This is a genomic window from Thauera propionica (assembly GCF_002245655.1).
Taxonomy (GTDB): domain Bacteria; phylum Pseudomonadota; class Gammaproteobacteria; order Burkholderiales; family Rhodocyclaceae; genus Thauera; species Thauera propionica.
Window position 1 is genome coordinate 1 of sequence record NZ_NOIH01000008.1, and the last position, 57133, is coordinate 57133.

The following is a 57133-nucleotide window of genomic DNA, read 5'->3' on the forward strand; positions in this document are numbered from 1 at the left end:
GGCTGGCGCGTCAGTCGCACCATGCAGACCGATTTCGTCCTCGACGCGCTGGAGCAGGCTTTGTACGAACGGCGGCCCGATGCCAACGGCTTGGTTCATCACTCGGACCGAGGCGCTCAGTACCTGTCCATCCGCTACTCCGAGCGGCTGGCCGAGGCCGGCGTGAAACCGTCGGTGGGCAGTCGTGGCGACAGCTACGACAACGCACTGGCCGAGACCATCAACGGCTTGTACAAGACTGAGCTGATTCACCGCCGCGCGCCCTGGAAGAGCAGGGAATCGGTGGAGTTGGCCACCCTGCAATGGGTGCACTGGTTCAACCACACCCGACTGCTCGAGCCAATTGGTTATATTCCACCGGCCGAAGCTGAGGCAAACTACTTCCGGCAACTCGCCGAGAAGACAGAGACCGCAGTTTTAACTTAAACCAACCGGCCTCCTCGAAACCCGGGGCGATTCAGGACGCCTTATCTGACGGGGTACGAGCCGATTCGTAACGGCCAGGGTCAGGTGATCGGCGCGTGGTACGTCGGTTACAAGGTTGACATGGAGCCCGTGCAGAAGGTGGTCGAGGGAAGCCGCATTCTCGACTATGGTTTCGTGGCAGTGATCGATAGCAAGGACAAGATCCGGTTCCGGTCGGGGCATGTCACCGACGATCAAGTTGTTGATTATCTCGCTGACGGCGACAAGTGGGGGGTGACGCGGGCCGGGTTTCCCACATGGGGGTTTTCGGTGGTTGGCGTCTACTCGATCGATGAAGTCGATCGTATCGCGCGCAACAGAATGATCTGGATCATGGCTGGAGGGGCGGTGGCCTGCCTGCTGCTGATCGTGATGATCAACGTGATGTTGCGGAAGATGGTGCTGGCCCCCCTCGGTGGAGAGCCGGAAGCTGCGGCGGATGCTGCACTCAGGATCGCAGCTGGCGACCTGACCGTGCCGATCAAGACGGCTGAGCGTGACGAGCGCAGCATGATGAGTGCGATGCAACGCATGCAGGAGGGATTGCGAGGCATGGTGAGCAGCATTCACGAGGGCTCGGCCGCGCTGAGCAGTGCTTCGCGCAATCTGGTGACGATGTCAGACAAGGTGTCGGATGGCGTGTCGCAGCAGCACGACGCGACGTCGTCGATCGCGGCCACGCTCGAGGAGATCACGGTCAGCATTCGCCAGGTCTCCGACAGCGCTGGGACTGCGAGTGGCCTCGCGCGAGATGCGGGGGAACTTGCAGCGCAAGGCAGTGCCGCGGTGAGCGAGACGGTGCAGGACATGCAGTCCAGCGCGGCCTCGGTCAATCGGTCCGCTGGCCTCGTCGAGCGGATGGACGAAGGCTCCAAGCAGATTACTGCGATCGTCGAAGTGATCAAGGACATTGCCGACCAGACCAATCTGTTGGCGCTGAATGCGGCGATTGAGGCTGCACGCGCCGGTGAGGCCGGGCGCGGCTTTGCTGTCGTTGCGGATGAAGTGCGCAAGTTGGCGGAGCGGACCGCGACCTCGACGAGGGAGATCACGGACATGATCACCGAGATCCAGCGCAGTACTTCTGCAGCAATTGGCGGCATCGAGGAGGGGGCGGTGCTGGTGAATGCCAGCGTAGACAAAGCCGTCACTGCGGGCGAGGGCATGGGTCGCATCAATGAGGCAACGCGCCAGGTCGTTGAAGCCGTGCGTGAGATTTCCGAGGCGCTCGAGTCGCAGTCCGAGGCCAGCGAATTCATCGCGCGCAATGTCGAGCAGGTGAGTGCAATGAACGAAGTGAACACGACCGCCGTGGGCGAGGTGGTGGCCGATGCGCGTAGATTGCAGGAACTGGCCGTCCGCCTCGACAGCGTGGTGAGTCGCTTCAAGGTGTGAACTCCTGCGCTATTCTTGCGCCGCACCGGGGCGGCTGGCTTGGTGCGGAAGCATGGAGGTCGGGGTTTGGAAGCCGGCTCGGGGCTGGGTGGCGGCTCGGGTTATAATTCGCGGCTAATCATCCGGCCGCAGCGGTGGCCGCTCGCCCTCAGACCCTGTCTCCGAAGAACATGACCTCGATCCTCAAGCTGCGCGGCAATGCCGCGCTGTCCGCCTCCCGTCTCGAACGTCTTTCGCGTGCCGTTGCCGAGGTCCAGCCCAAGCTCAACGCCATCGCGGCCGAGTACTGGTACTTTGTCGAGGTTTCGGCGCCGTTGTCGGCTGACGAACAGGGGCGCCTGGTCGACCTGATCGACGCGCGGCCTGCCACGGCGACGCTGCCCGTCGGCACGCTGTGTGTTGTGGTGCCGCGCCTGGGCACGATCTCGCCGTGGTCGTCCAAGGCCACGGACATTGCCCACCAGTGCGGGTTCGACAAGATCGTGCGCGTCGAGCGCGGCATCGCCTACACGATCGATGCACGCGGGGTGGAGGGTAACGCTGCGCTGCTGCAACTGCTGCACGACCGCATGACGGAGTCGGTGCTCGACACGATCGACGCGGCCGAAGCCCTGTTCCACCACTATGAACCGCAGCCGCTCACGACCGTAGACATCCTGTCCGGTGGTCGCGCCGCGCTGGAGAAGGCCAACGGCGAACTGGGTCTTGCGCTGTCCGAGGACGAGATCGACTATTTGGTCGAGAACTTCGGTCGCATGGGACGCAACCCGACCGACGTCGAGCTGATGATGTTCGCGCAGGCCAACTCCGAGCACTGCCGGCACAAGATCTTCAATGCCGAATGGGTGATCGACGCGCGGCCGATGGAGAAGTCCCTGTTCGGCATGATCAAGGACACCCACAAGGCCCACCCCGAGGGCACGGTGGTGGCCTATTCCGACAATGCCTCGGTGATCGAAGGCGCGCGCATCGCCCGCCTGTACCCGGACGCCGACGGCGCCTTCCGCTACCACGACGAGGACACCCACATCCTCGCCAAGGTCGAGACCCACAACCACCCGACTGCGATCTCGCCTTTCCCTGGCGCCGCGACGGGTGCCGGCGGCGAGATTCGCGACGAGGGGGCGACCGGGCGCGGTTCGCGTCCCAAGGCCGGACTGGCCGGTTTCACGGTTTCCAACCTGAACATCCCCGATTTCGGCCAGCCTTGGGAGAAGCCCTATGGCAAGCCGGAGCGTATCGCTTCCGCACTCGACATCATGATCGAGGGGCCGATCGGTGCGGCCGCATTCAACAACGAGTTCGGCCGTCCGAACCTGGCCGGTTACTTCCGCACCTTCGAGCAGGAAGTGCAGGGTGAAGTGCGCGGCTACCACAAGCCCATCATGATCGCCGGTGGCCTCGGCAGCATCCAGGCACAGCAGTCCGAGAAGCCGACCTTCCCGCCGGGCACGCTGCTGATCCAGCTTGGCGGGCCGGGCATGCTGATCGGGCTCGGTGGTGGCGCGGCCTCGTCGATGGCGACTGGCACCAACACCGCCGACCTCGACTTCGCCTCGGTGCAGCGCGGCAACCCCGAGATCCAGCGTCGCTGCCAGGAAGTCATCGACGCCTGCTGGCAGCAGGGTGACAAGAACCCGATCATCGCCATCCACGACGTCGGCGCCGGTGGCCTGTCGAATGCGATGCCGGAGCTGGCCGACCACGCCGGCCTCGGCGCGCATTTCGAGCTGCGCGAGGTGCACATCGAGGAGCCGGGCATGAGCCCGCGCGAGATCTGGTCGAACGAATCGCAGGAGCGCTACGTGCTCGCGATCGCGCCCGAGAGTCTGCCGATGTTCCAGGCCTTCTGCGAACGCGAGCGCTGCCCGTTCGCGGTGCTCGGCACCGCTACGGCTGACGGTCACCTCACTGTTTCCGACCGCCACTTCGGCAACAAGCCGGTGGACATGGACATGAAGGTGCTGCTCGGCAAGCCGCCGAAGATGACGCGCAACGTATCGCGTCGCGCGGTGCACCTGCCGCCCTTCGATACGACCGACCTCGATCTGAAGGAAGCGGGCATGCGGGTGTTGCGCATGCCGGCGGTGGCGAGCAAAAGCTTCCTGATCACCATTGGCGACCGCTCGGTCGGCGGCCTGACCGCGCGCGACCAGTTCGTCGGTCCCTGGCAAGTGCCGGTGGCCGACGTCGCCGTGACCGCGATGAGCTTCCACGGCTACCGCGGCGAAGCCTTCGCCATGGGCGAGCGCACGCCGCTGGCCTGCGTCGATGCGCCGGCCTCGGGCCGCATGGCGATCGGCGAGGCGATCACCAACATCGCGGCGGCCGATATCGAAAAGCTGGGCGACGTGAAGCTGTCCGCCAACTGGATGGCCGCTGCCGGTCATCGTGGTGAGGATGCGAAGCTGTACGACACGGTGAAGGCCGTTTCGGACTTCTGCGTGACCGCTGGCCTGTCGATTCCTGTCGGCAAGGACTCGCTGTCGATGCGCACCGCGTGGCAGGACGATGGGCAGGACAAGCAGGTCGTTGCCCCGCTGTCCTTGATCGCCACCGCTTTCGCCCCGGTGCAGGACATCCGCAACACGCTGACGCCGCAACTCCAGTTTCCCGAGGGCGTCGAGACCGAACTGCTGCTGATCGATCTGGGCAATGGCAAGAATCGGCTCGGCGGCTCGGTCTTTGCACAGGCCTTCAACTCGGTGGGCGAACATGCGCCCGACGTCGATCCGGCGCAGCTCAAGGCCTTCTTCGAGTCGGTGCAGCAGTTGCGCCGCGACGGCCTGCTGCTGGCCTACCACGATCGTTCGGACGGCGGCCTCTTCGCTGCCGTGTGCGAGATGGCGTTTGCCGCGAAGTGCGGCCTGTCGTTGGTGCTCGACACAGTCTGCTACGACCCCTACATGAACGACGTCGACGGCCTCGAGAAGAAACCCGACACCCTGAAGGGCCGTTTCGGTGACCGGCTGTTTGCCGGCCTGTTCGCCGAAGAACTGGGTGCAGTCATCCAGATCCGGCGTGACGATCGCGCGCGCGTCACCGAGCTGCTGCGTGCCGCTCAGCTGAGCTACCACTTCATCGGCGAGCCCAACGACAAGGACGAGATCCGCCTGCGTCGCAATGCCAAGCTCGTGTTCGGCGCGAGCCGTGTCGAGCTGCTGCAGGCCTGGTCGGAAACCAGCTATCGCATTGCCAAGCTGCGCGACGACCCCGCGTCGGTGCAGGAGGAGTTCGACGGCCTCGCCGATGCGACCGACCCCGGCCGCTCGGTGTCCCTGAGCTTCGACGTCAAGGACGACGTCGCTGCGCCCTTCATCGCGTCCGGCGTGCGGCCCAAGGTCGTGGTGCTGCGCGAGCAGGGTGTGAACTCGCAGTTCGAAATGGCGGCGGCTTTCGAGCGCGCCGGTTTCACGCCGGTCGATGTGCACATGTCCGACCTTCAGGCCGGCCGTGTCGATCTCGCCGATTTTCACGGCCTGGCGGCTTGCGGTGGATTCTCGTACGGCGACGTGCTCGGCGCAGGGCAGGGCTGGGCGAAGTCCATCCTGTTCAACAGCCGCCTGCGTGACGAGTTCGAGGCCTTCTTCCGTCGCAGCGACACCTTTGCGCTTGGTGTCTGCAACGGCTGCCAGATGATGGCCCACCTCGCGCCGATCATCCCCGGCGCAGAAGCCTGGCCGACCTTCCATCGCAACCGCAGCGAGCAGTTCGAGGCGCGCTTTGCGATGGTGGAAGTGACGGACAGCCCGTCCATCCTGCTGCGGGGCATGGCGGGCAGCCGCATACCGATCGTCGTAAGTCACGGCGAGGGCCAGGCGGTGTTCGCGAACGAGCAGGATCGCACGAAGGCTCTCCTTGCATTGCGTTATATTGATCACCATGGCATGCCGACCGAGCGTTACCCCCTGAATCCGAACGGTTCGGCTGGCGGCGTGACGGGCTTCACGACGGCGGATGGGCGCTTCACGATCATGATGCCCCACCCCGAGCGCACGGCCCGCACCCTGCAGATGTCGTGGGCGCCGCAATGGCTGATCAAGGAAAGCCCCGATGCCTCGCCGTGGTTGCGCATGTTCCGCAACGCACGCGTGTGGCTGGGTTGAGGCAGTACCGAGGGCAGTTCTGAGCGCCGGTGCGCCTGTTAAGGGCGACCGGCGCGGAATTCCGTTTCCTGCCTCGATCGTGTGGATGATTGCGCGAACCTGACAGGTTCGAACACGGAGTTCCGGATTGCTGAGCACGATTCCGACGCGGGACCTGAAGATCGGCATGTTCGTCGCGGAGCTAGACCGGCCGTGGCTGGGAACGCCGTTCCTGATTCAGGGCTTCCTCATCGAGAACGAGGAGCAGATCGTCGCGTTGCAGGCGTGTTGTCGAAGCGTGATGGTCGACCGCAGCCTGTCGATCGGAGATCAGTATCGTGCGCCCGTTGTCGATGAGGGAGAGGCGCCGCCGGAGGCGCACACCAGTCCGCGGATCCATCCCGGCGAAATGGAGTGTCGCGCCGAGGCCGAGCGCTTCCTGAAGGTCACGCGCAGCTTCAAGGGCAGGATCCACACGCGTCGCCATCCAACGGTCCCGCGACTGAGCCCGGTTGACGGCCGCAGCCGGCTCGACTCCGAGCTGCGCTATTCGGCCCCGATCTTTGACGACGTCTATCGCGCTCTCCGGGAAACACAGCGGGCCATCGAAGCGGGCGGGTCGGTCGACGTCGACCGCGTCGAGGGCCTGGTTGGCGAGATGGCTGCGGGCGTCGAGCGCAACCCGGACGCCCTAATGTGGCTGACACGCCTCAAGCGCACCGACCAATACACCTACGACCACGCGGTGAACGCCTCCGTTCATCTGATGGTGTTCGCCCGATTCGTCGGCATGGACGCGAACCTCGTGCGCAAGCTCGGCCTGGCGGGCCTGCTGCAGGACATCGGCAAGGTGCAGATCGACTATGAGATCCTGGCCAAGGCCGGACCTCTGGACGAGCGCGAGTTCGAGCATGTGCGGGCGCATGTCTCGCATACGCTCGAGATGCTGAACAGGCGAGACGGCTTCGATCCAGAGGTGCTCAGCATCATCGCGGCACATCACGAGCGTTTCGATGGCACCGGTTATCCGCGGGGCTTGAAGGGGGAGCGCATTGCGCTTGGCGCGGAGATGGCGGGCCTCGTCGATACCTACTGCGCGATGACGCGCGACCGGGTGTACTGTGCGGCAGTGTCGAGTCAGCGCGCGATGGAAGAGCTGAACCGCTTGCGCAACACCCGCTTTCGCGACGCATTGGTCGACCAGTTTCTGCAATGCATCGGGCTCTATCCGATCGGCACGCTGGTCGAGCTCAACTCCGGCGAGGTTGCCGTGGTGATCCAGCAGAATCAGGTGCGGCGCCTGCAGCCGCGGGTACTCGTGCTGCTGGCACCCGACAAGTCGGTGGAGCGCTTCGCGCGTACGCTCGACCTGTTGATGTTGCCGCAGACGCCGGCCGGGGAAGCCTACCGTATCCTACGGGCGTTGCCGCCTAATGCGTACGGGATCGATCCGAACGATTTTTACCTGGGTTGACGAGATGGAGCATGGAACGCCGCTCGGCCTGCTGTCAGCCCTGACTGAAATCTCGGGGCGGATGGTGAAGGCGCACGCTAGCGGAACCGGGGTCGGCGTGCTCTGTATCACCCTGCAGCCCGATGCCGCGCTCTGTCGCCTGTCGCTGGAGCACGGCCACAAGCTTGAGGCCGAGGTTGCAGCGCGCCTGAGGCGTCTGCTGCGCAAGCAAGACATGCTGTTCAGCGGTGAGCGGCGCGAGTGGCTGGTCGTGCTGCCTGGCCTGCCGAGCTCGGCCGTGCTGACGCTGGCGATGATGAAGATCGGCCAGACCTTCAGCGAGCATCCGGTCGCCCTGGAGGGGCTCGAGATCGAGGTGCCGGTTGTCTGTGGCGCGTCGATGGCGCCCGAGCATGGCGAGAACCCGCTGCACCTGGTTCAGTCGGCGCGTATCGCAGCGCTTGTGGCGGCGCAGGCGAACCTTGGTGGGCAGATCTACGATCCGGGGATGGAGCAGGTTTCGCCCCGCTTGGCGCAACTGGAGCGCGAACTGCGGGCGTGTTTCGCGGGTGACAACAGGCTCGAACTGCACCTGCAGCCCAAGGTGCGCCCGCAGGTGGGCAACTGCGATGCCGCAGAGGGGCTGCTTCGCTGGCAACGCATGCCGGGCGATTGGGTGCCCGCGCCGGTCATCATCAGCCTCATCGACCGCATGGGCATGCGTCATCTCTTCAACCGCTGGCTGTTCCAGAGGGCGGCGCATACGCTCCACCTGCTGCGCGAGGCGAGGGCGGAGATCACCCTGTCGATCAATTTGTCGGCGTCGGATCTGTACGATGCCGAGGTGCCGGACCTGATCGGCCAGGCGCTGGCAACCTGGGGCATCGAGGCCCGACACCTGTGCCTCGAGATTACCGAGACCGGCATGATCGAGGAGCGCAACGGCGAGGGGGTGGCGGATGTCTTGCGCCGCCTGCGGGCACAGGGGATCAGCCTTTCGATCGACGATTTCGGCACCGGTTTCTCGAGCATGAGCCGCCTCCAGCGGTTGTCGGTCCAGGAGGTCAAGATCGATCGTAGTTTCATCCAGGACATCGTCCGCTCCGAGAAGGACAGGGAGATTGCGGCATCGATCATCGAACTGTCGCACCGGCTCGCGATCTCGGTCACGGCCGAAGGCGTCGAGGACGAGCCGACCGCGGCGATCCTGACGGCACTCGGCTGCGATCACCTGCAGGGCTACCTGTTCGCCCGGGCCATGCCGGTTGGCGACTTCGTGGCCTGGCTTGGCCTGCCACGAAGCGGTAGGACGGTTGCCGTGCCGGGCGCCACTCCTGACGAGGATCAAGTTCAGCACACGACGTTCAGGTAAAATCCGCCGCACGTCATTCCCCCTCTTGTGCCGACGCTGCCCATGCTCCGCTTCCGCAAACGCCTTCACGCCTGGCTCGCGATTTTCGCGATGCTGATCGGTGCGCTGGCGCCGAGCGTGAGTCGCGCGATGGCTTCGGGTGAGCAGGCGCTGCTGCTGGACATCTGTTCGGCGAGTGGTGTTCATCAGATTGTCCTGACCGGCGCCGAGGCGGATCTGTACGCCGGTCTGGGTCTGCCCGGTGCCGGAGACGCTGATGGAGAGTCGTCCGACCTCTCCTTCTCGGCCTGCCCGTATTGCTTCACCCATGCCGGCAGCGTAGGGCTGCCAGGATTCGAGGCGACGCCCTCGATCACCCTCGCAACCGGGGCGGATCTACTTCCGCCGCTCTTCCTCTCCGCGCCACGTACGCTCTTCGCGTGGTCGCCATCCCACCCGCGCGCACCGCCCGCGTTCCTCTGAACGATCTGCCGGTTCGGGATGTTCCCCCGCACCGAACGGATTCGAATCTGCTCAAGCCGTTCCGCCGTCAGCCCTGATGGCACACCGACTTTCATCAGTATCGTTCGAGGATTCTCACCATGAAAAAGCTCGCTATCGCCCTTGCCTTCACGCTGGGTTCCCTGCCGGCATTCGCCGATGTCACCGTGGCCGAAGCCTGGGTGCGTGCCACCGTCCCGCAGCAGAAGGCCACTGGCGCCTTCATGAAGCTCACCTCCGACCGCGATGCGCGGCTCGTGTCCGCGGCCTCGCCAGTGGCGGGTGTGGTCGAGATCCACGAGATGGTCATGGACGGCAACGTCATGAAGATGAACGCCATTCCGGGCCTTGATCTGCCTGCGGGCAAGACCATCGAGCTCAAGCCCGGCGGCTACCACGTAATGCTGATGGACTTGAAACAGCAGGTGAAGGATGGCGAGGAAGTGCCGGTGAGCATCGTTGTCGAGGCCGCCGATGGCGCGCGCGAGACGATCGAACTCAAGGCGCCTGCACGCCCGCTGAACGCCGCGGCGGGCGGTATGCAGATGCAGCACGGCAAGCACTGAGCCGTCTCACCTGATCCAGGGGTGATGCGCCGCTAGCGTCGGCCTCATCCCGATTCCCTTCATTCGGATACAGCAGAGTCTGCTGCCGCACGGCAGCGGGACGGGCTTGTCTCGCCCGTGTCCCGTGATCACCGCGTTGCAGTTTGGCTGTCTCCTGCATTTCGAGAAAAGCACATGAATTCCACTTTCCGACGCCTTCCTGTCGCCGTCGCAGTTTCTCTGGCCTTGCCCTGGCTTGCCCATGCCCAGGAGACAACACTGGGCAAGATCGTCGTTACCGGAACGGTTAGCGCTGTGAATCCGGCCGAGGTAACCCCCCGAACCGTTGATGCGCTGAAGCCCGCCACGAGCGACACTGCCACCCTGATGCGGGATGTTCCGGGCGTGAGCGGCTATGGGGCGGGTGGTGTGTCCAGCCTGCCCGTGATCCGCGGTCTCGCCGACGATCGGATCCGGATAAAGGTCGATGGCATGGACCTGATTGCGGCCTGTCCCAACCACATGAACCCGGCACTGTCCTATCTCGACCCGTCCAACGTCGGCCTGCTCGAGATTTATCCCGGGGTGTCGCCGGTGAGCGTCGGCGGCGACAGCATCGCTGGCACGATCGTCGCCGAATCGAAAGCGCCCGTCTTTGCTGAGTCGGGGCAGGGTACCCTGACCAGCGGTGAGATCGGCGCCTTCTATCGAAGCAACGGCAACGCAAAGGGTGGTAACGTCGCGGCGACATTCTCGACCGAGTCCTTCAGTGTGAGCTACGCTGGTTCGACTGCCGAGAGTGACAACTACGATGCGGCGCGCAAGTTCAAGACGCTGGCCGCGACTGGCCGTGCCGGCCACACCTTGCCACTCGACGAGGTCGGATCGACCGCCTACAAGAGCCGCAATCACGAACTCGGGTTTGCGTTCAAGGGCGGCGACCATCTCGTGGAGGCCAAGCTTGGCCTTCAGGACATCCCCTACGAGTTGTGGCCGAACCAGCGCATGGACATGCTCGACAATGACCAGAAGCGTGTCAATCTGCGCTATCAGGGGCAGTTCGACTGGGGGGCGCTTGAGGCGCGCGCATATCGCGAGAAGGTCGAGCACTTCATGGATTTCGGCGCGGACAAGCGATTCTGGTACGGCAATGGCGCGCCACCGACCGGGTCCGGCGGGCCGGCAGCGCTCAATGGTACGCCTTGTGCGCCGATCAGCCCGACGTGCGCAGCCGGCATGCCGATGAATACCGAGAGCAAGAACACCGGGCTAGCCCTCAAGGGCGACATCCGGCTATCGGGGGAGGATCTTCTCAAGATCGGAGCCGAACTCCAGCGCTATCGCCTCGACGACTGGTGGCCTGCGTCAGGGGCTGGCATGTCGCCGAACACGTTCTGGAACATCAATGACGGCGAGCGCGACCGCAACGCGCTGTTCGGAGAATGGGAAGGGAAGCTCGGCGCACAGTGGCTGGCAGTTGCCGGTGTTCGTTTTGAGCGCGTCCGGACTGATGCTGGTCCCGTTCAGGCGTACAACAATGCCGCTGCCCCGGCCACGACGCTCGTGCCCGCGTTCAACAACCGAGACCGAGAGCGCACCGACAACAACTGGGATTGGAGTCTGCTCGCCAAGTACACCGTCGACGAGAGCCTCGACGTCGAGTTCGGCCTTGCGCGCAAAGTCCGGTCGCCCAGCCTCTACGAGCGTTATAGCTGGTACAGCCGCGGCATGGAAATGCTGATGATCAACTGGTTCGGTGATGGCAACGGCTATATCGGCGATGTCGACCTTGAGCCCGAAAAAGCCCATACGCTGTCGGCAACTTTCGACTGGCATGCCGCCGACCGCAGTTGGGAGCTGAAGGCAACGCCGTACTACTCGCGCGTCAGCGACTACATCGACGCGGCCCGTTGCCCGACGAGCCTGGGCGGTGCGTGCTCCGCCGCGAATCTGACGGCGACGAACAGCTTCGTGTATCTGCAGTTGGCCAACCAATCGGCCCGTCTTTACGGGATCGACATTTCGGGACGCATGCCACTGGGACGAAACGCACTTGGCGAGTTCGGGCTCAAGGGCCTGCTGAGCTACACCAATGGCAAGAACCGGGACACCGGAGATGACCTATACAACATCACGCCGCTCAACGCCAAATTGACGCTCACGCATCAATATCGTGGCTGGGATAACGCACTGGAACTGGTGATGGTGAAGGCAAAGCGTGACGTTTCCGAGGTCCGGAACGAGGTCGAAACGCCGGGCTACAACCTGATCAACCTGCGCACGAGCTATTCTTGGAAGCAGGTCCGCGTGGACTTTGGCGTAGAGAACCTGTTCGACAAGTTCTACTATCTGCCGCTGGGTGGGGCCTATCTGGGTCAGGGGACCACGATGACCGCGAACCCGGTTGGCGCGGTGCCGCGCTGGGGTAATGCCGTGCCGGGAGCGGGTCGCTCGATCTACGCTGGCGTGAACTTCAAGTTCTGAGCGGTTGCGCCAGACGAAGAAAAGCCCCGCCGAATCCGGCGGGGCTTTTTCTATCTGCTGCAGCCCTTGTCGGGGCGCTTACATGCCCTGGTAGATCGGCCCTTCGCCGCCCTGCGGGACGACCCAGTTGATGTTCTGCGTCGGGTCCTTGATGTCGCAGGTCTTGCAGTGCACGCAGTTCTGCGCGTTGATCTGCAGACGCGGGCCGGCCTCTTCGTGCACGATCTCGTACACCCCGGCCGGGCAGTAGCGCTGCTCGGGCGCGTCGTAGCGTGCGAGGTTGATCGCGATCGGCGTGCCCGCGTCCTTCAACTGCAGGTGACAGGGCTGCTCTTCCTCGTGGTTGGTGTTCGACAGGAACACCGACGAGAGGCGGTCGAAGGTGAGGACGCCGTCGGGCTTCGGGTAGTCGATCTTCGCGCACTCGGCCGCCGGTTTGAGCGCGGTGTGGTCGGCCGTGTTGTGCAGCGTCCAGGGCACCTTGCCCTTGAACAGCACCTGGTCGATGCCGAAGAGCAGCGAGCCGACGTACAGGCCCTTCTTCATGTAGGGCTTGAAGTTGCGCGTCTTGTGCAGTTCGGCATACAGCCACGATTCGCGGAAGGCCGCCGGGTAGGCGGTCAGGGCGTCGCGCTGGCGCTGCTGCTCGAGCGCCTCGAAGGCGGCCTCGGCCGCGAGCATGCCCGACTTGATCGCGGCGTGGCTGCCCTTGATGCGTGCGGCGTTGAGGAATCCGGCGTCGTCGCCGATCAGGCCGCCGCCCGGGAAGATCAGCCGCGGCAGGCTCTGCAGGCCGCCGGCGGCAATCGCGCGCGCGCCGTAGGCCAGGCGCTTGCCGCCGTCGAGATACTTGCGGATCTCGGGGTGGGTCTTGTAGCGCTGCATCTCCTCGAAGGGCGACAGATGCGGGTTGCTGTAGTTGAGCCCGACCACGTAGCCCACCGCCACCAGGTTGTCCTCGAGGTGATAGACGAAGCCGCCGCCATAGGTGGCGTTGTCCATCGGCCAGCCGGCGGTGTGCACCACCAGGCCCGGGCGATGGTTCTCGGGCTTGACCTCCCACAGCTCCTTGATGCCGATGCCGTAGGTCTGCGGGTCGGCGCCGTCGCGCAGCTTGTACTGGGCCTCAAGCTGCTTGCCCAGGTGGCCACGACAGCCTTCGGCGAACAGCGTGTACTTGGCGTGCAGTTCCATGCCCGGCTGGTGGTGCGGGCCCGGCGTGCCGTCGCGGTTCAGGCCCATGTCGCCGGTGGCGACGCCCTTCACCGCGCCGGCCTCGTCGAACAGGATCTCGGCCCCGGCAAAGCCCGGATAGACCTCCACGCCCAGCGCCTCGGCCTGCTCGCCGAGCCACTTCACGACGTTGCCCAGGCGTACGATGTAGTTGCCGTGGTTCACGAAGCAGTCCGGCAGCAGGCCGTTGGGGGCCTGGCGCGCGCCGGTCTCGGTCAGGAACAGCACCTTGTCCTCGGTCACCGCGGTCTTGAGCGGAGCGCCCTGTTCCTTCCAGTCGGGGATCAGCTCGGTGAGCGCCTTCGGGTCCATCACCGCGCCCGACAGGATGTGGGCACCGATCTCGGCCGCCTTCTCGATCAGGCACACCGAGATCTCCTGGCCCTTTTCGGCAGCCAGCTGCTTCAAGCGGATCGCCGCCGACAGCCCCGCGGGGCCGCCGCCGACGATCAGCACGTCGAATTCCATCGATTCGCGTTCCATCCTGTTCTCCTGTTCCCGACGGTGTGATTCTTTGTTAGAGCCTTAGAATGGCTCAGTTTAAACGGTCGCGGGCCTCCGGCGCCGGCCGTGCACAACATACGGGTGCGTATGTTACATTAGCCCGCCAAACAAACAATAGGAGACAAGCGCATGAAAGAAGGGGCAAAACTCATCCACACCACGCGCATGGCGGTGCGCTGGGGCGACATGGACGCCTACGGCCACGTCAACAACACGGTGTACTTCCGCTACTTCGAGCAGGCCCGCTGCGAATGGCTCGAGCAGATGGGCTTCCGCGTCAGCCCGGAAGAGCCGACCGGGCCGGTGATCATCAATGCCAGCTGCACCTTCCTGTCCCCGGTGAATTATCCTGCGACCGTCGTGATCAAGATGTACGCGGGTGAGCCCGGGCGCACGAGCGTGATGACGTGGTACGAGCTGTTCGTCGAGGGCGATGACAAGCTCTATGCCGAAGGAGCGGCGAAGACGGTATGGATGGACATGCGTTCGGGCAAGTCGGCGCCATTGCCCGATGCCGTTCGCGCGCTGTTCGACAACGCGGCCGGCTGAGCCGGTCGTCGCGGGCAATAACAACAAGACTGCAGCCCCGCATCCACATACAGAACCTTCGATTGATGGTGAGGAGACATCGTGAATCTTTCTGATAACGCGCCTTTGTGGGCGCCTTCCGCCGAGCGAATCGCCTCGGCCAACGTCACCGCCTTCCGCCTGGCGGCGGAGCAGCGCTGGGGCGTCGCGCTGCCCGACTACGACGCGCTGTATGCCTGGTCGGTGGCGCACCCCGAGCAGTTCTGGGTGAGCGTGTGGGAGGGCGATGGCATGCGCGACGGCGTCATCGGTACGCGCGGCGATCGCGTGCTGGTCGATGGCGACAGGATGCCGGGAGCGAAGTGGTTCCCGGACGCGCGGCTCAACTTCGCGCAGAACCTGCTGCGCTCGCGCGATGCGTCCGACGCGGTTGTGTTCTGGGGCGAGGACCGGGTCAAGAACCGCATGAGCCACGGCGAGCTGTATCGAGCCGTTGCCCACTTCGCCGCGGCGCTCAAGGAGCAGGGCGTGGTCGCCGGCGATCGCGTGGCCGCGTACATGCCCAACATGCCCGAGACGCTCGTTGCCATGCTGGCGGCGGCGAGCCTCGGCGCCATCTTCACCTCGGCTTCGCCGGATTTCGGCGTGCAGGGCGTGCTCGACCGCTTCGGCCAGACCGAGCCCAAGGTGCTGGTGGCCTGCGATGGTTACTACTACGGTGGCAAGACCATCGACGTCCTCGACAAGCTCGGCGAGATCGTCGGCCAGCTGCCCTCGGTCAAGCGCGTGGTCGTCGTGCCCTATGTGCATCAGGCGCACGACCTGTCGCACGTGCCGCATGCCCGCCTGTATGCCGATTTCGTCAAGCCCTTCGCTCACATCGACGACATCGCGTTCGCGCAGCTGCCCTTCGACCATCCGCTCTACATCATGTACTCGTCGGGCACCACCGGCGTGCCCAAGTGCATCGTGCATTGCGCCGGTGGCGCGCTGCTGCAGCACCTGAAAGAGCACCGCCTGCATGGCGACGTGAAGCCGGGCGACCGCGTCTATTACTTCACCACCTGCGGTTGGATGATGTGGAACTGGCTGGTGTCGGGGCTGGCCGCCGGCGCCACGCTGCTGCTCTACGACGGCTCGCCCTTTGCCGGCGACAACCACATCATCTTCGACTACGCGGACGCCGAAGGCATGACCCACTTCGGCACCTCGGCCAAGTTCATCGACGCCTGCGCCAAGTTCGGCCTCAGGCCGCGCGAGACGCACAAGCTCAGCTCCGTGCGCGCGATGATGAGCACCGGGAGCCCGCTGGTGTCCGAAGGTTTCGACTACGTCTATCGCGACATCAAGGCCGACCTGCAGTTGTCGTCCATCTCGGGTGGCACCGACATCATCTCCTGCTTCGTGCTCGGCAGCCCGGTGCTGCCGGTTTGGCGCGGCGAAATCCAGTGCCGCGGCCTGGGGATGGCGGTGGACGTATGGGACGACGATGGCCGTCCGGTGCGCGGCGAGAAGGGCGAGTTGGTGTGCACCAAGCCCTTCCCGGTGATGCCGATCGGCTTCTGGAACGATACCGACGGCAGCAAGTACCACGCCGCCTACTTCGAGCGCTTCGACAACGTCTGGTGTCATGGCGACTTCTGCGAGATCACCGCGCATGGCGGGCTGGTCATCTACGGCCGCTCGGACGCCACGCTCAACCCGGGCGGGGTACGCATCGGCACCGCCGAGATCTACCGCCAGGTCGAGAAACTGCACGAAGTGGTCGAGAGCCTGGTGATCGGCCAGGACTGGCCGCCGCAGAACCCGAATGACGTGCGCGTGGTCCTGTTCGTGAAACTGCGCGAAGGGCTGAGCCTCGACGACGATCTGGTCAAGCGGATCAGGCAGACCATCCGTGACAACACTACGCCGCGCCACGTGCCGGCCAAGGTGCTGCAGGTGGCCGACATTCCGCGCACCAAGAGCGGCAAGATCGTCGAACTGGCGGTGCGCAACGTGGTGCACGGCCGCCCGGTGAAGAACCAGGAGGCGCTGGCCAACCCCGAGGCGCTGGCGCATTTCCGCGACCGCGCCGAACTGGCGGACTGAGGAGGACACCATGTTGATGAACCGTGACAACTCGGTGCTGCTGATCGTCGATGTGCAGGCGAAGCTCGCGCCCTTCATCCACGACAACGAGAAAGTGTCTGCCAACTGCGCGTGGCTGGCGCAGGTGGCGGCGCGCGTCGGCGTGCCGGTCGTCGTGACCGAGCATTTCCCCGAGAAGATCGGCGGCACGCTGGATTCGGTGCGTGCGGTCACGCCGGACGCGCGCTACGTCGGCAAGCAGTGCTTCTCGGCGCAGGCGGATGGTTGCCTGAAGGGTACCGAGGTCGAGCGCCGTCCGCAGGTTATCGTGTGCGGTACCGAGGCGCATGTGTGCGTGCAGCAGACCGCGCTCGATCTGCGCTGGGCGGGCAAGCAGGTGTTTGTCGTCGCTGACGCTTCGGGCTCGCGCGACCCCGCCAATCGTGACCTGGCTTTCGAACGCATGCGTGGCCACGGCATCGAGATCGTGTCGCGCGAGATGGTGGCCTTCGAGTGGCTGCAGCGCGGCGGGACGGACCTGTTCCGCGAGGTGAATCGCGACTTCATCCGTTAGCCGGAAGCGTCGTCAATCTGCATCGCGGGGCCGGGCGTTTGTCCGGCTCCGCGTTTTTTGCTCATGCGATACCGATCCGCGTGGCGGCGGCGCAAGGTGGGTAGTGATGCCGGGCTGCGCCACCTAGGGAAAACGTGGGTTCCGTTATTGCGCCTGTGCGCCTAGCCTTGAATCTTGTTCCACGGCGACGCGACATGGGTTTTCCGACACGCCGACCGTCGGAGTGTGCCGTGCGCCTTGCCGTGTCCTGATCAACTGCAGGGGGGGCGAGATGGAGAAAAGGGAACAGAACCGGCTGGCCGTGCAGGTCGATGCGGTGGTCGAGCAGATCGCTGCGCGTTTGTCTGCGGACGAAGCCAGGGCCGTCGCCGAGTTTGCGGTGCGCTTCCTTGCGCAGGTCGATCCGGACGACCTCGAACTGCTGTCGGTGGCCGATCTCTACGGCGCGGTTCTGAGCCAGTGGCACTTCATCGCCCGCCGCAGCGCGGCCAGTGCGGTGCGCGTGTTCAACCCCAGGCTCGACGAAAACGGCTGGGAATGCGCGCACACGGTGATCGAGATCGTCGGCGACGACATGCCTTTCCTCGTCGACTCCGTGACGATGGAGGTCAACCGCCAGGGGCTGATGCTGCACCTGATCATTCATCCGGTGCTGAAGCTGGTCCGCGACGGCGATGGACGCTTGCTGCGCATGGCCGACACGGCCGATGGAGACGCGCGTCATGAGTCGGTGATGCACCTGCAGGTCGACCGCCGCACCGATCCGGCCGACCTGCACGCGCTGCAGCAGGGGCTTGAGCACGTGCTGTCGGACGTGCGCGCGGCGGTGTCGGACTGGCCCGCGATGCGGGAACGCGTGCAGGCCGTCGTGGCCGCGCTCGATTCGGTGCCGGCGACGATCGACGCCGCGGAAACCGCCGAGGCGCGTGATTTCCTGCAATGGCTGGCGGCGGACAACTTCGTGCTGCTCGGTGCCCGCGACTACCAGCTGGTGGCTTGCGAGGAGGGCGACGAGCTGCGCATCGTGCCCGGTTCCGGGCTCGGACTGCTGCGGGGCGAAGGGGAGGATGGGCAGTCGCGTTCCTTCGCGGCGCTGCCCCCGCAACTCAAGGCCCGGGCCCATCTGCCCGGCGTGCTGACGGTCACCAAGTCCAATACGCGCTCCACGGTGCATCGGCCGGGCTATCTCGACTTCCTCGGTATCAAGACCTTCGATGCGGAGGGCCGCGTTACCGGAGAGCGCCGGGTCATCGGCCTGCTGGCCTCCACCGCCTATGGCACGCCGCCGATGCAGATTCCCCTGCTGCGCAGCAAGGTCGCCGCGGTGATCGAGCGTGCCGGTTTCCTGCCCGGCGGGCATGCGGCCAAGACCTTGCTCACGATCCTCGAGCGCTATCCGCGCGACGAGCTGTTCCAGATCACCACCGACGAACTTTTCACCCAGGCGATGGGCATCCTTCGGCTGGGCGAACGTCTGCGCACCCGGCTGTTCGTGCGCTGCGATCCCTTTGCCCGTTTCGTCTCCTGCCTGATCTACGTCCCGCGCGAGCACTACAACACCGACCAGCGCAAGCGCATGCAGGCGGTGCTGATGGAGGCGTTCGACGGTGCGGCTTCGGAGTTCGACGTGCAGTTCTCCGACTCGGCGCTGGCCCGCATCCTGATCATCGTGCGTACGCGGGACTCGGTGATTCCGCCCTTCGACGTCAGGGAGCTGGAACAGCGCCTGATCCGCGCCGCGCGGCGCTGGGAAGACGACCTGCAGCAGATCCTGGTCGAGCAATGTGGCGAGGAACGCGGCCTTGCCCTGCTGCGCCGTTACGGCAGCGGCTTTCCGGCCGGCTACCGCGAGGATTACCCGGCGCGCATGGCCGTATTCGACATCGAGCAGATGGAGGCGCTTTCGGGGGCGGACGACCTCGGCATGAACCTCTATCGCCCGCTCGAGGCGCCCGCCGGGCGGCTCAACTTCCGCATCTATCGCCTCGGCTCGCCGGTGCCGCTGTCGCAGAGCCTGCCGATGCTCGAGCGCATGGGCGTCAGGGTGATCGACGAGCATCCTTCGGACATCGTGCGCCAGGATGGCAGCGTGGTGTGGCTGCATGACTTCGGACTGGCTTTTGCCGGTGCCGAAACGCTGAACATCCACGACATCCGGCCGCTGTTCCACGACACCTTCCGCCGCGTATGGCGCGGCGAGGTCGAGAATGACGACTTCAACCGCCTGGTGCTGCTCGCCGGCCTGTCGTGGCGCGAGACCAGCGTGTTGCGCGCGTACGCTAAACATATGCGTCAGGCCGCCTTCACCTTCAGCCAGACCTACATGGAACAGACACTGGCGAGTTACCCTCAGCTTGCACGCCAGTTGTACGCGCTGTTCCGCACGCGCTTCGATCCGGCGCTCGAGGCTGGCCGCGAGGTGCACTGCGTCGAGCTGACGGCCGCGATCGAGGCCGGGCTCAACAGCGTCGCGAACCTGGACGAGGACCGTATCCTGCGCCAGTTCCTGGCGATGATTCAGGCTACGCTGCGCACCAATGCCTTCCAGCGTGCGGCCGATGGCTCGCCCAAGCCCTGGCTGTCGTTCAAGCTTGCGCCGTCGCGCATCCCGAACCTGCCGCAGCCGCTGCCGATGTTCGAGATCTTCGTCTATTCGCCGCGCATCGAGGGTGTGCACTTGCGCGGCGGAAAGGTGGCGCGCGGCGGCTTGCGCTGGTCCGATCGCATGGAGGATTTCCGCACCGAGGTGCTGGGGCTGGTGAAGGCACAGATCGTCAAGAACGCCGTGATCGTGCCGGTCGGTTCCAAAGGCGGTTTCGTGGTCAAGAACCCGCCGCTCGAGGGCGGGCGCGAGGCCCTGCTGGCCGAGGGCGTGGCGTGCTACCAGACCTTCCTGCGCGGCCTGCTGGACCTGACCGATAACCTGGTGCAGGGCCGGGTCGTGCCGCCGCCCGAGGTCGTGCGCCACGACGAGGATGATCCCTATCTGGTGGTGGCCGCGGACAAGGGCACGGCGACCTTCTCGGACTACGCGAACGCGATTTCGGCCGAGTACGGTTTCTGGCTGGGCGACGCCTTCGCCTCGGGCGGTTCGGTGGGCTACGACCACAAGAAGATGGGCATTACCGCGCGCGGCGCGTGGGAGGCGGTCAAGCGTCACTTCCGTGAAATCGGCACGGACATCCAGAGCGAGCCCTTCACCGTCGCCGGTGTTGGAGACATGTCGGGCGACGTGTTCGGCAACGGCATGCTGCTGTCCCGGCAGATCCGTCTGGTGGCGGCCTTCGACCACCGACACGTCTTCATCGACCCCGACCCCGATCCGGCACGGTCATGGCAAGAGCGTGCGCGACTCTTCGCGCTGCCACGCTCGAGCTGGGACGACTACGACAGGACGCTGATCTCCGAAGGGGGCGGTGTGTGGCCGCGCAGCGCCAAGTCGATCCCGCTGTCCCCGCAGGTGCGCGCGCTGCTCGAGATCGAGGCCGAGGCGCTGGCGCCGGCCGAGCTGATCCGCGCCATCCTCACCGCGCCGGTCGATCTGCTCTACAACGGCGGCATCGGTACCTACATCAAGGCCGCCGTCGAGGCCGATGCCGCGGTGGGTGACAGGGCCAACGACGCGGTGCGGGTCAACGGCGGTGCGTTGCGCTGCAAAGTGCTGGGCGAGGGGGGCAACCTCGGTGCTACCCAGCTCGGCCGTATCGAGTTCGCGCTCAAGGGCGGGCGCGTCAACACCGACGCCATCGACAACTCAGGGGGCGTCGATTGCTCGGATCACGAGGTCAACATCAAGATCCTGCTCAACGGCGTGGTGGCTGAAGGGGAACTGACGCTGAAGCAGCGCAACCAGCTGCTGGCCGACATGACGGACGAGGTGGCGGCCCTGGTGCTGCGCGACAACTATGCACAGACGCAGATTCTGTCAGTGACGCGCTCGCGCGGTGTCGCGCTGCTCGACGAGCAGGCGGAGTTCATGCGGCGCCTGAGCCATGCGGGACGGCTCAATCGCAAGCTCGAGTTCCTGCCGCGGGACGAGGAACTGGCCGAGCGCAAGGCGGCGCGCATCGGCCTGACCAACCCGGAGCTGGCAGTGCTGCTGGCCTACAGCAAGATCGAGCTCTACGACGAGGTGCTGGCGTCGGACGTACCGGAGGATCCCTACCTCCGCACCGCGCTCGAGCGTTACTTCCCGGCGCAGCTGCGCGATCGCTTCGCGGCGCAGATCGGCCAGCATCCGCTGCGGCGCGAGATCATCTCCACCCATGTCATCAACAGCATGATCAACCGCGTCGGCCCGACCTTCGTCAGCCGCCTCAAGGCCGAACTGGGTGTGCCGGCGCCCGACGTTGTGCGGGCCTACATGGCGACGCGCGAGGTCTTCGGCCTGGTCGAGATCTGGCGCGCGATCGAGGCGTTGGACAACCAGGTGGACAACGCCGTGCAGATCGAGCTGATCGCCGAATGCGATCGCCTGGTGCAGCGCGGTACGCTGTGGTTCCTGCGTCATCCCGAGTGGCTGGGCGACCTGCAGGGCACGCTGGCGCACTTCTCGCCCGGGGTGGCCACGCTGGCGTCGGGCCTGGCGGATTTCGTCGCGCTAGCCTATCGCACCGAGCTCGACGAGGCAGTGGCGCGGCGGGTGGAGCAGGGCGTGCCGCAGGCGCTCGCCGGGCGCGTGGCGGCGCTGGACGAGTTGTATTCGGCGCTCGATCTGGTCGAGGTGGCGGTGGAGACGCAGCGGGCCGAGACCCTGGCGGCGCGGGTGTATTTCGGTCTCGGCGGAGAACTCGAGCTGCACTGGCTGGGGCGACAGGTGTCCGCGCTGCCGGCGGATACCCGCTGGCAGGTGCTGGCCAGGGGCGCGCTGCGGGGCGACCTGTCGGGGCTGGCGCGCACGCTCACCGCCAACGCCTTGTCGCTGTCGCCGCAGGACGATGACGCGGCGACGGTGCTGTCGGCCTGGCTGGCGCGCCAGTCGGTCCGGCTCGAACGCTACCGCCAGTTGCTCGCTGATGTCCGTATGGCCCAGACGATCGATATGGCGATGGTTTCGGTCCTGCTGCGCGAGTTGCGCGGTATGGGCTGAATCCGGCTCCGTCTGCCGTCCCGGGGGCGCGCCTGCAGCGGGCGCCTTCCGGGTAGCCCGATCGTCGCCTGCTGACTTCGGTCGGGCTGATCGGTTATCATCGCGCTTTCCCGCAGCACAGTTCCCATGACCAAATACGTCTTCGTTACCGGCGGTGTCGTGTCCTCCCTGGGCAAAGGCATCGCCGCGGCCTCATTGGGGGCCATTCTCGAGTCCCGTGGCATCAAGGTCACGCACCTCAAGCTCGACCCCTACATCAACGTCGATCCGGGCACGATGAGCCCGTTCCAGCACGGCGAAGTCTTCGTGACCGAAGACGGTGCGGAAACCGACCTCGACCTCGGCCATTACGAGCGCTTCACCAGCGCCAAGATGAGCAAGCGCAACAACTTCACCACCGGCCAGATCTACGAGTCGGTGCTGAAGAAGGAGCGCCGCGGCGAGTACCTGGGCAAGACCGTGCAGGTCATCCCGCACATCACCGACGAGATCAAGGCCTACGTCAAGCGCGGCGCTGAGGGCGCCGACGTGGCGATCGTCGAGGTGGGCGGCACGGTAGGCGACATCGAGTCGCTGCCCTTCCTGGAAGCCATCCGCCAGATGGGCTTCGAGGAAGGCCGTAACGGCACCTGCTTCATCCACCTCACGCTGCTGCCCTACATTCCGACCGCCGGCGAGCTCAAGACCAAGCCGACCCAGCATTCGGTCAAGGAGCTGCGCGAGATCGGCATCCAGCCCGACATCCTGCTGTGCCGCGCCGACCGCTCGATCCCGGTCGACGAGCGGCGCAAGATCGCGCTGTTCTGCAATGTGATGCCCGAAGCGGTCATCGAGTGCCTGGACGCCGACTCGATCTACAAGATTCCCGGCCAGCTGCATGACCAGATGCTGGACCAGATCGTCTGCCACAAGCTCGACATCCTCGCCCGCGCGGCCGATCTGTCGGTGTGGGAGAAGCTGATCCACGCGCTGGAGAATCCGAAGCAGACGGTGAACGTCGGCTTCGTCGGCAAGTACGTCGACCTCACCGAGTCGTACAAGTCGCTGATCGAGGCGCTCAACCACGCCGGCATGCACACCGAGTCGAAGGTCAAGATCCACTACATCGACTCCGAGGATATCGAGCGCGACGGCTGCGGCGTGCTGCAGGCCATGGACGCCATCCTGGTGCCCGGCGGCTTCGGCAAGCGCGGCACCGAAGGCAAGATCGCGGCGATCCGCTATGCGCGCGAGAACAAGGTGCCCTACCTGGGCATCTGCCTGGGCATGCAGCTCGCGGTGGTGGAATTCGCGCGTGACGTGGCCGGCATGGAGGGCGCGCACTCGACCGAGTTCGAGCGCGACACCAAGTATCCTGTGATCGGCCTCATCACCGAGTGGAAGGACCGTAGCGGCAAGATCGAGAAGCGCACCGAGGAGTCGGACCTGGGCGGCACCATGCGCCTCGGCGGCCAGGTCTGCCAGTTGAAGGACGGCACGCTGGCGCGCGACATCTACGGCGCGGCCGAGATCATGGAGCGTCACCGTCACCGCTACGAGGTCAACAACACCCTGCTGGCCAAGCTCGAAGCCAAGGGCCTCGTGGTGTCGGGTCGCGCGCCGGTTACCGATCTGTGCGAGATGGTCGAGCTGCCCGCCGACGTCCATCCGTGGTTCGTCGGCTGCCAGTTCCATCCCGAGTTCACCTCCAATCCGCGCAAGGGCCATCCGCTGTTCACGGCCTATGTGAAGGCGGCGATCGCGCGCAAGCAGGCCTCGGCCTGAAGGAGCGAAGCATGAACCTCTGCGGTTTTGAGGTCGGTCTCGACAAGCCGATCTTCCTGATCTCCGGCCCCTGTGTGGCCGAATCCGAGCAGATGTGCCTGGACATCGCCGGCCAGATGAAGGAAATCTGTGGCGAGCTGGGCATTCACTACATCTTCAAGGCGTCCTACGATAAGGCCAACCGCAGCTCGGGCAAGAGCTTCCGCGGCCACGGCATGGACGCCGGCCTCAGGATGCTCGAGGCGGTCAAGAAGCAGCTCGGCCTGCCGGTCCTGACCGACGTTCACACGATCGAGGAGATCCCGGTCGTGGCGTCGGTGGTCGACGTCCTGCAGACCCCGGCCTTCCTGTGCCGCCAGACCGACTTCATCCACGCAGTGGCGGCCAGCGGCAAGCCGGTGAACATCAAGAAGGGCCAGTTTCTCGCCCCGGGCGACATGAAGAACGTCGCCGACAAGGCGAAGGAAGCCAACGGCGGTGCGGACACCATCATGGTGTGCGAGCGCGGCGCGTCCTTCGGCTACAACAACCTCGTCTCCGACATGCGTTCGCTGGCGATCATGCGCGACACCGGCTGCCCCGTCGTGTTCGACGCCACGCACTCGGTGCAACTACCGGGCGGGCAGGGCACCGCATCGGGCGGCCAGCGCGAGTTCGTGCCGGTGCTGGCGCGCGCTGCGGTCGCCGTGGGTGTTGCGGGCCTCTTCATGGAGACCCATCCCGACCCCGCCAAGGCGCTGTCCGACGGCCCCAATGCCTGGCCGCTGCCGAAGATGAAGGCGCTGCTGACGACCCTCAAGGACATCGACGCGCTGGTGAAGCGTCAGGGTTTCCTTGAGACCACGCTCTGAGATTCGAACCATCCGTAACTGCAACAGGACTACACATGAGTGCAATCGTTGATGTGATCGCCCGCGAGATTCTCGACTCCCGCGGCAACCCCACCGTCGAAGCCGACGTGCTGCTGGAATCCGGCGTGATGGGCCGCGCGGCGGTGCCCTCGGGCGCCTCCACCGGTTCGCGCGAGGCGATCGAGCTGCGTGACGGCGACAAGTCGCGCTTCCTCGGCAAGGGCGTGCTGCGCGCGGTCGAGAACGTGAACACCGAGATCGCCGAAGCGATCATCGGTCTCGACGCCGAGGAGCAGGCCTTCATCGATCGCACCCTGATCGAGCTCGACGGCACGGAGAACAAGTCGCGCCTGGGTGCCAACGCCATGCTGGCGGTGTCGATGGCCGTGGCCAAGGCCGCCGCCGAAGAGGCCGGCCTGCCGCTGTACCGCTACTTCGGCGGTTCCAGCCCGATGGTGATGCCGGTGCCGATGATGAACGTCATCAACGGCGGCGAGCACGCCAACAACAGCCTGGACATCCAGGAATGCATGATCATGCCGGTCTCGATGACCAGCTTCCGCGAAGCTCTGCGCTGCGGCGCCGAGATCTTCCAGCACCTGAAGAAGATCGTCGATGCCAAGGGCTACCCGACCACTGTCGGTGACGAAGGCGGCTTCGCCCCCAACGTGTCGGGCACCGAGGAAGCACTGAACCTGATCCAGGAAGCCATCGTCGCTGCCGGTTACGTGCCTGGCCAGGACGTGCTGCTGGCGCTGGACTGCGCTGCCTCCGAGTTCTACAAGAACGGCAAGTACGAACTGAAGGGCGAAGGCCTGTCGCTGACTGCTGAAGGCTTCACCGACTATCTCGAGACCCTGTGCGACAAGTTCCCGATCGTTTCGATCGAGGACGCGATGGCCGAGGGCGACTGGGCCGGTTGGAAGCTGCTGACCGAGCGTCTGGGCAAGAAGGTCCAGCTCGTCGGTGACGACCTCTTCGTGACCAACACCAGGATTCTGGAGCAGGGCATCGAGCAGGGCGTGGCCAACTCGATCCTCATCAAGATCAACCAGATCGGCACCCTGACCGAGACCTTCGCCGCGGTCGAGATGGCCAAGCTGGCGGGCTACACGGCGGTGATCTCGCACCGTTCGGGCGAGACTGATGACTCGACCATCGCCGACATCGCCGTCGGCCTGCGTGCCATGCAGATCAAGACGGGCTCGCTGTCGCGTTCGGACCGCATCTCGAAGTACAACCAGCTGCTGCGCATCGAGGAAGACCTGGGCGACACCGCCGTCTACCCGGGCAAGCGCGCGTTCTACAACCTGCGTTGAACGCGTTTCTGACCTGAGCTGAAGCACGTGCGAGGCCGGCGGGCAATCCGCCGGCCTTTGTCGTGCATGCGCCTACTGTTTACCGACCATGCGCTGGCCTATCCTGATCCTTCTCGCACTCGTCGTGCTGCTGCAGTACCCGCTCTGGGTGGGTAAGGGCGGCTGGTTGCGCGTTTGGGAAGTCGATCGACAACTGCATGAACAGCGCGCCGAGAACCTGCGTCTGGAGCAGCGCAACGCCGGCCTCGAGGCGGAAGTGCGCGATCTCAAGTCGGGCAACGAGGCGATCGAGGAGCGGGCGCGCTTCGAGCTTGGTCTGACGCGGCCGGACGAGATCTACGTGCAGGTGCCGCAGAAGTAAGGGGGGCGAATTCATCGCCCCGGAACGGGCTGGCGTTCCGGCCCCGCTCAGCTCGATGCGACGAGGGTGCGCGCGCCGTCGATACGCGGAGCGAAGTAGCTGTTGTCCAGCCTTTCCACACGCACGCTGCCCCGCGTGGAGGGAGCATGCACGAAGCGCCCATCACCGATGTAGATGCCCATGTGCGAATGGCGGCGTTTCATGGTGTTGAAGAACACCAGGTCGCCGGGCTGCAGCTGGCTGAGCTGTATCGGCCGCGTGCGATCCGCGATCTGCGCGGCATTGTGCGGCAGACGCTTGCCGCTTATGTTCTCCACGATCCACGCCACCATGCCGCTGCAATCCAGGCCGGCCTCGGGGTTGCGACCGCCGAAGCGATAGCCGGTGTCGAGCAGGCCGAGTGCGAAGAGCACCATTTCGCGGGCGTGCGACTCGTCTTCGAGCGAGAAGTAGGTTGTTCCGCCACGCGACGGCGTGACCGGGGGTTCGGCAACCGGACGCGCAATGGGGGCGGGGGTCGAGCTGCAGCCAGCCAGCACGGCAATCGACAGCGCCAGCGCGGCAAGGACCGCGGGGCGCGTATGCGGCGCCGGGGCGTCGGGGGATCGCGGCAAGGTACTCATGCGCGCAAAGATAGTTCAGCGTTGCGCGAGCGTCCACCCTTCATTCGCACCGATCCGCGGCATATGTCACCCCGCAGGCTTGTGCCGCAGCCTCAGTCCAGCAGTTCGATGCGTCCGCTGATGCTCACGCCGACCTCGCTTTCACCGCCTTCCAGTGGTGCCGCGGCCTCGGCCATCATGGCCGACGCCGCTTTCATCCGCACTGGCATCGGCGGCTGGTAGCCCTGGGCGCCGATGGACAGGTGGGCAATCCGATAGCGCTTGCCGAGCGTTCCTGCGATGAGGCCGGCGCGCTGCTCGAAATTGCGGATCGCGATCACCGTCGCCTCTTCCTCGGCCTTCTGCCGGGTTTCCGGTGCGGGCTGCATCGCCACGTGCGACAGCGCAAGGTTCTCCTGCAACTTGCCGATCAACTCGGACAGGGCGGGCAGGTCACGGCTTTCGATGCGGATCTCCGAGCGCATCCGCCACGATTCGATCCGCCCCTGACCCTCCTTGCCATACACCGGCCAGGTCGACACGCCACCGGATTGCGCCTTGACGCTGGCGAAGCCGCGCGCCAGCTCGAGCGCCTTGCCGATGCGCTTGTTGATGTCGTTGGCGAGCGCGGCGGCATCGCGGCCACTGCTTTCGGCGTAAAGGGTGGCAACGCCGAGATCGTTGGGCGCGGGCAGGCGCGCCTCGGTGGAAAAGTCGATCGTGGGGCGTTCTGACGTCGCGGGCGTGTCGGGCGTGGCGGCCTGGGCCGGCATGACGGTGACGGCAGCGGCCAGGCCGGAAGCAAATGCGGTGTTGAGTGCGGTACGACGCCAGAATCGAAGTGACATGCGAGGGCTCCTGGGATTGCGAGGGGCTGCAGGCAAGACTCGCCTGCGTTGCGTTGTTTCCGGTTCGAGATATACCGCAGTTCGGGTCCGGCCGGGCGCATCGGCTGTAAGCGCGGATTGCGGCCCGATGGCGGCCCCGCGCGTCGGGAGCCACCGGTTCCCGTGCGCACGATTGACCGCACTGCGAGTCCGCGGCATGCTGACGAGCTTTTTCCGGCCGTGCAATGAGTCCCCGTCTATTCGGCGCCGCGTGCGTTGCCCTTTCCGCTACCGCGTTTGGCTCGATGGCGATCTTCGCCCGCTATGCATACGCTGGCGGCGCGGAAGTGATAGCGGTGCTGTTCCTGCGTTTTGGGATTGCCGCCTTGCTAATGACGGCCTTCATGCTGGTAATGCGCCGGCGTTGGCCGCGCGGGCGTAACCTGGTGCTGCTGCTCGCCATGGGCGGCGTGCTCTATGTCGGTCAGTCGATGAGCTTCTTCTCGGCGCTCAATCACGCCTCGGCCGGGCTCGTGGCCTTGCTGCTCTACCTCCACCCTTTCATCGTGACGGTGCTTGGGGCACTGTTTCTCGGTCAACCGCTGGGGCTCGGCAGGATTGTCGCGGTTCTGGCGGCCTTGCTCGGCACGGCGCTCACGCTGGGCGGCGGGCTGGCAGGCGAGGCGGCAGGCGTGATGCTGGGCGTGGCTGCCGCGTTGATCTACTCGGTGTATATCCTCGTTGGCAGCCGTGTGCTGGCGCAGGAGGACCCGCTCGCAGCCGCGACGGTGGTCATGATCGGGGCGGCGGCGGTGTTTGCCGCTCTCGTGCTGTCAAAGCAGCCCGCCTTTCCGGCGAGTGTGTCTGCATGGACGGCGATCTTCGCGATCGCGGTCATCTGCACTGTTGTGGCGATGCTCGGTCTTTTCGTCGGTATCCGAAACCTGGGTGGGGCTGACGCATCCACCTTGTCCACGCTCGAGCCCGTCGTCACGATCGCCCTGGCGGCGTTCTTCCTCAACGAGCCCTTTTCGCTGCTGCAGATCGTCGGCGGCGCCATCATCCTGGGTGCCGTCGTCTGGCTCACGCGCGCCGGTGCGCGCGGGACCGCTCAGGCGGACGTCTTGCCGAGCACGGTCGCGGGGTCGACGGCGCGCAGCTCGGTGGAGTAGAGGCGGGCATTGTCCACGTAGTGGCTCGCGTTCCACTTCAGATGCTCGATCTCGGCATCGGACAGTTCGCGGATCACGCGACCGGGGGAGCCGACCACCAGCGAGCGGTCCGGAATCACCTTCCCCTCCGGGATCAGCGCGTTGGCGCCGATGATGCAGTTCTTGCCGATCACGGCCTTGTTGAGGATGACCGCATTGATGCCGATGAGGCTGCCATCGCCGATGGTGCAGCCGTGCAGCATCGCCATGTGGCCCACCGTCACGTGCTTGCCGATCGTCAGCGGAACGCCCTTGTCGTTATGCAGCACCGATCCGTCCTGGATGTTGGTGCCGTCGCCGATGGTGATCGGGTCGTTGTCGCCGCGGATCACGACGTTGTACCAGATGCTGACGTCGCTGCCGGCGTCGACCGCGCCGATGACCGTCGCGTTGTGCGCGACCCAGGACCCTTCGCCGAAGCGCGGCGTGCGATCGCCCAGGGCGTAGATGCTCATGCTTGTTCTCGCTGTCTATGCGTGCCGGCGCGAGCCGGCTTTCGGGGGGCGCATCATAGCAAGTGCGAACCGTGGTGCAAACCGCGGCAGGTGCGGCGATGTGGCTGATCTGACGAAGGATTTGGCGCAGGGCCCGAGGGCGGTGCTAGCATTCGGGCCGCAACCGGAAAAACCCATGCTCAGCTATCGTCACGCCTTCCATGCCGGCAATCATGCCGACGTCCTGAAACACGCCGTCCTGCTCGAACTGCTGTCCTATTTCAATCGCAAGGACAAACCCTGGCATTACATCGACACCCACGCCGGTGGCGGCTGTTATGCACTCGACAGCGAGCAGGCGGGCAAGACCGCAGAATACGTGGACGGCATTGCCCGGCTGTGGGACCGCGACGACCTGCCCGAGCCGCTTGCCGCCTACCGTGCGGCCGTTGCGCAGTTCAACCCGCATGGCCGCTTGTTGTTCTACCCCGGATCGCCCGCGCTGGCGATGACCGCAGCGCGCGCGCAGGACCGCCTGCGCCTGTTCGAACTGCACCCGGTCGACTTCGAGTCGCTCGAGCGCACCTTTGCCAGCGAGACAGAGCGTGTGCAGTGCCGCAAGGCCGATGGCTTCGCGGCGCTCAAGAGCCTGCTGCCGCCGCCGTCGCGGCGCGCCGTGGTCCTGATCGACCCGCCTTACGAACTCAAGGAAGACTACCGGCGCGTGGTCGATTGCCTGAAGGACGCGCTGCGCCGTTTCCCGACCGGCACCTATGCCGTGTGGTACCCGCTGTTGGCGCGCCCCGAGGCGCGCGCGCTGCCGGCCCGACTCGCAGAAATCGGTGCCGACAGTTGGCTGGATGTGCGCCTCGCGGTGCGCCAGCCGCCGCGCGACGGCTTCGGCATGTTCGGCAGTGGCATGTTCATCGTCAATCCGCCTTGGGTGCTGCCGGAACGGCTCGAGGCGATGATGTCCTGGCTGGTGGAGACGCTGGGCGTCGACGAGGCGGCTGGCTTCGACTTGGAGCACCACATCGAATGAACCAGCCAAGGCAGCCCGACACGCTCGACGTCTTGCGCGATGCCTTGCGGGGCTTTGCCGCCGAGCGCGACTGGGAGCAGTTCCACACGCCCAAGAACCTTGCCATGGCGTTGTCCGGCGAGGCGGGCGAAGTGATCGAGCATTTCCAGTGGCTGACGGCCGAGCAGTCCGCAGACCTCGCCCCTGAAGTCCGCGATGCCGTGGCGCTGGAGCTGGCGGACGTGCTGCTGTATCTCGTCCGACTGGCTGATGTGCTGGACGTCGATCTTGTCGCCGCGGCGCAGCGCAAGCTGTTGATCAATGCCGAGCGCTACCCGGTGGACCGCGCCCGTGGCCGATCCGACAAGTACGACCGTCTCTGATCGCTCTGTGGGGCTGCATGGATGGTGTTGCACCAATGCTGCGACGCAGCGCAAGTTCGGGCGAACCGTGCATCAAGCCGATTGGGGGCGCGTCAATTTTCTGAAACAATAGCGCCTTTGTATCTTTCGGGACACTTGACGTGGACCTGCAGCACATCAGCGAAATCGAACGTGCAACGCATCACGGTCGGGGTGAAATGCTTCGCCTCGGCGTCGGCCTTCTCTTCATTGTCGGCGTGATGTTCTACGCCGCCATGCGCGGCAGCGGCGAGGGCGGGATGATCCTCGTCATGGCGGCGATGGTCGGCGGCTACATGGCCATGAACATCGGCGCCAACGACGTTGCCAACAACGTTGGTCCGGCGGTGGGTTCCAAGGCGCTTAGCCTGGCGGGGGCGCTGGTCATCGCTGCGGTGTTCGAGGCCGCGGGCGCGCTGATCGCCGGTGGCGAGGTGGTGGGCACTATCCGCAACGGCATCATCAATCCCGACCTGATCCCCGACTCCGACACCTTTGTGTGGATCATGCTGGCGGCGCTGCTGGCCGGTGCGTTGTGGCTCAACATCGCCACCGCGGTCGGTGCGCCGGTATCGACGACGCACTCTATTGTCGGTGCCGTGCTCGGCGCCGGCATGGCGGCGGCGGGACCCGCCATCGTGGATTGGGCGACCATGGCCGGCATCGCGGCCAGCTGGGTCGTTTCTCCGGTGCTCGGCGGCGTGATTGCCGCGGCCTTCCTCTATCTCGTCAAGCGCAGCATCACCTACCAGGCCGATATGGCTGCGGCTGCGCGCAAGATGGTGCCGCTGCTGGTGGCGCTGATGGCCTGGACCTTCGGTACCTACCTGATCCTGAAGGGTCTGAACCGCGTGTGGAAAGTCGGTTTCGGGTCGGCGGTGCTGTACGGCCTGGTGGCTGCCGTGGTGGTCTATCTGCTGGTGAGGCGCGCAGTGAGCGCGCGCGGCACCCTGCTGGCGAACACGAAGCAGAGCGTCAATCGCCTGTTCACCGTGCCGCTGATCTTCGCCGCGGCGCTGCTGAGCTTTGCCCACGGTTCGAACGATGTCGCAAATGCGGTTGGACCGCTGGCAGCCATTGTCGATGTGGTGACCCATGCCGGCGTGGTGAACAAGTCGGCGCCCATCCCGACCTGGGTCATGATGGTCGGCGCGCTTGGCATTTCGCTCGGCCTGGCGCTGTTCGGACCCAAGGTGATCCGCACCGTGGGTTCGGAGATCACCGAACTCGACCAGATGCGTGCCTATTGCATCGCGATGGCGGCCACGCTGACGGTGATCGTCGCGAGCCAGTTCGGCCTGCCGGTCAGTTCGACGCACATCGCGGTAGGTGGCGTATTTGGCGTCGGCTTCCTGCGTGAGTACCTGAAGAGCAACTACGACCGCATGGTGGCCGAGATCAAGGCCCATCATCCGGAAGGCGACCTTGCTGCGATCGAGGCCTTCATCGCACGCTTCGAGAAGGCCTCGATCGACGAGAAGGGCGAGATGCTGCGCGACCTGAAGGAGCGCTCCAAGAAGGCCGAGGACCCCGCGCATTTCTCCAAGACCGAGCGCAAGGGCCTGCGCAAGGTGTATCGCCGCGAACTGGTGAAGCGCTCTCAGCTGATGCGGATCGCTGCAGCGTGGGTCATCACCGTGCCGGCCTCCGCACTGATGGCGGCGATGCTGTTCTTTACCATCCGCGGCATGATGCTGCCCTGAACGTCGGTATTTCCGATGACCTTCGTCGAACTGCTTACGGTGCTGGTGCTCGGCGGCATCGTCTGGTTCTGGTTCGACAGCCTGAAGGCGCGCGAGGCAGGCCTGGAGGCGGCGCGGCGCGCCTGTCAGCGTGAAGGGCTGCAGTTTCTCGATGAGACGGTGGTTGGCCACGGCATTAAGCTGGCGCGTGATGAGCGGGGGCACATGGTGCTGCGCCGTGGATTCGACTTCGAGTACTCGCTGACGGGCAACGACCGCTACCGCGGCGCGGTGGTGATCGAGGGGCGTGAGGTGGTGCTCGTGGATCTTGCCGAGCACAGGGCGCGGGTCGTCAGCCTGTTCTGAACGCCGGTCGCTTCACCGGCGGCGCGGCTTGCGGCCTCAACCCGAGATGGCGCGCAGGAATTCGTTGCGGGCCTGTGCGGAGCGTTCGAATTCACCGCTGAAAGCCTGCGTCACGACACGCTCGTCGCCGCGCCTGTCCTCACCCAGCAGCAGGCACAGCTGTTCCGCCTCGATGATGCAGGCCGCGCCGGCGGCCTTGCCGTGCTGCATCAGCGCGTCGGCGATGTCCCGCGTCATCCATTCCTGGTAGGTGAAGCGGTGGCCGATCGCATCGACCAGCCGCGCGATGCGACCGAAGCCGTGCAAGCGTCCGCCTGGCAGGTAGGCGACGTGCGCCACACCGCGGAAGGGCACCAGGTGGTGCGGGCAGACCCCGTGCACCGCGATGCCGCGCACCACGACCATGTCGCGGCGCTCGTCCTCGAAGCCGTCTCCGAGCACCTCGGCGGGGTCGAGGTCGTAGCCGCCCAGCAGGCGCTTCTGCCACAATTCGCGTACGCGTTGCGCGGTGCGGCCCGTGTGCGAGGTGTCCGCGTCGACGCCGCAGGCGCGCAGCAGGTCGCCAATGGCGCGCTCGAAGGCCGGGGCGTCGAAGCTGCCCGTGCGGGCGATGCCGACGCTGCGCGGGTGGGGCAGGGCGGAGTGATCGTGGTCGTGTCTGGACATGGCGCTGCTCCACGCGCGTCGGCGCAAACGGGGACGACATGATACGCGGATCGTGCGGCCGCGGTCCGAAACGGCGGAGATCTCAGGCGATGAAGACGGGGTCCGAGAACACCAGCGTGCCGTCCTTGCGCATCATCAGATTGTTCGCGTTCAGGATGTCGGGCAGCACGTGGTACTCCTCGACGAAGTCCGACAAGGCCTTGAGCGCCTGCTGCATGCTTTCGGTCATCGCCAGCGGATTGACCGTCATGTGATACAGGGCGATGCGCCCCATGTCCATGCCCAGGCGACTCCAATGCTCGCACGCCGACCAATAGGTATCGATCAGGCGCAGCGCGAGGTCTGAGGCGGGCGAATCCTGGTCGAGCGGATACAGCTTCTCCATCTCGATCAGGTGCAGCGGATAGCCGGAAATGGCACGGCCGACGACGCCGTGGTCGGCGAAGATGACCGGGAAGTGCTCGCCGCACGGACGATCGTCGGCGGTATAGAGGAAGTAGTCGGCGGGCGAACTGACGATCTTGTAGACCCGTTCGCCGTCGCCCTTGTCGAGCACGATCGAATACTCGCCGCGGCCGATCTCCGGCTTGCCGTCGAGCAGCGGATGCGCCGGCACCGGGTCCGGCAGCAGCACGCCGCCACGACCAATGCGGGCGCGTGCTGCAGCGAGGTCGATCATGGGCTCCCCTCCCTTGTGCTTACGCCATGATGTTATAGCCGGCGTCGACGAAATGCACCCCGCCGGTCACCAGGCGGCCGGCGTCGGACACCAGAAAGGCGGTCAGCGCGCCGATGTCTTCCGGCGTCACCAGCGCATGCATCGGCGAACGCTCGACGGCGGCGGCCATCAGGCCGTCGAAGCCGGCGATGCCGGAGGCTGCGCGGGTCATCAGCGGGCCGGGCGACACGGCATTCACGCGGATGCCCTTGGCGCCGAGTTCGGCCGCCATGTAGCGGGTCGCCGCCTCGAGGGCGGCCTTGCACAGGCCCATCACGCCGTAGTTGGGGATGACCTTTTCCGAGCCGAGGTAGGTCATCGTCACCAGCGCGCCGCCGCCGGCCTTCTCCAGCAGCGGTTCGGCCTTCTTGGCGAGGCGAACGAAGGAATGGGTCGACACGTCCATCGCCAGCGCGAAGCCGTCGGCCGAGGTGTCCACAACGCGGCCATGCAGGTCGTCGCGCTTGGCGAAAGCCATGCTGTGCACCGCGAAGTCGAGCTTGCCGTAGCGCGCATCGATCTCCGCGAAGGCGGCATCCATGGTTTCCTGCTTGGTCACGTCGAGCAGGAACACGTCCTCGACGCCAAGACGGTGGATGACCGGCTCGATGAAGGCGCGGGTCTTCTCGTTCTGGTAGGTGATGATCAGCTTGGCGCCTGCTTGCGCGCAGGCCTCCGCGACGCCGGTGGAAATCGACTTCTCGTTGGCGATGCCCGTGACGAGCCCGACCTTGCCCTGCAGATTGACGATGGGATTCATGTTTTCAGTCCTCGCAATAAAGGGGTTTTTGTGCGTTGCGCAAAACTGTATCAGAGCATCGGGCGATGACAATCTTTCGCATTTTTCGTGACGAAACCGACAGGTGCCGATGGGATCGATTGGAGTATATTCTGCATTGCAGCATTCACGAACTGCTGCATCACGCCAATTTGGCATTGAGAGTGCAACATGACACGCAACGCATACATCTTCATGGACTTCGACGGCGTCACCCATCCCTGGGGCGAGGTCGAGGATTTTCGCTGCCTGCCGCTCATCGAGGCGGTCGTGCGCGAATTCGAAGAGGCGCGCGTGGTGATCGCGTCCGACTGGCGCATGCTGTTCTCGATGCAGAAGCTCGTGGCGCGGTTCTCCGAGGACATCCGTCCGCGCATCGTCGGCGCCACGCCGCATGTGTTGCCCAAGCACGGCGCGGAACTGCACGGTTTGCGCGAACGCGAGGCGATGCTGTGGCTCGCCCAGCACGAAGCGGACCATCGCAATGCAGCCTGGTGCGCTCTGGATGATGCGCCGGGTAACTGGATGACCCGTTCGCGCCTGTTGCTGACCGATTTCAAGCGCGGTTTCACCGATGAGGACGCGAGCGCGCTGCGGCGTCTGCTTCAGGATTTCCGCGACGGTCGCGAGCACCGCATCGAGTCCGACTCACCGTCGCTGTGGGCGCGCAGCATTGCCTGAGCCCTGCGGCCGCGTCGCGGCCGATTGCCTAGCCCGGTGACGCTGTGCACAATGGGCGCCCTTTCCCCGATACGGCTGCCCTCATGACTGCGACCGACTCCGTCCTCGCTCCCGATCCGCTTGCCGCCTGCGTTGATGCGCAGACGCAGCGCCAGGCCGCTCATCTGGCCCAGGAGGCGTTTGCACGCGTGTTCCGGCTCAGCGTAGGCGAGACTGACGAGATCCGCCTGCGCGGCGTGGAGCAACTGCGCCGCGAGTTGGGCGACTGGGCGGAGGCAGACGCTGGCGACGAGGCGCGGGCGTTGCGCCTTGCCTTGCTGCTGACCGGCATGGACCAGTGGGGGCTGGCGTGGAGTCAGGCCTTCGAGCTGGTCGCGATCCCGGGCCTGACCGAGCTGATCGGCTCGCTGCGTACCGGCCTGGACGAGGCGGGCGAGGCGCGCTTCCTGCAGCAGTTCGAGGCCATTGGCCGTGCTGAGGAGAACGCCATCGACTTCAAGGTCGAGCTGCGACGCGGCATCCATCTGGCTCTGTGGCATTCGTCGATCGCCACGCAGGATCGCGACGAGGCCCTGCGGCTCGCGACCCAGCTCGGCAGCCGATTGCTGGGCCTGCTGCGCGAGATGCCGGTCGCCGGCTGGCGCCTGGTGGCCGATGCGCTCGCCTTCATACAGATCCGCTGCCTGGCCGACGGCCTCGCCGCCGAAGGGATTGGCCAGGAGGCAACGCAGGCGCTGCTGGCTGCCTTGGCACGCGAGCTGCCGGCGGCGCAGCGCGACCTGGTGATGGCCCATGCGGCACGTGCCGTGATCGCCTGGCAGCAGGCCAACCGTCCGCCCGAGCAGGTGCACTGATGGCGCTGAAGGCGACGATCTTCAAGGCCGACATCCAGATCGCGGACATGGATCGCGGCCACTATGCCGACTACAGCCTGACGCTCGCACGTCATCCGTCCGAGACGGACGAACGCATGATGGTGCGCCTGCTGGCTTTTGCGCTGTTTGCCGATCCCGCGCTGGCGTTCGGCAAGGGGCTGTGCGTCGATGACGAGCCCGACCTGTGGCAGAAGGACCTGACCGGCGCCATCGAGCGCTGGATAGACGTCGGCCAACCCGACGAGAAGTGGGTGCGCAAGGCGTGTGGCCGGGCGGCAGAAGTTGTCGTGCTGACCTACGGTCGGGCGCTCGAGGTGTGGTGGGCGGGCGTGCGCGACAAGCTTTCGCGCCAGCCGACGCTGAAGGTGATCGAGATCTCGCGCGAGGTGAGCAGCGAACTGGCGAAGCTGGCCGAACGCACGATGCGCCTGCAGTTCAGCATCCAGGACGGCCACGTGTGGGTGACCAACGGCCGCGACACGGTGCAGATCGAGCCGCGCAGCCTGCTCGGCGCCGACCGCGTCTAGCGTCCGGCGCGCCAGTCAGTCCGTAGCCAGCAGGAAGGCTGAAATGGCCCTGGCTGCGCGATCCGGATCTTCCTGCATGAAGCAGTGCCCACCCGGCAACACCTCGCGGCGTGCGACGGGACTGCTGCGCGTCCAGCGCTCCACTGCGCGGGCGGCGAAGGGGTAGGTGTCCTCGCCGCGCAACACAAGCGTCGGCGTGCTGATGCGGGCCAGCGATGTCCACAGCCGGCGCGGATACGAGCCGAAGATCTCCGCTTCGCGCGACGGGCGGCATTTCAGTTCGACACCGCCGCCCGGATGATCGCGCAGCGCGTGCTGCACATAGGCCTGCAGCGCGTCCTCGCGCCAGCCCTTGAACATGCCGCGGTTGCGCAGGCCGCTGGCCGCTTCCTCTCTGTTGTTCCAGTGGTGCCGGCGGCTGCGGGCGCGCTGGGCCAGGGCGTTGCGCGAGAGAAGACCAGCCACATCCGACAGCGCCATCAGTCCGATCATGGCGGGCGGGAACAGTACCGGGTCGAGCAGCACCGCGCGGGCGAAGCTTCCCCGCGAGCGCGCGAGCATCAGGGTGGTGAGGACCGAGCCGAAGCTGTGGCCGACGGCATGGACCTCGACGGCACCGAAGCGCGGCTGATGCGCCTGCCAGGCTTCGAGCGCGAACTCGGCGCACGCGTTCCAGCCCGGGAAGCGACCGCCGTGGTCGCTGTCGCCGTGGCCCAACACATCCGACAGGAAGAGGTCGAAGTGTTCGGACAGGCGCGCGAGCATCGGTGCATACGTCAGGCTGCAGTAGCCGTTGCCGTGCAGGAAGTGGATGACGGGACGCCCGGACGGCGGCGAGTGCTGGCCGCGCAGCGTGTGTCCGTTGGCGAGGCGGTGGGACCAGGGCAACAGTTGCATTCGATTCGGAATCCCGTTGGGGAAGGGGTCAACCGCGGCCCGCAGCCCCGTCGTCGGTCGCGCTGTACCAGGCGATCCAGCCGGGGATGTGGGCTGCGGGCATCGGCCGCGCGATGCCGTAGCCCTGACCCAGCCGGCAGCCGATCTCGATCAGTGCCTGCGCATGATCCGTGGTCTCGACGCCTTCCGCAATGACGCGGCGGTCGAAGGCTTGGGCCAGATGGACGACACTCAGCACGATCGCCCGGTCGTCGGCGTCGGAAAGCATGTCGCGTACGAAGCTGCGGTCGATCTTCAGCAGGTCGACAGGCAGGCGGCGGAAGTAGGCGAGCGAGGCGTATCCGGTGCCGAAATCGTCGAGGGCGAGTTGCACGCCCAGCGCACGGCAGGCCGTCAGCACCTCGAGCGCGGCATTCATGTCGGTGATCGCGGTCGACTCGACGATCTCTAGTTCGAGCCGGTCGGGCGTGATGTCCGGATGTTCGTCGAGCATCGCCTTGAGGTCGGCGACAAAGTTCGCCTTGAGCAGGTGGCGCGCGCTGATATTGACCGCGACCGGCAGGTCGAGGCCTGCCGCACGCCAGCTTGCCACTTGTTCCAGTGCGGTGCGGATGACCCATTCGCCCAGGGCGATCTCGAGTTCGTTGCCTTCGAGGGCGGGCAGGAAGTCGGCGGGTGGGCGGAGTCCTTCTTCGGGGTGGTTCCAGCGTAAGAGTGCTTCCGCGCCCACTGGCCGGCGCTCGAGCATGTCGACCTTGGGCTGGAAGTGAAGCACGAACTCGCCCTGCTCGAGCGCCTGCGCCAGCCGCCGCAGCAGCTCCTGCTTCTGGCGCAGCGAGGCCTCGACGCTGGCGTCGAACACCTGTACGCAGTTGCGCCCGCGCTGCTTGGCGAGGTACATCGCCTGGTCCGCATGGCGAAGCAGGGTATCGGCGTCGACCGGGTCCTCCGGGTACAGCGCGACGCCGATACTGGCCGATACGGCCACGCTGTCGTCCCGTAACTGGACGGGCTGGCTGACGGCTTCGAGGATGCGGTCGAAGACGCCGTGGCTCTCGAGGTCGCCGAGCAGGAGTACGAACTCGTCGCCACCGAGGCGCGCAACGGTGTCGACCGAGCGCAGCATGGACTGCAGGCGGTCGACGATCTCGACCAGCAACTGGTCGCCCGCCTCATGGCCGTACTGGTCGTTGATCGGCTTGAAGCCGTCGAGGTCGAGCAGGCACACCGCCAGCGGCTTGCGGCTGCGATCGGCATGCGCGATCGCCTGCCGCAGCCTGTCCTCGAGCAGGCGGCGGTTGGGCACGCCGGTCAGCGGGTCGAAGTGGGCGATGCGGTCAAGCTCCTCGGCGTGTGCCTTCAGGCGGCTGATATCCGAAAACACCGCGACGTGGTGGATCAGCCGGCCGTTGCTGTCGAGGACGCGGGTAATGGACAGCGACTCCGCGAAAAGCTCGCCGTTCTTGCGGCGGTTCCAGACTTCTCCGCGCCAGTGGTCGGTGGTCTGGAGGCTGCGCCACAGCTGCGCATAGAACTCACGCGACTGCCGGCCCGAGCTGAGGATGGAGGGGTTCTGCCCCAGCACGTCCTCGCGCGCGTAGCCGGTGATGCGGGTGAAGGACGGATTGACGTCGACGATGCAGTTATCGGCATCCGTGATCAGGATGGCCTCGTAGCTGTTCTGGAACACGCTGGCAGACAGACGCAGTGCGTCCTCGGCCAGCTTGCGCTCGGTGATGTCCTCGTGCGTGCCGGCCATCAGCAGCGGCGAGCCGTCGCGCGCGCTGGTGATGACGCTGCCGCAGGCATGGATCCATACCCAGTGTCCGTCCTTGTGCCGCATCCTGAGATCGTGGCGGAGACCCGGCAGTTCGCCAGCAAAATGGGCTTTCAGCTTGCGCTCGATGGCAATCTGGTCGTCAGAGTGCGCAAGCCTGCGCCAGGTCTCGAATGTGATCGGCGCCAGCTCCTCGGGTGCGTAGCCGAGCATTTCCGCCCAGCGCCGGTTGACCTGGAGTTCACCGGTCGGAACTGTCCACTCCCAGGTGCCGACCTGCGTGGCGGCAATCACGTTGTCCAGGCGTTCGCGTTCGAGCTTCATCGCCACCGCAAGATGCCGGGCCTGGCGGTTGGAACGGTCGAGCTGGCGGTTACGCCGGGCCAGCCCGAGAGCGAGCATGAGGATGATGGCGCCGGTCCCGAGCAGCGAGATGACGACCGGCTGATAGCGGTCGAGCACGTCCCGCCAGGTGAACTCGGGCACCTGATCGAACGGGGGGGCACGCAGGCTGCGCATTGCCGATTCGACCGGGCCATAGTCCGCCGGGATGGCAAAGCCATGGATGCCGGCGGCGATGGCCGCCGGATCGTCCGCCTCTAGGCTGAGCAATCGGGCTGCGATGAGTCGCGCTGTTTCGCTATTGACCTGCGGCAGCGCGACCAGCGGCCACTCCGGGTACAGGCGGGTGGAGAGGGCGTACGGAAAGCCGGGCAGGGTCTGGCGGTTCAGGATGCGTAGCTGAGCGATCTCGGTGCGCCCCTCGCGCGCAAGATCCTCCAGCACGCCGGTGCGGACGAAGCCGGCGTCCACCTCGCCCTTGAGCACGGCATCGACGATGCGATCATGCAGTTGGGCGCTCGATTCGAACCGGATGCGGCCGAGATCGAGTCCGGCATCGACGATTTCGTATGCCTGCGACACGAAGCCTCCGAGGTAGCTCGGGGCCGGGGTTGCGACGCGTTTGCCGTATAGATCGCGCAGCTGGGTGATGTCGGCGCGATCTTCGCGCACGATCATCACGCCGCCGATGGCCGGCACGATGTGGCCCTGTTCCGCGCGGACCAGAGTGGCGAGCGCACCGGACAGCAGGTTGCCGGAGCGCAGGTTGATGTAGTGCGCCGGGTTTGTGAAAACGAAATCGAGTTCGTGGCGCTGCAGCGCGCTCTCCATCTCGGCCGGGTTCAGCACCCGCAGCCGAACCTCGTGGCCGGGCACGGCCTGCGTGAGGTAGTCGGCAAGGGGCTGCCAGGTGCGTTGCATCACGTCCTTGGGACGGTAGCTCAGCACCCCCAGCGTGAGGATCTCCGCCGCCCATGCCGGTGCGGGCAGGAGCAATGCGATCAGCAGCAGGAGCAGCCAGCGCCGTATCATGGCCGCACTCCGCTCGGCAGGAAGCGGGGCGTTGCGAGTTCGGCGAGCGAGGCAGGGCCGCGCAGCTGTCCGGCCTGCAGCAGGACGTCGGACACCCGGCGTGCGGCATCAAGCAGACGTGAATCGCGCGGGTCGAGATAGCTGCGGTTGGCGTCGATGCCGGGCAGGGATAGGCCGCGATAGAGGCCCATGACGGCTTGCCCGGGCAAGCCGAGGTGGCGGGCGAGACGGAAGGCGGTGTCGCCCGGGTTGCGCTGCAGGGCGTGCAGGCCGCGGAAATGGACGGCGATGAGGTGAGCGATCGCCTTGCGGTGAGCTTCCAGCCAGCCCTGATTCACGGCCAGCACGTCGAAGATGGTGTCGGGGATTCGGCGACTGTCGAACAGGATGTGGGCATCCTGTGCCAGCAGCGCACTGGTCACCGGCTCGTAGGTGATCAGGGCGTCGATGGTGCCGCGCTGCCAGGCCTCGAGGTGCTGGTCCACCCGCAGTGGCACGCGGACCACTTCATCGGCCTCAAGGCCGGCATGCCGAAGAAGATGCGCCAGTATGACCCCGCCGAGTGCTCCCTCCTCGACGCCGATGCGCACGCCGCGCAGGTCGGTGAGCGAGGAGATGGCCGGGCGCGCAAGCACCACGTCCGCGCCGACCGAGACGTCGAATACCAGCACGATCGTCAGCGGAAGGCCTTGGTCGCGCGCGCGCAGCACTTCGTCAAGGGTGAGGGCAGCGGCGACCACCTCATGGCGGGCGAGCGCCTCCAGTGAGGCGGTGGCGGAGCGTGTCTCGACAAGCTGTACCCGGCTGGTGTCAAGCCAACCTTCGTCACGGGCGAGGAACATGAACGCGTAGCCTGGCCATACATGGCTTGCCACTGTCATTGGTCGCGCCGGTGCGCATCCGCCCAGCGTACCCATGCTGCCCAGCATGAGGCCCGCCGCGATGTTGCGCAGCAAGCTACGCCGGGAATGCATCATCGACTGCGAGTGTCCGTTTCAGAAAGGTGCGAAGGATACGATGCTTCGCCATCGCGCCGCCGTGATCGAGTTGTCACGCCGGCGCGATGGCGGGCATGTTGTCAGTCCTCGCGGCGCTTGCGCGGTTTGCCCGCGGAGTAGGGGGCGTTGGCCGGCCGCGAGAACGACTTGTGATGCGCACCGGAGTCCGGTCGTGTGTCGCGGCGCGGCGCCGGGTGCTCGTCCTTGCGCGGCGCGCCGGCCGGGCGCTTGCCGTCCCGCTCCCAGTTCCCACGCGGCTTGTCGCTGCGCGGGAACTTGTCGCTGCGCTCTGCGCCGGGCTGCTTGTTCCAGCCGCCTTCGCGGCGCTCGCCCGTGAAGCCTTCGTCACGCGGCGGGCGGCGGCGTTCGGGCGTGGCGGCGGCCTCGGCTGCGCTCAGGGCGCGGATGTTCAGCGCCATCTGCCGCACGCGCGTGCGCTTGAGGATGCCCATCAGATCCTCGGGCAGGTTGGCCGGCAGCTCCACCGTCGAGAAGTCGTCGAACAGGTGGATCTGGCCGATGAACTTGCCCTCGATCCCGCCTTCGTTGGCAATGGCGCCGACGATCTCCTTCGGGCTCGCGCCCTGGTTGCGGCCGACCTCGATGCGATAGCGCACCAACGCGCCGTCGGCGAACGAGCGGCGGCGGGCGAGAATCTCGTCGCGGTTGGGGCGCGGCGTGCGCTCGCGCGGCGCGCCGGTGGTGAAATGCTCCTCGCGCGGGGCGCGGCCGCCGCTGCCGGGCTCGGCAGTCGCCAGATCCCAGCCGCGGCCGGACTGCTCGATCTGCAGCGGACGTTCGCGCTGGGCAATCAGGGTCAGTGCGGCAGCGACTTCGTGGATGTCGAGTTCGTTCTCCTCGACCAGGTCGTTGACGACACCCATGAAGAAACCGAGGTCCTCGCTGCCGATGGCATCGACCACCTGGCGCTTGAACTGCGCCACGCGCAGGTTGGTCACTTCCTCGCTGCTCGGCAGTGCGATCGGGGTGATCGGCTGGCGGGTGGCACGCTCGATCATCTTCAGCATGCGCGTCTCGCGCGGCGCGACGAAGAGGATCGCCACGCCTTCGCGGCCCGCGCGGCCGGTGCGGCCGATGCGGTGCACGTAGGCTTCGGTGTCGTAGGGGATGTCGTAGTTGATGACGTGCGAAACGCGCGGCACGTCGATGCCGCGTGCAGCGACGTCGGTGGCGATGACGATGTCGAGCGTACCGTTCTTGAGCTGCTCGATCACTCGCTCGCGCAAGCCCTGGGTCATGTCGCCATTGAGGGCGGCGGCGGCGTAACCGCGCGCGGCGAGCTTGTCGGCGAGCTCCTCGGTGGCAATCTTGGTGCGCACGAAGACGATGGCGGCGTCGAAGCTTTCCTCGGCATCGAGGATGCGGGTGAGCGCATCGAGCTTGTCCACTCCGCGCACCAGCCAGTAGCGCTGGCTGATCTTGGCTACGGTCGAGGTGGTGGCGCGGATCTTGATCTCCTCCGGCTCGCGGAGGTGGCGGCGGGCAACGTCGCGGATGACGTTCGGCATCGTGGCCGAGAACAGCGCGGTCTGGCGTTCGGCCGGCGTGTGCTCGAGGATCCACTCGACGTCGTCGATGAAGCCCATGCGCAGCATTTCGTCGGCCTCGTCGAGCACGATGGCCTTGAGCGCGTCGAGTCTGAGGCTCTCGCGTTCGAGGTGGTCCATGACCCGGCCCGGGGTGCCGACGATGACTTGGGCGCCGCGTGACAGCTGGCGCAACTGCACGACCATGCTCTGACCGCCGTAGATCGGCAGCACGTGGAAGTTCTTCAGGTGGTGGGCGTACTTGGCGAAGGCCTCGGCGACCTGGATGGCCAACTCGCGCGTGGGGGTGAGCACCAGGACTTGCGGGCGGGTGTCGGAAAGATCCAGGCGCGCCAGCATGGGCAGCGCAAAGGCAGCCGTCTTGCCGGTGCCGGTCTGGGCCTCGCCGAGGATGTCGCGGCCCGCCAGCAGCTGCGGAATACAGGCGGCCTGGATGGGCGACGGCGTTTCATAGCCGACTTCGGCAAGCGCAGTAAGGAGGGGCGTGGGCAGGTCGAGGTCGGCGAAGCGCAGGGCAGCCTCGGGGCTGGCGGGTTCGGTGCGGGCAGAGTCGGTCATGGCAGTCGGGCCTTGGTGGCGGCGATGTGCAGCAGCGCTGCGAAGTCGCAATTATCGGCGATTCCGGCGCGGCAAACGAAAAAAGCGGCTCGTGGCCGCGGCGGGGCGAATCGGGCTGGCTGCATCGGCGGCGGGCGCCGGAAAAGCAAAAACGCGGCGCAAGGCCGCGTTTCGGATGAATCGATGGACGTCGGAGACGTCGGATCGATTACAGCGGGCGGATGTTGGCCGCCTGCAGGCCCTTCGGGCCGGTCTTGACTTCGAATTCGACGCGCTGGTTTTCGGCCAGGCTCTTGAAGCCCTTGCTCTGGATTTCAGAGAAGTGGGCGAACAGGTCGTCGCCGCCGTTTTCCGGGGTGATGAAGCCGAAGCCCTTGGCGTCGTTGAACCACTTGACGGTACCGGTTTGAGTGCTCATTTGCGTTCCATATAAAAAATGACTGGGCTTGCGCCCCAAAATGCAGGAACGATCAAGAAACGTAATCCAGAGGAATCAGACCGGCACGCGCTCTTGTAGAACACGCTGGGTTACCACCAGAACAACCACTGCTTGAATCGACTGCGAGCCGCACAATACACGGTTTCCAGGGCATGGGGAATTTATTTCGCGTGGAAACCGCAAAAAAACATTTCCGTGGCGTCGAGCCAGGGAAGCCGTCCCGATCGAGCGTGGGGTTCCACATCGCAATTTGCCGCGAGGGTGGAATAATGCGCGCTGTTCCAACGTGGTGAATCCAGCATGCCCATACAGTGGTTTCCCGGTCACATGGCCTCGGCGCGCAAGAAGGCAGCCGATGCGATGGCGGCCATCGATGTCGTCATCGAGGTGACCGATGCCCGCCTGCCCGAGGCGAGCAGCAATCCGATGATTGGCGAGTTGCGGCGCTTCCGTAACCGCCCCTGCCTGAAGCTGCTGAACAAGGCCGATCTGGCCGATCCGGCTGCGACGCAGGCGTGGATGGACTTCTACAACCGCCAGCCGGGCGTGAAGGCGGTGGCGATCTCGGCGAAGAACCCGTCCGACGCGGCGCGCGTGCCGGCGCTCTGTCGTCAGCTCGCGCCGCACCGGGATGACGGCACGAAGCCCTTGCGGATGATGATCATGGGCATTCCCAACGTCGGTAAATCGACGCTGATGAATGCCTTGCTCAAGCGCAAGGTGGCCAAGGTGGGTGACGAGCCAGCGGTGACCAAACACCAGCAGACACTCGACCTCGGGCCGGGCATGACGCTGACCGATACCCCCGGCATGATGTGGCCCAAGATCGACTACGATTCGGACGGCTACATGCTGGCGGCGAGCCATGCGATCGGTCGCAACGCGGTGATCGACGAGGAGGTCGCGACTTTCCTGGGCGGCATCCTGCTCGAGCGCTATCCGGCCTTGATCGCGGCGCGCTACCGGATCGATCCGGCCCAGCTCGATGGGCCTGCGCTGCTCGAGGCGGTGGGGCGTCGGCGTGGCTGCCTCGTCAAGGGCGGCGGGCTGGATCTGGAGAAGGCGGCGCTGATCCTGCTGCAGGACTACCGCGACGGCGTGCTCGGTCGCATCAGCCTTGAGACCCCCGAATCGCGGGCGCGCATGATCGCGGTCGCAGATGCTGCGCGCGCCGAGGCGTCGGCAGGCGACCAGGCCAGCCCGGACGACGGCGAGGAGTAAGGGACGTTAGCGCCGGGGCCGACGCTAGGCCTCGGCGACGATCGCAACCCAGCGCAGCCATTGGCCGCAGGCGTTGCGCGGCCCGCGCAGCGAACCGTGCCATGGACCTTCGTTGCAGGTGCCGCGGCTGTTTTCCGGGTCGAGCCGCACATTCTGCCCGTCCGCTTCGAGTACGCGCCAGCCACCCCAGCGGTTGCAGGTAGGGCAGCGGCGGAGTTCGGCGATCAGCGGTGCGGTCATTGGGTTGGCAAGGGGCGGCAGCGGGGCTCGCCGGCAATCATAGTGGTTCGCCGGTGCCGGTGCAGCCAGGCTGTGGTGGGAGGCGGGGCGACCGCCGGCGCTTTGTTATGATTCGGCGATGAAGAATTCCCGCTCCCGTTTCCTCGACATCCGCGGCCAGCGCCTGCATCTGCGCGAATGGGGCGTTAAGGGCGCTCCTCGGCTCTATGTGCTGCATGGCTGGATGGATGCGTCAGCCTCGTTCCAGTTCATCGTCGATGCGCTCAGGCATGACTGGCATGTGATCGCGCCCGACTGGCGCGGCTTCGGTCAGAGCGCCTGGTGCGGCGGCGACAGCTACTGGTTTCCAGACTATTTCGCCGACCTCGATGCCATCCTGCGCGTAGTCGAGGGCGAGGACGAGGCGCCGGTGCGCCTTGTGGGCCACAGTATGGGCGGCAACGTCGCGCTGATGTACGCGGGCATCCGGCCTGCGCGGGTCCGTGGTGTCGTCGCGCTCGATGCCTTCGGCCTGCCGGACCGTCCTGCGGCCGAGGCGCCGGGGCGGTACCAGAAATGGCTGCTTGAGCTGACGGAAGTCCCGCGACCGCGGGTGTATCCCGACCACGCCGCGCTGGCGGCGCGCCTGCAGCAGGATAATTCGCGTCTTTCGCCTGAGCGGGCGCTGTGGCTGGCCCGCGAACTGGCACAGGCCGACGGCGAGGGCTTTCGCATCGCGGGCGACCCCGCCCATCGCCGGGTTAATCCGATCCTGTATCGACGCGCCGAGGCGGAAGCCTGCTGGCGGCGGGTCACCGCGCCGGTGCTGGCACTGGAGCCCGAGGGCGACCGGCTTCGCGAGCGCTTCGGTGTCAGCGACGAGGACCATGCCGCGGCCTTCGCCTGCTTCGGAACCATCGATGTGCGCACCGTCGCTGCGGCAGGTCACAACCTGCACCACGATCAGCCCGAGGTGCTCGCCGGAATCATCGAGACCTTCTTCCTGTCCGAGCACGTATGACGACTCCGCTTTCGATCGCGCACGATCCTGCCGCCCTGCATGCGATGAATGCCGACCTGCATTGCCATTCCACCGTTTCCGATGGCTGGCTGGAGCCGGTCGAGGTGGTTCGACGCGCCAAGGCGAACGGGGTCGATCTGCTTGCATTGACCGACCATGACGAGCTCGGCGGACTGGCGCTCGCGGCTGCGGCCGCTGCGGAATCGGGCATCGGTTTCGTGCCGGGCGTCGAGATCTCGGTGTCATTCGCCGGCGAGACCATCCACATCGTCGGGCTCGGCATCGATCCCGGCAACCCGGGTCTCATCGCCGGGCTGCTGCAGGTGAGGGCGGGACGTGACGCGCGGGCGCGGCGCATGAGTGAGGCGCTGGCCGCGGTCGGCATTGCCGGCGCGCTCGAAGGAGCGCATCGTTTCGCGCGCAACCCGGCGCTCGTCAGCCGCGCGCATTTTGCCCGTCACCTCGTCGCCAGTGGCGTGATGCCCGACGTCAGAACGGTGTTCGACCATTACCTGGTGCGCGGCAAACCTGGCTTCGTCGAGCACGAATGGGCGTCGCTGGAAGACGCGGTGGGCTGGATTGTCGGCGCCGGCGGCATTGCGGTGGTCGCGCATCCGGCGCGCTATCGCCTGTCGGCGGCGGACATGACCCGCTTGCTCGACCGTTTCGCCGCCGCGGGTGGCGAGGCCATCGAGGTGGTGTCGGGCGCCCACACCGACGACGAGATGCGCCGCTTCGCCACCGTGGCCCGCCAGCGCGGGCTGCTCGCGTCGCGCGCGTCGGATTTCCACGGCGAGAAGGAAAGCCCGGTCGACCTCGGTCGCTGCAATCCCTTGCCCTCCGACCTCATTCCCGTGTGGTCGCGCCTGATCTGAGAAAACAAGACAAGAACCATGGCCCAGTATTTTTCCCTTCATCCCGAGCAACCCCAGGCGCGTCTCATCCGCCAAGCCGCGGAGATCATCCGTGGTGGCGGCCTCGTCGTGCTACCGACCGACTCCGCCTACGCGCTCGTGTGCGCCGTTGGCGATGCGAGCCAGCTCGAGCGCATCCGCAAGATCCGCGGCGTCGACGATCGCCATCACTTCACGCTGATGTGCCGCGACCTGTCCGAGATCGCGACCTATGCGCGGGTCGACAACAGCCAGTACCGGCTGCTGAAGGCGACCACGCCAGGTCCCTACACCTTCATCCTGGAGGGTACGAAGGAGTTGCCGCGGCGCGTGCTGCATCCCAAGCGCAAGACGATCGGCCTGCGCATTCCCGAGCATGCCGTAGTATCGGCGCTGCTGGCCGAACTTGACGGCCCGCTGCTTACTTCCACGTTGCTGTTGCCGGGCGAAGACCTGCCGCTGACCGACCCGGACGAGATCCGGGAGCGGCTCGAGAAGCAGGTGGATCTCGTGATCGAGGCCGGCTACTGCGGCCCGGAAGCAACCACCGTCATTGATCTAACGTCAGGCTCGCCGCAACTCGTGCGGGCAGGGCGCGGCGCGCTCGAACCCTTCGGCCTCGAGGCCGACTGAGGGCGGGAAGCGCTCTGCTAGAATGCGCGCTTTCCCGCTGACGTTCCCATGGACTCACTGATCTCGACGCTGGCAATCTGGGCCTTGCCGGTGTTGCTAGCCATCACGCTGCACGAGGCGGCGCACGGCTATGTCGCCCGGCACTTCGGCGACCCGACGGCCGACCTCGCGGGCCGGATCACGCTCAATCCGCTGCGCCACATCGACCCGGTCGGCACCGTACTGGTGCCCGCCGGCATTCTGGCACTCAGCACGCTGTTCGGCGGGGGCGGGATCCTGTTCGGTTGGGCGAAGCCGGTGCCGGTCAATTTCGGTCGTCTGCGCAATCCCAAGGCCGACATGCTTTGGGTGGCGGCGGCCGGTCCGGCCACCAACCTCGCGATGGCGATTGGTTGGGCGATTCTGTTCCGGATCGCCATTGCGGGCGAGCCGGGCGCGTATACCCTGCCAATGATGAAGATGGCCGACGCCGGCATGCAGATCAATGCGGTGCTGATGGTGCTCAACCTACTGCCGATTCCTCCGCTCGATGGCGGGCGGATCGCCGTCAGCCTGCTGCCACATCGGCTGGCATGGAGCTTCGCACGCCTCGAGCCCTACGGCTTCCCGATCCTGCTTGTGCTGTTGTTCACCGGCGTGCTCGGCACGATCCTGTGGCCGCTGATCGCGGGTTTCCGCTTTCTGCTGGGCGCGCTGATCGGCATCTGAAGCCCGTGCGTCCATGAACCTGCCGCTTGACCTGGCGCCGGTCGACGCGCCCGATGTGCTCGAACAGGTGGCGCGCATCTACGGCGAGCCCCTGCTCGAACTGCCGAAAGACCTGTATATTCCGCCCGACGCGCTGCAGGTGTTTCTCGAGGCCTTCGAGGGGCCGCTGGATCTGCTGCTGTATCTGATCCGCAAGGCCAACCTGGACGTGCTGGACATTCCGATGGCGCCGCTGACGGCGCAGTATCTGGAGTACGTCGAGGCGATGCGTGCGACGAACCTGGAGCTCGCTGCCGAATACCTGCTGATGGCGGCGATGCTGCTCGAGATCAAGTCGCGCATGTTGCTGCCGCGGCCGCCGCGCGAAAGCGCGGAAGAAGAGGATCCGCGGGCCGAGCTGGTGCGCCGCCTGATGGAATACGAACGCATGAAACTCGCCGCGGCGCGGCTGGACATGCTGCCGCGGGCCGAGCGGGATTTCGAATGGGTCGGGGTGTTCGTTGCCGAGAAGGTGGTCGAACGCCAGCCCGAGGTCAGTCTGCACGACCTGCAGCTGGCCTGGTTGCGGATCATGAAGAAGGCCCGCCTCACCCAGCATCACCGTGTCGGGCGGGAGCAGCTTTCGGTGCGCGAGCACATGAGCGCCATCCTGCGCAAGCTGGGCGATGGTGCATTCGTCGTGTTCGACACCCTGTTCGACGTGAAGCTCGGCGCGCCGGGGCTCGTGGTGAGCTTTCTTGCGGTACTGGAGCTGGTGAAGGAAAAGCTGGTCGAGGTGAGCCAGAACGAGGCGTTTTCGCCCATTTACGTCAAGTTGGCCGATGCATCCCGCGACGACGCCTGAAGCCTGGTTGCGCATCATCGAGGCGGCGCTGCTGGCGGCGCCGGCACCTCTGCCGGTGTCCGAACTGCGCCGTCTGTTCGAGGACGATCCGGGGCCCGATCTCGTGCGCAAGTTGCTGGAGGAGCTGCGCGCCGAGTGGTTTGCTGCGGGACGGGGCGTCGAGCTCGTTCAGCTGGCGACCGGCTGGCGCTTCCAGACCCGGCCCGAATATCAGGTCTATCTGGACCGGCTGAAAGAAGAAAAGCCGCCGCGCTATTCGCGGGCGGTGATGGAAACACTGGCGATCATTGCCTATCGGCAACCCGTCACGCGCGGCGACATCGAGGAGGTGCGCGGCGTGGCGGTGTCGCCCAACATATTGAAGACGCTTGAATCGCGCGGCTGGATCGACGTCGTCGGTCACCGCGACACGCCGGGTCGCCCGGCGCTTTTCGCCACCACTCGGCGCTTTCTCGATGACATGGGTCTGCGCAGCCTCACCGAGCTGCCTGCGCTGACCGAGATCGAAAAAATCATGGACCTTGTCGATGCCTCGCAAACCGAACAGCCCGTTCCGGCCCCCACAGAAGAAGTCTGAAGCGATCGAGATTCTCGACCGCCCTGCACGTCCGCCGCGCGGAGGTCGCGAGAGCGCGCGCGACGAGGACGCCCAGCCGCAGGATCCGAATGCGCACCTGAATGCCGATCCGCGCGCGCCCCGATCCCCGCGTGGTGGGCGCGGCGGCAGTCGCCAGGGCGGCGATGCGTCCCGTCGCGAGGATGCGCATCTTTCCGCACTCGGGCAGGTCGAGCGCGGTGAGCGGACGCCACGCGGGCGGCCACAGGGGCAGGCAAAGGGGCGCAACAATGCGCCGACCACGCTGACCGAGCCCGAGCGGCTGCAGAAGGTGCTGGCGCAGGCCGGTGTCGCCTCGCGGCGTGAGATCGAAGAATGGGTGGTTGCCGGCCGCATCTCGGTGAATGGCCTGCCGGCCTCCCTTGGCCAGAAAATCGGGCCGGGCGACCGCGTCAAGGTCAATGGCAAGCTGATCCCGCTGCGCTTCACCCAGCGCTCGCCGCGTGTGCTGATCTATCACAAGCCCGAGGGCGAGATCGTCTCGCGTGACGATCCGGAAGGGCGTCCGACGGTCTTCGAGCGCCTGCCGGTGCTGCGCAAGGGGCGCTGGCTGGCGGTCGGTCGCCTCGATTTCAATACGTCCGGCCTGCTGCTGTTCACCAATGACGGCGACCTGGCGAACAAGCTGATGCATCCCCGCTATGAGCTCGAGCGCGAATACGCGGTGCGCCTGCTGGGTGAGCTGACAGAGGAGCAGGCGAAGTCGCTGACCGAAGGCATCCAACTCGAGGATGGCCCGGCAAAGTTCAACACCCTGCGCGACGAAGGGGGTGAGGGCGCCAATCACTGGTATCGCGTGACCATCTCCGAGGGGCGCAACCGGGAGGTGCGGCGCATGTTCGAAGCCGTCGGCCTGACGGTGAGTCGCCTGATGCGGGTGCGCTACGGCGCGGTGGAGCTGCCGGCGCGCCTCAAGCGCGGCATGTGGATGGAGATGCCTGAGGCGGATGCCTGCAAGCTGGCAGGGGTCGCCGCTCCGCAGCGCCAGGGGCAGGACGAAAAGCGCGCCAAGCGCCCGCCCAAGATGCACCGCACCACGCCGTCGTCGCGCTGACCTTCTCCGGCGACGCCAATGAGCGTGATACGCCAGGCAAGCTGCTGCGCTGCAGCAGTTTGCCTGGCTGTCTGTTTTGCAGCTATAATTCCGCGGCTTTGATGGATGGCTTGGTTCTGACGGCGCCCTACAGGTGCGTCAGGCGCGTCCGTCATTCGGTTGTGACCAGCGGCGTGTTCCCGGCAGGAACAATTGTTTGATGGGCGTTAGGCCCATTTTTTATTTGTGCGCGACGATTTCGCGCGTGGTGGAAGAAAGGCATGCGAGCAGGAATCGAGAATCTGATCGAACAGGTGGTGACCGGCCTCGGCTACGAGCTCGTCGACATCGAGTTCTCGCCGCGCGGGCGTCTGCTGCGCGTGTTTCTCGACATCGAGCGCGGCATCACGGTCGATGACTGCGCGACGGTGAGCAACCAGCTGCAGCGCGTATTCGAGGTCGAGAACATCGATTACGACCGCCTCGAGGTGTCGTCGCCGGGTCTCGATCGTCCGCTCAAGAAACTCGCCGATTTCGAGCGTTTCGCAGGCGAGGAAGTGCAGATCCGGTTGTCGCTGCCGGTCAACAATCAACGTAATTTTGCGGGTGTGCTCGGTGGTGTGCGCGATGGCGCCGTGGTGATCACGACCGAGAAGGGCGAGCAGCTGCTGCCCTTCGAGGACATCGAGAAGGCACGCCTTGTCCCCAAATTCTGAGACTGTGGATGTGGAGGTTTTCCTGAGATGAGCCGCGAGATCCTGCTGCTTGTTGATGCACTGGCGCGTGAGAAGAACGTCGCCAAGGACATCGTTTTCGCCGCGCTTGAGTCCGCGCTGGCCTCCGCGACCAAAAAGCGCATTCATGACGACGCCGACGTGGTCGTGTCCATCGATCGCGACACGGGCGATCACACCTCGTGCCGGCGCTGGATCGTCATGCCCGACGAGGAAGTCACCAACGATGAAGCCGAGATGGGCATCATCGATGCGCGTGACATCAATCCCGACATCCAGCTCGGCGAGTACATCACCGAGGAGCTCGAGCCGATCGATTTCGGTCGTATCGGCGCGCAGGCGGCCAAGCAGGTCATCCTGCAGAAGATCCGCGATGCGGAGCGCGAACAGGTGCTCAACGACTTCCTCGAACGCAAGGAATTCCTGGTCTCGGGTTCGATCAAGCGCATGGAGCGCGGTAACGCGATCATCGAGGTCGGCCGCATGGAAGCGGTCCTGCCGCGCGACCAGCAGATCCCGCGCGAGAATCTGCGCGTCGGCGATCGCGTCAAGGCCTTCCTGCTGCGCATCGACCGCGGCGCCCGCGGTCCGCAGCTGATCCTGTCGCGCACCGCGCCCGAGTTCCTGATGAAGCTGTTCGAGCTCGAAGTTCCGGAGATCGAGGACGGTCTGCTCGAGATCAAGGCCTGCGCCCGTGATCCGGGTCTGCGCGCGAAGATTGCGGTCAAGTCCAACGATCCGCGCATCGATCCGATCGGCACCTGCGTGGGTCTGCGCGGTTCGCGCGTGACCGCGGTCCGCAACGAGATCGGCGGCGAGCAGATCGACATCATCGTGTGGGCGGCTGATCCGGCCCAGTTCGTCGTCGCCGCCCTGCAGCCGGCCGAAGTCGTGTCGATCGTCGTGGATGAGGAAGCCCACGCGATGGACGTCGTGGTCGACGAGAACAACCTTGCCATCGCCATCGGCCGTAACGGCCAGAACGTCAAGCTCGCGTCCGAGTTGACGGGCTGGACCATCAACCTGATGAGTGAGCAGGAGTCGGCCGAGAAGACCGCGCAGGAGCAGCAGGGGCTGCGCGCGCTGTTCATGGAAAAGCTGGATGTCGACGAGGAAATCGCCGACATCCTGATCGAGGAGGGCTTCTCCTCCCTGGAAGAAATCGCCTACGTTCCTTTGGCCGAGATGCTCGAAATCGAGGCCTTCGACGAGGAAACGGTCAACGAACTGCGCAATCGTGCGCGGAACGTACTGCTGACCGAGGCGATCGTGACCGAAGAGCAGCTGGAGAATGTCTCCGACGACCTGCTCAATCTCGACGGCATGGAGAAGTCGCTTGCCGCCAAACTGGCCCAACAGGGTATCCGTACCCGCGACGACCTGGCCGACCTTGCGGTCGACGAGCTGGTCGAAATGGCCGGGATCGACGAAGAAAGAGCCAAGGCGCTGATTTCCGTTGCGCGCGCCCATTGGTTCGAAGAATGATGGGAGGGCAGTAATGGAAAACATGAGCGTGACCCAGTTTGCCGGCGAACTGAAGATGCCGGCCGCGGTACTGCTCGAGCAGTTGAAGCGTGCCGGTGTGGAAAAGACCGGTCCGACGGACCTGCTGACCGAACAGGACAAGGCCCGACTGCTGGAATACCTGCGTCGAGCCCATGGCGACACCGAGCCGAAGGGCAAGATCACCCTGACGCGCAAGCAGACGACCGAGATCCGCGCGACCGATTCGACCGGACGCGCCCGCACGGTGCAGGTCGAGGTGCGCAAGAAGCGCACGTTCGTCAAGCGTGACGAACTCGTGGCCGACCAGCCCGTCCCGGAAGTTGCCGAACTGGCAGAAGAGCCGGTGGCGGAAGTCGTCGAGCCGGTAGTTGCGCCGGAGCCGGTTGCGCCTGCCGTGCCCGAACCGGTTGCCGAAACGCCAGCGCCCGAGCCCGAGCCGGCGCCCGCTCCGGTGGTGGAGGAGCCGACCCCGGCGCCCGAACCCGTCGCCGAAGTCCCGGCCGAGCCGGAGCTTGCCGCGCCCGCCGCTGTAACCGAGCCGAAGGAGGCGAAGCCGAAGACGACCACCACGCTGGTTCGTTCCAAGCCGCTGTCCATCAGCGAGATCCTGAGCGACGAAGAAATCGCCGCGCGCAAGCGTGACGAAGAGCGCCAGCGCGCCCTCAAGGAGCGTCAGGCTGCGGACCTGCGTGCCCGCCAGGAGCGCGAAGCAGCAGCCCGCGCGGCGGCCGAAGCGCGCAAGGTCGAGGAAGAGTCCCGCCTTCGCGCCGAGCAGCAGAAGAAGGAAGAGGCCGCCAAGCCTGCCGCAGCCAAGCCGGGCAGCGGTACGCTGCACCGTCCGGCCAAGGCCGACGACAAGGGCGGCAGCAAGGATGCCAAGCGTGGCGCCGGCGCGCCGGCACGCGAGACCGATGGCGCCAAGCGCCGCGGCGGCCTGAAGACCCGCGGTGAGGTGGGCGCTACCACCGGCAGCAACTGGCGTGGTGCAGGCAAGGGCGGCGGTCGCCACGGCCGTCACCAGCAGGACGACCGCTCGAACTTCCAGGCGCCGAGCGAGCCGATCGTGCGCGAAGTGCACGTGCCGGAAACCATCACCGTGGCCGATCTCGCCCACAAGATGGCGGTGAAGGCGACCGAAGTGATCAAGGCCCTGATGAAGATGGGTTCGATGGTCACGATCAACCAGGTGCTGGACCAGGACACGGCGATGATCATCGTCGAGGAAATGGGCCACACCGCGATGGCGGCGAAGCTGGACGATCCGGATGCCTTCCTGGATGAGCACGACGAGCACAAGGATGTCGAAGTCCTGCCGCGCGCGCCGGTCGTTACCGTCATGGGTCACGTTGACCACGGCAAGACCTCGCTACTTGACTACATCCGTCGCGCCAAGGTCGCTTCGGGTGAGTTCGGCGGCATTACGCAGCACATCGGCGCATACCACGTCGAGACTTCGCGTGGCATGGTGACCTTCCTCGACACCCCGGGTCACGAAGCCTTTACGGCGATGCGTGCGCGTGGTGCGAAGGCGACCGACATCGTCATCCTGGTGGTGGCGGCGGACGACGGCGTCATGCCGCAGACGCGCGAGGCGATCCACCATGCCAAGGCGGCCGGTGTGCCGCTGGTGGTGGCGATCAACAAGATCGACAAGCCCGAAGCCAACCCCGACCGCGTCAAGCAGGAACTGATCGCCGAGAGCGTCATTCCGGAAGAGTACGGTGGCGACGTCATGTTCGTGCCGGTGTCCGCCAAGAAGGGTACGGGCGTCGACGAACTGCTCGAAGCCATCCTGCTGCAGGCCGAGGTACTGGAACTGACCGCGCCGGTCGATGCGCCGGCCAAGGGTCTGATCATCGAAGCCCGTCTCGACAAGGGCCGCGGCCCGGTGGCCTCGCTGCTGGTTCAGTCGGGTACGCTGCGCAAGGGCGACGTGCTGCTGGCGGGTGCCACGTTCGGCCGCATCCGCGCGATGCTGGACGAGAACGGCAAGCAGATCGACGAAGCCGGTCCTTCGATCCCGGTCGAGATTCTCGGCCTGTCGGACGTGCCGTCCGCGGGTGACGAGGCGATCGCGCTGGCCGACGAGAAGAAGGCGCGTGAAATTGCCCTGTTCCGTCAGGGTAAGTTCCGCGACGTCAAGCTCGCCAAGCAGCAGGCCGCCAAGCTCGAGACACTGATGGAGCAGATGGCCGAGGGCGAGGTCAAGAGCCTGCCCCTCATCATCAAGGCCGACGTGCAGGGTTCACAGGAAGCGCTGGTGCAGTCGCTGCAGAAACTCTCCACCGAGGAAGTGCGCGTCAATGTCATCCACGCTGCGGTCGGCGCGATCTCCGAATCGGACGTCAACCTGGCGCAGGCTTCGGGGGCCGTCATACTCGGCTTCAACACCCGCGCCGATGCCGGTGCGCGCAAGCTGGCCGAGACCTTCGGTGTCGATATCCGCTACTACAATATCATCTACGATGCAGTGGATGAGGTGAAGGCGGCGCTGTCGGGCATGCTCGCACCCGAGAAGCGCGAGGAGGTCATCGGCCTGGTCGAGATCCGTCAGGTGTTCACGATCTCGAAGGTGGGCTCGATCGCGGGTTGCTACGTGCTGGAAGGCGTGGTTAAGCGTGGTTCGCATGTCCGCCTGCTGCGCAACCACACGGTGCTGTGGACGGGCGAACTCGAGTCGCTCAAGCGCTTCAAGGATGACGTCAAGGAAGTCAAGTTCGGTTACGAGTGCGG

At 65.8% G+C, this 57133-nt stretch carries 48 protein-coding genes (1 of these 48 cut by a window edge); 35 read left to right on the forward strand and 13 right to left on the reverse strand.

The genetic code is table 11. From position 1 onward, the window contains the following. The 8 genes from CGK74_RS08055 to CGK74_RS08090 form a co-directional block, all read left to right on the forward strand. The coding region (locus tag CGK74_RS08055; RefSeq protein WP_165770061.1) for a DDE-type integrase/transposase/recombinase at positions 1-426 on the forward strand (426 nt) is incomplete at its 5' end. Between the two features lie 45 nt (positions 427-471). Further along, a complete protein-coding gene (locus CGK74_RS08060) occupies positions 472-1860 on the forward strand; it encodes a methyl-accepting chemotaxis protein (RefSeq protein WP_276206056.1) in 1389 nt (462 codons plus the stop codon). A gap of 170 nt (positions 1861-2030) precedes the next feature. Next, complete coding sequence (gene purL / locus CGK74_RS08065; protein WP_094267989.1) at positions 2031-5966, forward strand: phosphoribosylformylglycinamidine synthase; 3936 nt, start codon at positions 2031-2033, stop codon at positions 5964-5966. Between the two features lie 127 nt (positions 5967-6093). Beyond that, on the forward strand, positions 6094-7419 hold the full coding sequence (locus tag CGK74_RS08070; RefSeq protein ID WP_094267990.1) for an HD-GYP domain-containing protein: 1326 nt from the start codon (positions 6094-6096) through the stop codon (positions 7417-7419). A gap of 4 nt (positions 7420-7423) precedes the next feature. Next, the gene (locus CGK74_RS08075) at positions 7424-8770 is read left to right on the forward strand and encodes a GGDEF domain-containing phosphodiesterase (protein ID WP_106408401.1); all 1347 of its coding nucleotides are present in this window, start codon (positions 7424-7426) and stop codon (positions 8768-8770) included. Positions 8771-8812: 42 nt separating this feature from the next. Next, positions 8813-9232, forward strand: a complete 420-nt coding sequence (locus CGK74_RS08080; RefSeq protein ID WP_094267991.1) for a DUF2946 domain-containing protein — start codon at positions 8813-8815, stop codon at positions 9230-9232. 119 nt (positions 9233-9351) lie between these two features. Beyond that, entirely contained in the window at positions 9352-9816 is a 465-nt protein-coding gene (locus CGK74_RS08085; protein ID WP_094267992.1) for a copper chaperone PCu(A)C, read from the forward strand. A 174-nt stretch (positions 9817-9990) separates the two neighbouring features. After that, positions 9991-12279 carry a TonB-dependent receptor gene (locus CGK74_RS08090; protein ID WP_094267993.1) on the forward strand — a complete coding sequence of 763 codons (2289 nt, stop codon included), beginning with the start codon at positions 9991-9993 and terminating at the stop codon, positions 12277-12279. A 78-nt stretch (positions 12280-12357) separates the two neighbouring features. Here the strand turns inward: CGK74_RS08090 and CGK74_RS08095 are convergent, their stop codons facing one another. Next, a complete protein-coding gene (locus CGK74_RS08095) occupies positions 12358-13995 on the reverse strand; it encodes an electron transfer flavoprotein-ubiquinone oxidoreductase (RefSeq protein ID WP_094267994.1) in 1638 nt (545 codons plus the stop codon). Positions 13996-14145: 150 nt separating this feature from the next. Here CGK74_RS08095 and CGK74_RS08100 point away from each other — a divergent pair, with 150 nt between their 5' ends. The 8 genes from CGK74_RS08100 to ftsB all read left to right on the forward strand — a co-directional run bounded on the left by CGK74_RS08100 (position 14146) and on the right by ftsB (position 26572). Next, positions 14146-14565: an acyl-CoA thioesterase gene (locus tag CGK74_RS08100; protein WP_094267995.1), complete on the forward strand. Its 420-nt coding sequence runs from the start codon at positions 14146-14148 to the stop codon at positions 14563-14565. Positions 14566-14646: 81 nt separating this feature from the next. Continuing rightward, entirely contained in the window at positions 14647-16635 is a 1989-nt protein-coding gene (locus CGK74_RS08105) for an acetoacetate--CoA ligase (protein ID WP_094267996.1), read from the forward strand. 10 nt (positions 16636-16645) lie between these two features. Continuing rightward, positions 16646-17188, forward strand: a complete 543-nt coding sequence (locus CGK74_RS08110; RefSeq protein ID WP_094267997.1) for a hydrolase — start codon at positions 16646-16648, stop codon at positions 17186-17188. Positions 17189-17459: 271 nt separating this feature from the next. After that, on the forward strand, positions 17460-22277 hold the full coding sequence (locus tag CGK74_RS08115; protein WP_094267998.1) for an NAD-glutamate dehydrogenase: 4818 nt from the start codon (positions 17460-17462) through the stop codon (positions 22275-22277). 126 nt (positions 22278-22403) lie between these two features. Continuing rightward, positions 22404-24041: a CTP synthase gene (locus tag CGK74_RS08120; protein ID WP_094267999.1), complete on the forward strand. Its 1638-nt coding sequence runs from the start codon at positions 22404-22406 to the stop codon at positions 24039-24041. An 11-nt stretch (positions 24042-24052) separates the two neighbouring features. Continuing rightward, positions 24053-24892 (forward strand): 3-deoxy-8-phosphooctulonate synthase, encoded by an 840-nt coding sequence (gene kdsA / locus CGK74_RS08125; RefSeq protein WP_094268000.1) that lies wholly within the window; start codon positions 24053-24055, stop codon positions 24890-24892. Between the two features lie 35 nt (positions 24893-24927). After that, complete coding sequence (eno, locus tag CGK74_RS08130) at positions 24928-26211, forward strand: phosphopyruvate hydratase (protein ID WP_094268001.1); 1284 nt, start codon at positions 24928-24930, stop codon at positions 26209-26211. Positions 26212-26299: 88 nt separating this feature from the next. Then, entirely contained in the window at positions 26300-26572 is a 273-nt protein-coding gene (gene ftsB, locus CGK74_RS08135) for a cell division protein FtsB (RefSeq protein WP_094268002.1), read from the forward strand. A 47-nt stretch (positions 26573-26619) separates the two neighbouring features. Here ftsB and CGK74_RS08140 read toward each other — a convergent pair whose 3' ends face one another. Together CGK74_RS08140 and CGK74_RS08145 are read right to left on the reverse strand one after the other, a co-directional pair. Further along, entirely contained in the window at positions 26620-27195 is a 576-nt protein-coding gene (locus CGK74_RS08140; protein ID WP_094268003.1) for a C40 family peptidase, read from the reverse strand. Between the two features lie 92 nt (positions 27196-27287). Continuing rightward, positions 27288-28022, reverse strand: a complete 735-nt coding sequence (locus CGK74_RS08145; protein ID WP_094268004.1) for an SIMPL domain-containing protein — start codon at positions 28020-28022, stop codon at positions 27288-27290. 224 nt (positions 28023-28246) lie between these two features. On the opposite strand from CGK74_RS08145, the gene CGK74_RS08150 reads away from it, so the two are divergent. Next, positions 28247-29173: a DMT family transporter gene (locus CGK74_RS08150; protein WP_094268005.1), complete on the forward strand. Its 927-nt coding sequence runs from the start codon at positions 28247-28249 to the stop codon at positions 29171-29173. Here the strand turns inward: CGK74_RS08150 and CGK74_RS08155 are convergent. After that, positions 29113-29667 (reverse strand): gamma carbonic anhydrase family protein, encoded by a 555-nt coding sequence (locus CGK74_RS08155; RefSeq protein ID WP_094268006.1) that lies wholly within the window; start codon positions 29665-29667, stop codon positions 29113-29115. The two genes, CGK74_RS08150 and CGK74_RS08155, sit on opposite strands and share 61 nt — an antisense overlap. A 175-nt stretch (positions 29668-29842) precedes the next feature. Between CGK74_RS08155 and CGK74_RS08160 the strand changes: the two genes are divergently transcribed. The 4 genes from CGK74_RS08160 to CGK74_RS08175 all read left to right on the forward strand — a co-directional run bounded on the left by CGK74_RS08160 (position 29843) and on the right by CGK74_RS08175 (position 33116). Then, a complete protein-coding gene (locus CGK74_RS08160; RefSeq protein WP_094268007.1) occupies positions 29843-30688 on the forward strand; it encodes a 23S rRNA (adenine(2030)-N(6))-methyltransferase RlmJ in 846 nt (281 codons plus the stop codon). After that, the gene (locus CGK74_RS08165) at positions 30685-31050 is read left to right on the forward strand and encodes a nucleotide pyrophosphohydrolase (RefSeq protein ID WP_094268008.1); all 366 of its coding nucleotides are present in this window, start codon (positions 30685-30687) and stop codon (positions 31048-31050) included. The genes CGK74_RS08160 and CGK74_RS08165 overlap by 4 nt, the downstream gene beginning before the upstream one ends. 140 nt (positions 31051-31190) lie before the next feature. Then, positions 31191-32771: an inorganic phosphate transporter gene (locus CGK74_RS08170; protein ID WP_094268009.1), complete on the forward strand. Its 1581-nt coding sequence runs from the start codon at positions 31191-31193 to the stop codon at positions 32769-32771. A gap of 15 nt (positions 32772-32786) precedes the next feature. Then, entirely contained in the window at positions 32787-33116 is a 330-nt protein-coding gene (locus CGK74_RS08175) for a DUF3301 domain-containing protein (RefSeq protein ID WP_094268010.1), read from the forward strand. 36 nt (positions 33117-33152) lie between these two features. On the opposite strand, the gene folE is transcribed toward CGK74_RS08175, so the two are convergent. From folE to fabI, 3 genes are all read right to left on the reverse strand, one after another. Beyond that, entirely contained in the window at positions 33153-33782 is a 630-nt protein-coding gene (folE, locus tag CGK74_RS08180; RefSeq protein ID WP_094268011.1) for a GTP cyclohydrolase I FolE, read from the reverse strand. 82 nt (positions 33783-33864) lie between these two features. Then, positions 33865-34461 (reverse strand): hypothetical protein, encoded by a 597-nt coding sequence (locus CGK74_RS08185; RefSeq protein WP_094268012.1) that lies wholly within the window; start codon positions 34459-34461, stop codon positions 33865-33867. 19 nt (positions 34462-34480) lie between these two features. Then, positions 34481-35260, reverse strand: coding sequence for an enoyl-ACP reductase FabI (fabI, locus tag CGK74_RS08190; RefSeq protein ID WP_094268013.1), 780 nt, complete (start codon positions 35258-35260; stop codon positions 34481-34483). Positions 35261-35449: 189 nt separating this feature from the next. Between fabI and CGK74_RS08195 the strand changes: the two genes are divergently transcribed. The 3 genes from CGK74_RS08195 (at position 35450) to CGK74_RS08205 (ending at position 37361) form a co-directional block, all read left to right on the forward strand. Further along, positions 35450-35959: an HAD domain-containing protein gene (locus CGK74_RS08195; RefSeq protein WP_094268014.1), complete on the forward strand. Its 510-nt coding sequence runs from the start codon at positions 35450-35452 to the stop codon at positions 35957-35959. Positions 35960-36042: 83 nt separating this feature from the next. Continuing rightward, positions 36043-36813, forward strand: coding sequence for a hypothetical protein (locus tag CGK74_RS08200; protein WP_094268015.1), 771 nt, complete (start codon positions 36043-36045; stop codon positions 36811-36813). Then, complete coding sequence (locus CGK74_RS08205; protein WP_094268016.1) at positions 36813-37361, forward strand: YaeQ family protein; 549 nt, start codon at positions 36813-36815, stop codon at positions 37359-37361. Before CGK74_RS08200 ends, CGK74_RS08205 begins: the two co-directional genes overlap by 1 nt. A 15-nt stretch (positions 37362-37376) precedes the next feature. Here the strand turns inward: CGK74_RS08205 and CGK74_RS08210 are convergent, their stop codons facing one another. The 5 genes from CGK74_RS08210 to cspE form a co-directional block, all read right to left on the reverse strand. Beyond that, positions 37377-38258, reverse strand: coding sequence for an alpha/beta fold hydrolase (locus CGK74_RS08210; RefSeq protein ID WP_094268017.1), 882 nt, complete (start codon positions 38256-38258; stop codon positions 37377-37379). A 28-nt stretch (positions 38259-38286) separates the two neighbouring features. Then, positions 38287-41409, reverse strand: coding sequence for an EAL domain-containing protein (locus CGK74_RS08215; RefSeq protein WP_094268018.1), 3123 nt, complete (start codon positions 41407-41409; stop codon positions 38287-38289). Further along, positions 41406-42386 carry an ABC transporter substrate-binding protein gene (locus tag CGK74_RS08220; RefSeq protein ID WP_094268019.1) on the reverse strand — a complete coding sequence of 327 codons (981 nt, stop codon included), beginning with the start codon at positions 42384-42386 and terminating at the stop codon, positions 41406-41408. Before CGK74_RS08220 ends, CGK74_RS08215 begins: the two co-directional genes overlap by 4 nt. A 101-nt stretch (positions 42387-42487) precedes the next feature. After that, positions 42488-44533 (reverse strand): DEAD/DEAH box helicase, encoded by a 2046-nt coding sequence (locus tag CGK74_RS08225; RefSeq protein WP_094268020.1) that lies wholly within the window; start codon positions 44531-44533, stop codon positions 42488-42490. 208 nt (positions 44534-44741) lie between these two features. Continuing rightward, positions 44742-44951, reverse strand: a complete 210-nt coding sequence (cspE, locus tag CGK74_RS08230; RefSeq protein WP_004260632.1) for a transcription antiterminator/RNA stability regulator CspE — start codon at positions 44949-44951, stop codon at positions 44742-44744. A gap of 321 nt (positions 44952-45272) precedes the next feature. On the opposite strand from cspE, the gene ylqF reads away from it, so the two are divergent. Beyond that, positions 45273-46193 (forward strand): ribosome biogenesis GTPase YlqF, encoded by a 921-nt coding sequence (gene ylqF / locus CGK74_RS08235; protein WP_094268021.1) that lies wholly within the window; start codon positions 45273-45275, stop codon positions 46191-46193. A 24-nt stretch (positions 46194-46217) separates the two neighbouring features. Here ylqF and CGK74_RS08240 read toward each other — a convergent pair whose 3' ends face one another. After that, positions 46218-46433, reverse strand: coding sequence for a hypothetical protein (locus CGK74_RS08240; RefSeq protein ID WP_094268022.1), 216 nt, complete (start codon positions 46431-46433; stop codon positions 46218-46220). Positions 46434-46551: 118 nt separating this feature from the next. On the opposite strand from CGK74_RS08240, the gene CGK74_RS08245 reads away from it, so the two are divergent. The 10 genes from CGK74_RS08245 to infB form a co-directional block, all read left to right on the forward strand. Beyond that, positions 46552-47433: an alpha/beta fold hydrolase gene (locus CGK74_RS08245; RefSeq protein ID WP_094268023.1), complete on the forward strand. Its 882-nt coding sequence runs from the start codon at positions 46552-46554 to the stop codon at positions 47431-47433. Next, on the forward strand, positions 47430-48308 hold the full coding sequence (locus CGK74_RS08250; RefSeq protein ID WP_094268024.1) for a 3',5'-nucleoside bisphosphate phosphatase: 879 nt from the start codon (positions 47430-47432) through the stop codon (positions 48306-48308). The genes CGK74_RS08245 and CGK74_RS08250 overlap by 4 nt, the downstream gene beginning before the upstream one ends. An 18-nt stretch (positions 48309-48326) precedes the next feature. Beyond that, entirely contained in the window at positions 48327-48959 is a 633-nt protein-coding gene (locus tag CGK74_RS08255; protein WP_094268025.1) for an L-threonylcarbamoyladenylate synthase, read from the forward strand. A 48-nt stretch (positions 48960-49007) separates the two neighbouring features. Continuing rightward, complete coding sequence (locus CGK74_RS08260; RefSeq protein WP_094268026.1) at positions 49008-49667, forward strand: site-2 protease family protein; 660 nt, start codon at positions 49008-49010, stop codon at positions 49665-49667. A gap of 13 nt (positions 49668-49680) precedes the next feature. Further along, entirely contained in the window at positions 49681-50511 is an 831-nt protein-coding gene (locus tag CGK74_RS08265; RefSeq protein ID WP_094268027.1) for a segregation and condensation protein A, read from the forward strand. Further along, the gene (gene scpB / locus CGK74_RS08270) at positions 50489-51088 is read left to right on the forward strand and encodes an SMC-Scp complex subunit ScpB (RefSeq protein ID WP_094268028.1); all 600 of its coding nucleotides are present in this window, start codon (positions 50489-50491) and stop codon (positions 51086-51088) included. Before CGK74_RS08265 ends, scpB begins: the two co-directional genes overlap by 23 nt. Next, on the forward strand, positions 51039-52181 hold the full coding sequence (gene rluB, locus CGK74_RS08275; protein WP_094268029.1) for a 23S rRNA pseudouridine(2605) synthase RluB: 1143 nt from the start codon (positions 51039-51041) through the stop codon (positions 52179-52181). Before scpB ends, rluB begins: the two co-directional genes overlap by 50 nt. 260 nt (positions 52182-52441) lie before the next feature. Next, positions 52442-52876: a ribosome maturation factor RimP gene (gene rimP, locus CGK74_RS08280; protein WP_094268030.1), complete on the forward strand. Its 435-nt coding sequence runs from the start codon at positions 52442-52444 to the stop codon at positions 52874-52876. Positions 52877-52903: 27 nt separating this feature from the next. Next, a complete protein-coding gene (nusA, locus tag CGK74_RS08285) occupies positions 52904-54379 on the forward strand; it encodes a transcription termination factor NusA (protein ID WP_094268031.1) in 1476 nt (491 codons plus the stop codon). A gap of 13 nt (positions 54380-54392) precedes the next feature. Beyond that, positions 54393-57133: the 5' portion of a translation initiation factor IF-2 gene (gene infB, locus CGK74_RS08290; protein WP_094268032.1), read on the forward strand. 85 nt of this gene lie beyond the right edge of the window; only the first 2741 of its 2826 coding nucleotides appear in the window; the start codon lies at positions 54393-54395; the stop codon falls past the right edge of the window.

What these genes read in the sequence shown, in the direction of transcription:
- CGK74_RS08080 (WP_094267991.1), top strand. Translation starts at nt 8,813, where the DNA reads ATGCTCCGCTTCCGCAAACGCCTTCACGCCTGGCTCGCGATTTTCGCG.
- cspE (WP_004260632.1), bottom strand. Translation starts at nt 44,951, where the DNA reads ATGAGCACTCAAACCGGTACCGTCAAGTGGTTCAACGACGCCAAGGGC.
- CGK74_RS08075 (WP_106408401.1), top strand. Translation starts at nt 7,424, where the DNA reads ATGGAGCATGGAACGCCGCTCGGCCTGCTGTCAGCCCTGACTGAAATC.
- kdsA (WP_094268000.1), top strand. Translation starts at nt 24,053, where the DNA reads ATGAACCTCTGCGGTTTTGAGGTCGGTCTCGACAAGCCGATCTTCCTG.
- CGK74_RS08175 (WP_094268010.1), top strand. Translation starts at nt 32,787, where the DNA reads ATGACCTTCGTCGAACTGCTTACGGTGCTGGTGCTCGGCGGCATCGTC.
- CGK74_RS08185 (WP_094268012.1), bottom strand. Translation starts at nt 34,461, where the DNA reads ATGATCGACCTCGCTGCAGCACGCGCCCGCATTGGTCGTGGCGGCGTG.
- CGK74_RS08245 (WP_094268023.1), top strand. Translation starts at nt 46,552, where the DNA reads ATGAAGAATTCCCGCTCCCGTTTCCTCGACATCCGCGGCCAGCGCCTG.
- CGK74_RS08250 (WP_094268024.1), top strand. Translation starts at nt 47,430, where the DNA reads ATGACGACTCCGCTTTCGATCGCGCACGATCCTGCCGCCCTGCATGCG.
- nusA (WP_094268031.1), top strand. Translation starts at nt 52,904, where the DNA reads ATGAGCCGCGAGATCCTGCTGCTTGTTGATGCACTGGCGCGTGAGAAG.
- CGK74_RS08140 (WP_094268003.1), bottom strand. Translation starts at nt 27,195, where the DNA reads ATGAGTACCTTGCCGCGATCCCCCGACGCCCCGGCGCCGCATACGCGC.
- scpB (WP_094268028.1), top strand. Translation starts at nt 50,489, where the DNA reads ATGCATCCCGCGACGACGCCTGAAGCCTGGTTGCGCATCATCGAGGCG.
- CGK74_RS08165 (WP_094268008.1), top strand. Translation starts at nt 30,685, where the DNA reads ATGAACCAGCCAAGGCAGCCCGACACGCTCGACGTCTTGCGCGATGCC.
- CGK74_RS08095 (WP_094267994.1), bottom strand. Translation starts at nt 13,995, where the DNA reads ATGGAACGCGAATCGATGGAATTCGACGTGCTGATCGTCGGCGGCGGC.
- CGK74_RS08200 (WP_094268015.1), top strand. Translation starts at nt 36,043, where the DNA reads ATGACTGCGACCGACTCCGTCCTCGCTCCCGATCCGCTTGCCGCCTGC.
- CGK74_RS08110 (WP_094267997.1), top strand. Translation starts at nt 16,646, where the DNA reads ATGTTGATGAACCGTGACAACTCGGTGCTGCTGATCGTCGATGTGCAG.
- CGK74_RS08120 (WP_094267999.1), top strand. Translation starts at nt 22,404, where the DNA reads ATGACCAAATACGTCTTCGTTACCGGCGGTGTCGTGTCCTCCCTGGGC.
- CGK74_RS08085 (WP_094267992.1), top strand. Translation starts at nt 9,352, where the DNA reads ATGAAAAAGCTCGCTATCGCCCTTGCCTTCACGCTGGGTTCCCTGCCG.
- rluB (WP_094268029.1), top strand. Translation starts at nt 51,039, where the DNA reads ATGCCTCGCAAACCGAACAGCCCGTTCCGGCCCCCACAGAAGAAGTCT.
- CGK74_RS08155 (WP_094268006.1), bottom strand. Translation starts at nt 29,667, where the DNA reads ATGAGCATCTACGCCCTGGGCGATCGCACGCCGCGCTTCGGCGAAGGG.
- CGK74_RS08090 (WP_094267993.1), top strand. Translation starts at nt 9,991, where the DNA reads ATGAATTCCACTTTCCGACGCCTTCCTGTCGCCGTCGCAGTTTCTCTG.
- folE (WP_094268011.1), bottom strand. Translation starts at nt 33,782, where the DNA reads ATGTCCAGACACGACCACGATCACTCCGCCCTGCCCCACCCGCGCAGC.
- CGK74_RS08265 (WP_094268027.1), top strand. Translation starts at nt 49,681, where the DNA reads ATGAACCTGCCGCTTGACCTGGCGCCGGTCGACGCGCCCGATGTGCTC.
- CGK74_RS08150 (WP_094268005.1), top strand. Translation starts at nt 28,247, where the DNA reads ATGAGTCCCCGTCTATTCGGCGCCGCGTGCGTTGCCCTTTCCGCTACC.
- CGK74_RS08215 (WP_094268018.1), bottom strand. Translation starts at nt 41,409, where the DNA reads ATGATACGGCGCTGGCTGCTCCTGCTGCTGATCGCATTGCTCCTGCCC.
- CGK74_RS08205 (WP_094268016.1), top strand. Translation starts at nt 36,813, where the DNA reads ATGGCGCTGAAGGCGACGATCTTCAAGGCCGACATCCAGATCGCGGAC.
- CGK74_RS08195 (WP_094268014.1), top strand. Translation starts at nt 35,450, where the DNA reads ATGACACGCAACGCATACATCTTCATGGACTTCGACGGCGTCACCCAT.
- CGK74_RS08145 (WP_094268004.1), bottom strand. Translation starts at nt 28,022, where the DNA reads ATGTCACTTCGATTCTGGCGTCGTACCGCACTCAACACCGCATTTGCT.
- purL (WP_094267989.1), top strand. Translation starts at nt 2,031, where the DNA reads ATGACCTCGATCCTCAAGCTGCGCGGCAATGCCGCGCTGTCCGCCTCC.
- CGK74_RS08260 (WP_094268026.1), top strand. Translation starts at nt 49,008, where the DNA reads ATGGACTCACTGATCTCGACGCTGGCAATCTGGGCCTTGCCGGTGTTG.
- CGK74_RS08100 (WP_094267995.1), top strand. Translation starts at nt 14,146, where the DNA reads ATGAAAGAAGGGGCAAAACTCATCCACACCACGCGCATGGCGGTGCGC.
- CGK74_RS08225 (WP_094268020.1), bottom strand. Translation starts at nt 44,533, where the DNA reads ATGACCGACTCTGCCCGCACCGAACCCGCCAGCCCCGAGGCTGCCCTG.
- CGK74_RS08220 (WP_094268019.1), bottom strand. Translation starts at nt 42,386, where the DNA reads ATGATGCATTCCCGGCGTAGCTTGCTGCGCAACATCGCGGCGGGCCTC.
- CGK74_RS08210 (WP_094268017.1), bottom strand. Translation starts at nt 38,258, where the DNA reads ATGCAACTGTTGCCCTGGTCCCACCGCCTCGCCAACGGACACACGCTG.
- CGK74_RS08115 (WP_094267998.1), top strand. Translation starts at nt 17,460, where the DNA reads ATGGAGAAAAGGGAACAGAACCGGCTGGCCGTGCAGGTCGATGCGGTG.
- rimP (WP_094268030.1), top strand. Translation starts at nt 52,442, where the DNA reads ATGCGAGCAGGAATCGAGAATCTGATCGAACAGGTGGTGACCGGCCTC.
- eno (WP_094268001.1), top strand. Translation starts at nt 24,928, where the DNA reads ATGAGTGCAATCGTTGATGTGATCGCCCGCGAGATTCTCGACTCCCGC.
- fabI (WP_094268013.1), bottom strand. Translation starts at nt 35,260, where the DNA reads ATGAATCCCATCGTCAATCTGCAGGGCAAGGTCGGGCTCGTCACGGGC.
- CGK74_RS08255 (WP_094268025.1), top strand. Translation starts at nt 48,327, where the DNA reads ATGGCCCAGTATTTTTCCCTTCATCCCGAGCAACCCCAGGCGCGTCTC.
- CGK74_RS08160 (WP_094268007.1), top strand. Translation starts at nt 29,843, where the DNA reads ATGCTCAGCTATCGTCACGCCTTCCATGCCGGCAATCATGCCGACGTC.
- ftsB (WP_094268002.1), top strand. Translation starts at nt 26,300, where the DNA reads ATGCGCTGGCCTATCCTGATCCTTCTCGCACTCGTCGTGCTGCTGCAG.
- ylqF (WP_094268021.1), top strand. Translation starts at nt 45,273, where the DNA reads ATGCCCATACAGTGGTTTCCCGGTCACATGGCCTCGGCGCGCAAGAAG.
- CGK74_RS08240 (WP_094268022.1), bottom strand. Translation starts at nt 46,433, where the DNA reads ATGACCGCACCGCTGATCGCCGAACTCCGCCGCTGCCCTACCTGCAAC.